The following is a 57,671-nucleotide window of genomic DNA, read 5'->3' as shown; positions in this document are numbered from 1 at the left end:
CTGCTGGCCCTCGACCGGCCGCCGACGGCCATCTTCGCCTCCAGCGACCAGATGGCGTTCGGCGCCTACGAGGCGGTCCGCCGCCGCGGCCTGCGCGTGCCCGACGACATCTCCGTGGTCGGCTTCGACGATCTGCCGGAGAGCCGCTGGACCTCGCCGCCGCTGACGACCGTCCGGCAGCCGCTCGCGGAGATGGGCCTGCTCGCCGCGCGCACCGTCCTGCGGATGGCGCAGGGCGAGGACATCGAGACGCCCAGGTTCGAGCTCGCCACCGAGCTGGTCGTCCGGGACAGCTCCGCCGCCCCGGCCGGCCACTGACCCCTCATGCTCCCGCGCCGCTTGCGCTCGAGTAATCCGTAATCGCTGCATCACGATCCGTCCCTCGATTCCCGGGCGAGTTGTCGGGTTCGGATAGCATCGACGCGTGCCGAGACACGGGGAGGTCGGCATGTCGTCGCCAGAGCCTGAGGAACCGCCCACACCACCGCCGCAGTGGCACCCGTGGCAGCCGCTAGCCTGGGCGCCGCCGTCGCGGCCCGCAACCGCGTCGCCGTCGGCGCCTCCGGGCCGGCGCTGGCCCGTCGTGGCCGGCGTCGCGCTCGCCGTCGCCGCCGCGATAGTCATCGGCGTGGGCGCATACCTGGTGCCCGGCGGCGCCCCGCAGGGCAAGGAGACGGGCGAGTCCGGCGCCGACCCGACCCGCAAGCTGGCGTACGAGCTGCTCGTGGAGGCCGCCGGCAACCTGCGCGCCGCGCCGGCGCAGCACTACGGCGGCACCGTCACCACCCCCGGCGGGCAGCAGGTGCGGGTCGACGGCCAGGTCACCGTCGACGGCATCACCGTGGCCACCGTCGACATCGGCGGCGGCCGCGGCGAGCTGCTCGACCTCGGCGACGACGGCACCTTCGCCCGCGGCGACGCCGCGTTCTGGTCCGCGGCGCGCACGCCCGGCTCCGCGGAAGCCTACGGCGACTCGTGGGTGCGGATCGACTTCGACGCGCTCGGCTTCGACCTGCGGGCCCTGATCCCGCAGGTGCTCGCCGCCGACCTGCTGCCGGGCGGCGGCGACGACGAGGCCGAGCCGGCCGCCACGGACCTGCCCCGGCTCGGCGACGCGGGCACGATCGGCGGGGTCGAGGCCCGGCAGGTGCACACCGGCGACGCCACGGTCTGGATCAGCACGGCCGCGCCGGCCCGCATCGTCCGCGTCGAGTCGGCCGGCGCCGATCCATCCGCGCCGGCAGCGTCCGATTCCGCGGCACCGCCGGTGGGCCCGTCGCTGCGCAGCAGCCGGCACGACAACGGCGGGGGAGCGGCGTTCGTGCTCGCGCGGGCGCCGTCCGACACGCTCGCGCTCGACTTCGCCCCGCTGAGCCGCGCCAAGACCGGCGAGCTTCTCCAGGCCGTCCAGCGGCGCGTCGCCGGGCTCGTCGACGCGCTCGACCCGCAGGTCGGCTTCGTCATCGACGGTCAGATCAAGGTCGGGCCGTGCGGGCAGACGTCGTGCCTGGCCGTGGTCACGGTCAGCAACACGGTGACGGCGCGCTCGCCGTACGTTCACCCGGTCCGGCAGGCCAACGCCGCGGTCACCATCGACCTGACCCTCGACGGCCGGCCGCTGAAGACCTGCACCGAGCTGGTGTCGATGCCAGTCGGCGGGCAGGCCACCGCGCGGTGCTCGGCCACCTACACGCTGCCGGTCGCCACGGTCGGCCACAACTACTACATCGAGGCGCGGGCCACCGCCTCCTCGCGGGCGCTCGTCCAGGCCGACGTCCAGCGCATTATCGACCGGCTCGGCCCAGCGACGACGAGCGGGCCGGGAGCCTCACCGACGAGGACGAACGGACAGGGAGCCGGGCCGACGGCGACGAGCGGGGCGGGAGCCTCGCCGGCGTGGAGCGGCGAGGCCGGTGCGCCGCGGTGCCTGGAACCGACCGGCGCCGACGGCGGGCCTGGGCAGTGGCGCCCCCTCGACCGCGCCGCCGCCCGGGACCGGGTGACCTACCAGGAGCAGGTCACCGGCGTGAGGCATGGCAGGGAGTATCGCGTCGGGGATCGAGACTTCGACGGGTACCGCAGCGAGGGCGACACCCATGTGCTCGTCGAGGCCGAGGGCGGCGGCAACGCCTGGCTGCTCTGGGGCGTGCGGGTCGGCGACGGGGGCACGCTCACCTACGTCGACGACGAGGGCGCGTCCGAGGCCGCCATGCGGTGGGGCGAGCGGGCCCGCGCGCGGCTCGACGGGCTGATGCGCGAGCTGCGCGGACGGCTCGATCAGCTCCGCACCGTCCCCGGCGCCAGGCTGCGCTTCGTCGCGGCCGAGCCGGAGGTGCTGGACAAGTTCCGGGCGTACGCTCGCACGCAGCTGACGCCCGAGGACCTCGCCCGCGTCGAGTGGCGGCACGCGCCGGTGGACGGTGGCTTCGCCGGCTGCGGGTGAGGCCGGATGATCCCGGGCGGTCGCCGCTCAAGGCCGATGCGGTCCGTCGGCGCCGGTGAGGTCTCGGGAGCGGAACGCCGGCGACGCTCAGCTAAGGTGGTCCGGGTGGCTGTACTGATCACGGGATGTTCCTTCCAGTACCGCAAGAGCGTTGCCGTCTTCCGTGACCTGAACCTGGAATTCCAACCAGGCGCGACCGTCCTCCTGGGCCCGAACGGGGCAGGTAAGTCCACATTGCTCTCGCTGATTGTGGGACTGCTGCAGCCCGACTCCGGCACTGTTCGCGTCGGTGATCTCGCCAGCCACGTTCGGCGTACCCGGCAGCAGTACCGGCGCTGCGTCGGATGGCTCCCGCAGAACGTGACCGCGATGCCCGGCCCGACGGTGCGTGAACAGGTTGCCTATGCCGGCTGGTTGAAGGGGCTCAGCCGTCGCGACGCCTGGGACAATGCCGCCGGGGCGCTGCGCCGGGTAGCCATGCTTGACTTGGCGGACCGGCCCAGCAGGGCGCTTTCCGGCGGCCAGCTGCGTCGCGTCGGGATCGCTCAGACTCTCGTGCACGACGCGCAGCTGATCGTCATGGACGAACCCTCCGCCGGCCTGGATCCGCAACAGCGGCGGCGGTTGCGCGATGTGCTGAGCGCGGTGGCCGGTGACGTCGACGTGCTGGTGTCAACACACCAGACCGAGGACATCAGCGACGTGTACCAGCACGTGGCCGTACTGCATGACGGTGTCGTGCGCTACCACGGCACCGTGCCGTCGTTCTTGGCGCTCGCCGAGCCGGGCACGGACTCGTCGCGGCGTGCGGAGGATGCGTACGTCCGGCTTGTCGGCGCATCGGAATGACCATGCGCACGCTCTATTCCTGGCGTACTCGCGCCGAGACGTACGCGACGGTGCCGCTGCTGGCCCTGGTGCTGCTGCAGGGTGCGGCGGCGGTCGGCACCGCGACGCCCCGGTACTGGACCGCCGCCACTGCGAAAGCAGACCTGATGCTGTTCATCGTGGTGCCGCTGTGCGCGGCGTGCGCGGCCTGGGAGGGTGCCCGACACCGGATCGGTCGCATCGACACGTTGACCATGGTTCGCCGTTCCTGGCAGGTCGCACTCGTAGCCGTCGCCCCGACGTTGGTGATGGGCCTGCTGGGGATCGCCGCCGCCCTCGCGGCGACAGCGCCGGCCGCGGCGGGCGCACCGGGCCTCCCCGACCCATGGCTGATCGTCGTCTATCTACTGGTGATGGCTGGTCATACGCTGGTCGGCTACGGCCTCGGCCGGTGGCTGCCACCGGCCCTCGCCCTGCCGATCAGTCTGGCCGGCTCGTACGTCTGGCTGGCCTACCCGGCCGCGATCGAACCCTTCTGGATCCGCCATCTCAACGGGCTCTCCTTCGAGGGCTGCTGCGCAATCGACCAGAGCCCATCGCCCAGGGCACTGTCGGCCAGCGCCCTGTTCGCGGTCGCGCTCGGCGCGGGCGTGTTGATCGCCTTGGCTGGCACCCGCCGGATGCGCGCGGGTGGGGCCGCGGCATTGGCGGTCCTTCTTGTCGTGGCGGCCACGGTGGCTCTGCCGCTGGGACCGTCCGCCGGAGCACCCCGTACCGGAGCAGTCCGGTGCGACGGAAGCAAGCCGGTACTGTGCCTGTGGCCCGAGCAGGAGAGCTCCCGCAGCCTCATTCACGCCGCGCTCGCCTCCGCGTACGCGCGGCTGGTCGACGTCGGCATGCCGCTGCCCGCGGTCGTCACCGCCAAGGACGCCGACACGCACGATGCCATCTTCGTCGTCCTGGCGGCGCGACCAGAGCGCCGGGATGTCGTGCTCAGCCTGATCGCCAGCGCCGTGCCCGACACTGTGCCGGACTGTGCCACGCGCGGCGAGTGGCCGGGCGCGAACAACCGGGGCGCGTTGATGGTCTGGATGGCGTTGGCCGCCGGCGTGCCGGTATCGGATCTGGCTGACGTCGCACCGCCAGAGTTCATCGACCTGGCCTCGCGCGTACGGCAACTGACCGGCGAGCAACAGCTCGCGTGGTAGCACGCGAATCTGGCTCCGCTGAAGGATTGCAGCACCCAGCCCCGGCTCGACCCGTCCGCTTTCCAGGGCGGTGTGGGGTGATCTGGTGGTGGCGAACCCGCGCACTGACCGCGGTAAGCATCGCCTTCCTCACCAGTCTGGTCGCCGCGATCGTGGTTGGCGGCGAGGTCCTGCCGCTGCCAAGTCTGGCTAGTTCCCTGCTGGTGCCGGTCGCCTTCGCCTTGCTGCTGCCGCTCGTGCCGATCATTTTCCTCTGGTACGGCATTGACCGAAGCAGCGGAGATCTCGACGCTACGGCGGTACGGGCAATGGCGGTCCGCGATCTTTCGGTGGCCGCCACCATGGTGCTTGCAACCGCGGCAACCGTGGGCGTCACCTCCGCCGCCGGCTGGTGGGATCTGGGCCCTGGCTACCTGCGCAACCTTATCGGCTGTCTTGGCCTGGCACTGATCGTCGCCCCGCTGACCGGTTCGCGGTTCGCGGTTCTTGTCCCGGTCGCCGCTGTCATCATCAGCGCGCTGTTCGGCACCGGGAATGGTGGTCTAGTGCGCTGGTGGGCGTGGCCGATCGCCGACGCCCGTGCCCACCTGGCGTTCATCGAGGCCTTACTGCTGATGGTGCTCGGCGTGGCCGTCGCGTTCTGCGTCGACGGTCGAACTCGACGCCGCCGACTTCTACCCCCACGACGGGAAACGGCCGCTTAGCTCAGGCGGTCCCGCGGGCCAGGACGGCCTCGGCCACCACTAGGTCCTGCCATGCCATGCCGGAGCCCTTAAAGAGGACCGGGCCGCGGCCAAGCGTCGCGGTGCGGCGCGCGACGTCCCGCATCGGCACGAGGCGGCCGGGGGTCAGGGCGCCCTCCTCGATCGCGAGTATCACGTCGCCGCACTCGCGCAGGGCCGTGGTGACGTCCTCGACCACGACGGTGGCGCGCCGGCACAGTGCCGCGTCGACCTCCCGCGCGGCGGGCTCGTGCGAACCGACGGCCAGCACGATGGCGTGGTCGGGCAGCGACGTCGAGTCGAACAGCGGGGTGCGTGCCGTGGTCGCGCACACCACCACGTCCGCCGCCGCCAGGGCGTCCGGCAGCTCGGCGGATCCGGCGGCCAGCACCCGGACCGGGGCGGGGCCCGCGGCGGCGGCCAGCGCGGGCCGGTCCACCGCGGCCGGCGAGCGCACGACCACGTCGACGGCGGCGGGCGGCGCGACGGCGGCGAGCGTCGCGATGTGGCCGATGCCCTGCGGGCCGGCGCCGAACACCACGATCCGCAGCGGGCCGGGGCCGAGCGCGGGCCGTACGGCGGCGATCGACACCGCGGGTGTGCGCAGCGCGGTCAGGGCCGCGCCGTCGAGCAGGGCCGCGGGCTGCAGCGTCGCGCCGTCGAAGAGCACGTAGACCGCGCTGATCCGCGGCAGGCCGAGCGCGGCGTTGCCGGGCGCGACCGCGGCGAGCTTCACGCCCGCGTGCGAGGCCGACCACGCCGGCATCAGCAGCAGCTCGCCCGCGGGCAGCGGCACCGACGTGCGGGCGGCTCCGGCGGCCGGGTCCAGGCCGCCGCGCAGCGCCGTCTCGATCGCGGCGACCGCGTCGGCCGGCGGTAGCAGCCGGGCGATCGCCCCGGCGTCGAAGAACGGCATCATCGCAGCACGAACCCCGGGTTCAGCGGGTCGTGCGGGTCGACCACGAAGACGTGCTCGCCGGTCGGGTACGCCATGCCCGTGATCACCGGCACCACCGCGCCGTCCGGTCCCTCCTCGGACGGGGTCGCTCGGGCCGTGAACCGCGACCCGACGATCGAGTCGTGCAGCAGGGTCCGGCCGGGCGCGAGTTCGCCGCTCGCGGTCAGCGTCGCCACCCGCGCTGCGGTGCCCGACCCGCAGGGGGAGCGGTCCAGCTCGCCGTCGGCGAAGATCGTGACGTTGCGCTGGTGCAGCGCGCCGTCGTCGGTGGTGCCCAGGGACTCGTAGAGGATCGTGCCGTACACCCCGCTGAGCCGGTCGTCGGTCGGATGCCGCGCCACCGGGTGCGCGTCGAGCGCCCACTTCACCTCGCGGCCCAGCGCGATCAGCTCCTGGTGCTGCTCCGGCGTCACGGCGAGCCCCACCGTCGCCGCGTCGACCTGCGCGTAGATCGCCCCGCCGTAGCTCACCGCGGCGCGCACGACCCCGCGCCGCGTCGGCACCTCGACCGACGGGGCGATGAGGTAGGACGGCACGCTGACGAAGTCAACGGCGGACACCCGCCCGCCCGACACGTGCACCCGCGCGGTCACCCGCCCCGAGGGCACGTCGATCACCACGTCGGCGTGGCCGTCCGGCGGCGCCGCGACGAGGCCCGACCGTACCGCCCACGCGCCGAGCGCGATCGTGCCGTGGCCGCACGCGGTGGAGAAGCCGTCCTTGTGCCAGAAGAGGACGCCGAGCCGGGCCCCGTCGTCGTCCGGCGGGACGAGGAACCCGCCGTACATGTCCGCGTGCCCGCGCGGCTCGAAGCACAGCAGCCGGCGCAGGCCGTCGACGGCCGGGTCGTGCATCGCGAAGACCCGCCGCTCGGCCACGCTTCGGCCGCGGATCTCGACCGGCGGCTCGGGCACGATCCGGAACGGCTCGCCGCCCGTGTGGTAGTCCACCGTACGGACCCGTTCGATCTCCATCGCCTCATGACATCACATCGACGGCCACCGTCCAGCGGTCGTACGTCGAAGTCGCCAACCGGCCAAACCTTGGTCGGCGTCGGACGAAGAACGGCCGTTCCCCGGCAAGGCGCCCGCAAAGATGCTCAAATATCATAAAATATAGCGTCAAAGCGGACAAAGGGCGGCTGCGCGAGCGGCTGGGCCGGCGGGCGGCGCAGCGCGGCGCGGCCGAGTTTGGGCCGGGGCGCCTGGTCGCCGGCATCGACCGGCTGTACACCGCGATCGCGGTCGAGCGCGGCTGGTGGGCGGCGGCCGCACCGGCGCGCCGGCCGGCGTAACGTTCACGCCCGCGAATGTGCGGCTGAGGCCCGCGCTTTCGGTCGAGTCCGCAAAAGTTCTGCCAGTTCTATCGAAACATCTGGACACATCTATCCCAACCTCATAGTGTGACTCGCACGGGCCCGAGAGAGCGCTCTCTGCACGATCCGTTCGGCGCGGAGGCGGAGGCGTTCACGACGGAGGTCGAATCGCGACCACCCCCGGCTACGGCGCGGCGGCGCGCGCCCTGCCTGGCGAGTTCAGTCAGGAAGGGACGATGTGAACCGACACCCTGCAAGAAAACGATGGCGGCCGACGGCGGCCGCGCTGCTCCCGGTGGCCGCCGGACTCGGCGTCCTCGCCGCGCCGGCGGCCCCGGCGGCGGCGGCCATCAACCCGGCGGACTTCCAGCAGGTCACCCTGGCCAAGGGCGTGGCCGTGATGGGCGAGCCGATGGCCATCACGGTGCTGCCGGACCGCTCGGTCCTGCACACCGCCCGCAACGGCACCCTGCGGCGCACCGACGCCACCGGCAAGACGTCGGTGATCGCCAACATCTCCGTGTACACCCATGACGAGGAGGGGCTGCAGGGCGTCGCCGCGGACCCGAACTTCGCGACCAACCGGTACATCTACCTGTACTACGCGCCGCCGCTGAACACCCCCGCGGGCGACGCGCCGGCCAGTGGTACCGCCGCGGACTGGGCGACCTGGACGGGCGTGAACCGGCTGTCCCGCTTCACGCTCAACGCCGACTACACGGTCAACCTGGCCAGCCAGGTCAACATCCTGGACGTCCCCACCAGCCGCGGCATGTGCTGCCACGTAGGCGGGGACATCGACTTCGACGCCCAGGGCAACCTGTACCTGTCGACCGGCGACGACTCCAACCCGTTCGAGTCGTCCGGCTACTCCCCACTGGACGAGCGGACCAACCGCAACCCCGCCTACGACGCACAGCGCACCGCCGGCAACACCAACGACCTGCGCGGCAAGATCCTGCGGATCAAGGTCAACGCCGACGGGTCGTACTCGATCCCGGCCGGGAACATGTTCGCACCCGGCACCGCCAACACCCGGCCCGAGATCTACGCGATGGGCTTCCGCAACCCGTTCCGCATGTCCGTGGACAAGGCCACCGGCATCGTCTACGTCGGCGACTACGGCCCGGACGCGGGCACCACCGACCCCAACCGCGGCCCGTCCGGCCAGGTGGAGTTCGACCGGATCACCGGCCCCGGCAACTTCGGCTGGCCGTACTGCACCGGCACGAACACCACCACCGAGACGTACAACAAGTGGAACTTCGCGACCAACTCGACCGGCCCGAAGTACAACTGCGCCGGCGGCCCGACGAACACCTCGTTCCGCAACACCGGCCTGACCACGCTGCCCCCGGCGAAGCCCGCCTGGATCCGCTACGGCGGCGACGCCGGCAGCCCACCCGCGTTCGGCGGCGGCTCCGAATCGCCCATGGCCGGCCCGGTCTACCGGTACAGCGCAAGCAACCCGTCGACGACGAAGTTCCCGCAGGCGCTGGACGGCATGTTCTTCGCCGGCGAGTTCGGCCGCGGCTGGATCAAGCCCATCGTCGTCAACGCGGACGGGTCGCCGGGCACGATCGACAACTTCACGTGGAACGGCAAGCAGGTCATGGACATGCAGTTCGGCCCCGACGGGTCGCTGTACGTCCTGGACTACGGCACCGGCTACTTCAACGGCGACGCCAACTCGGCGCTGTACCGCTACGACTACGTCGGCGCCGGCGGCAACCGCGCCCCGACCGCCGTGGCGAGCGCCGACCGGACGTCGGGCGCGGCCCCGCTGACGGTGAACTTCTCCTCGGCCGGCTCGTCCGACCCGGAGGGCGGGGCGCTGACGTACTCGTGGGCGTTCGGCGACGGCACCACGTCGACGGCGGCGAACCCGGTCAAGACGTACTCCACCAACGGCAACTACGTCGCCACCCTGACCGTGCGCGACCCGCAGGGCGCCACCGGCACGGCCAGCGTGCCGATCAGCGTCGGCAACACCGCCCCGACGGTCATCGTCAACACCCCGGCGGCCGGGCAGCTGGCGGCCTTCGGCGACAGCGTCCCGTGGAGCGTCACCGTCACCGACCCGGAGGACGGCACGATCGACTGCTCCCGCGTGACGATGTCGTACGTGCTCGGCCACGACCAGCACGCGCACCAGATCACCTCGCAGACCGGGTGCTCCGGCACGATCACCATCCCCGTCGACGGTGAGCACGACGACGCGGCGAACATCTTCCCGATCTTCGACGCGCAGTACACCGACAACGGCGGCCTGACCACGCACGCGCAGAACATCCTCGCGCCCAAGCACCGGCAGGCCGAGCACTACAAGACGTCGTCGGGGGTCAACAAGTACGCCAAGACCGCAGCCGAGGGCGGCATGACCGTCGGCGACATCAACAACGGCGACTGGATCGAGTTCGACCCGTACAAGCTCAACAACGCCACCTCGTTCACCGCCCGGGTCTCCTCCGGCGGTACGGGCGGCACGCTGCAGTTCCGCACCGGCTCGCCGACGGGCACGGTCATCGGCTCGGCGACGGTCCCGGTGACCGGCTCGTGGGAGACGTTCACGACCGTGACCGGCACGATCAGCGGCGCGCCGGCGGGCACCACCTCGCTGTACGTCACCTTCGCCGGCACCGGCACGGCCGCGCTGTTCGACCTGGACAGCTTCACGTTCGTGACCGCCTCGGCGCCCACCACCAACCTGGCCCTGAACAAGCCGGCGACGGCGTCGAGCACCGAGTCGGCCGCCTACCCGGCCTCCGCCGCGGTGGACGCGTCCCCGACCACCCGATGGTCCAGCGCGTTCTCCGACCCGCAGTGGATCCAGGTCGACCTCGGCGCCACCTACAGCATCAACCGGGTCCGGCTGCTCTGGGAGGCGGCCTACGGCTCGGCGTACCAGATCCAGACCTCGAGCAACGGCACCACCTGGACCACCGTCCGGTCCGTCACCGGGGGCGACGGCGGCGAGGACGACCACACCGGCCTCAGCGCCTCGGGCCGGTACGTGCGCATCTACGGCACGACCCGCGCGACCCAGTGGGGCTACTCCCTGTTCAGTTTCGAGGTCTACGGCTCCTGAGAGGAGACACCGAACATGTTGCGCAGACTGGCTTTCTGTCTCGCCTTCGTCACCGCCACGCTCGGCCTCACCGCCGTGCCCGCCCACGCCGCGCCGGACTTCTCGGTGCTGGTGTTCAGCAAGACCGCCGGGTTCCGCCACGACTCGATCCCGACCGGCATCGCCGCGATCCAGCAGCTGGGCGCGGCGAACAACTTCTCCGTCGAGGCGACGGAGGACGCGACCCAGTTCAACGCCGCCAACCTGGCCCGGTTCAAGGCGGTCATCTGGCTGTCCACCACCGGGGACGTGCTCGACGCCACCCAGCAGACGGCGTTCGAGAACTACATCCGTGCCGGCGGCGGCTACGTCGGCGTGCACGCGGCGGCCGACACCGAGTACGACTGGGCCTGGTACGGCGGCCTCGTCGGGGCGTACTTCGCCAGCCACCCGGCGATCCAGGCCGCGACGGTCCGCATCGCCGACGCCACCCACCCGTCCACCGCCGGGCTGCCGGCGGCGTGGGGCCGCACCGACGAGTGGTACAACTACCGGACCAACCCGCGCCCGCAGGTGCACGTCCTGGCCACGCTCGACGAGTCGACGTACAGCGGCGGCTCGATGGGCGCCGACCACCCCATCTCGTGGTGCCGCGCCTACGACGGCGGGCGGGCGTTCTACACCGGCATGGGCCACACCCAGGCCACCTACGGCGAGGCGAACTTCCGCACCCACCTGCTCGGCGGCATCCGCTACGCCGCCCAGGGCACCGGCGACTGCTCGGTCGGCACCCAGCCCCCGCCGCAGACCGACCTGGCGCTCAACCACCCGGCGACGGCCTCCAGCGTGGAGAACGCCTCCTTCCCCGCCTCCAACGCCGTGGACGCGTCCCCGACCACCCGGTGGTCCAGCGCGTTCTCGGACCCGCAGTGGATCCAGGTCGACCTCGGCGCCACCCACACCATCAACCGGGTCCGGCTGGTCTGGGAGACGGCGTACGGCTCGGCGTACCAGATCCAGACCTCGGCCAACGGCACCACCTGGACCACGGTCCGGTCCATCACCGGCGGCGACGGCGGCGAGGACGACAACACCGGCCTGAACGCGTCGGCGCGGTACGTGCGCATCTACGGCACGGCCCGCGGCACCCAGTGGGGCTACTCGCTGTTCACGTTCCAGGTCTACGGCACCTGAGTCCGGCCGGCCCGGGAGCCGCCACTCCCGGGCCGGCCCCGCACCGCCGGGCGGCCGCGAGCCCGGAAAGGGGTGGGCGGCGCAAAGCTGGGTAGCTGTCCGGCATGGCCGCAACCGACGCGCCGGCGCGCGAGCGCACGTTCTTCGGTCAGCCGCGGGTGCTGGCCAACCTGTTCGGGGTCGAGCTGTGGGAACGCTTCTCGTTCTACGGCATGCAGGGCATCCTGCTGATCTATCTGTACTACGGGGCCGCCCGCGGCGGGCTCGGCATCGACGAGGCGACCGCGACGAGCATCGTCGGCGCGTACGGCGGCCTCGTCTACCTGTCCACGATCGGCGGGGCCTGGCTCGCCGACCGGATCGTCGGCAGCGAGCGCGTCCTGTTCGGCAGCGCCGTGCTCGTCATGATCGGGCACGTCTGCCTGGCCCTGGTCCCGGGCCTGACCGGCGTCGGGCTCGGGCTGGTCAGCATCGCGCTGGGCAGCGGCGGCGTCAAGGCCAACGCCACCTCGCTGGTCGGCTCGCTCTACGACGAGCGGGATCCCCGCCGTGACGCCGGGTTCTCGCTGTTCTATCTCGGCGTCAACGTCGGCGCGTTCGCCGGGCCCTTGCTGACCGGGCTGCTGCAGCAGCAACTGGGCTTCCACTACGGCTTCGCGCTCGCCGCCCTGGGCATGGCGTTCGGGCTCACGCAGTACGCCCGCGGCCGCAAGCGACTGCCCGCGGAGGCCAACGAGGTGCCGCACCCGCTACCGCGCACGCGGCTGCCGCTGGTGGCCGGGTTTGTCGCGGCCGCGGTGGCCCTCGTCGCCGCGCTCGCCGTCTCGGGCGTGCTGGCCCCGAGCCGGCTGGCGGGCGTCGTGGGCCTGCTCAGCGCCGCGGCGGCCGTCGCCTACTTCGCGGTCATCCTCGCCAGCCGCGCCATCGACCGGGTCGAGCGCGACCGGGTGCTCGCGTTCATCCCGCTGTTCGTCGCCAGTGCCGGCTTCTGGTCGCTGTACCAGCAGCAGTTCACGGTCCTGACCGTCTACGCCGACAAGCGCCTCAACCGCGACCTGTTCGGCTGGCAGATGCCGGTGTCCTGGGTGCAGTCGATCAACCCGGTCTTCATCATCGTCCTGTCGGGCGTGTTCGCGGCGCTGTGGACGCGGCTGGGCGACCGGCAGCCCTCCACCCCGGTGAAGTTCGCCGCCGGTACCGTCATCATGGGCGTGGCGTTCCTGCTGTTCCTGCCGATGGCCGGCACCGGGCCCCACGGCGCGCCGCTGCCCGGCCTCGTCGGCGTCATCTTCGTGCTCACGATCGCCGAGCTGCTGCTGTCGCCGGTCGGCCTGTCGCTGTCGACCAAGCTCGCCCCGGCCGCGTTCCACACCCAGATGGTCGCGCTGTTCTTCCTGTCCGTGGCCCTCGGCACCGCCGCCGCCGGCGCGCTCGCCGCCCATTACGACCCAGCCCACGAGGTCCCGTACTTCGCGGTGCTCGGCCTCGCCGCGATCGTGCTCGGCGCCGTCATCGCCGCGCTGACCCCGCTGATCCGCCGCCTGATGCGCGGCGTGCGCTGAGCCGGCGTGTTGGATCAGGCTCCACCGAGGCCGGCCTCGCGGGCCTTGACGATGGCCTCCGCGCGTTCGGAAACCTGCAGCTTGGTGAAGATGTTGGACACGTGATTGCGGACGGTCTTGAGGCTGATCATCAGCTCATGGGCGATCGTGGCGTTGCCCTTTCCCGCCGCGACCATCTCCAGTACTTCCCGCTCGCGCTCGGTGAGCGAGGGGAACGCGGCGGCGGCCGACCCGGAGCCGCTGGCGAAGTGGGCGATGACCCGCCGCGCGACCTGCGGTCCGAAGATCGCCTCGCCGGCGGCGGCCGCCCGGATCGCCCGCTCGATCTCGTCTTGTTCCGCGCCCTTGAGCAGGTAGCCGTGTGCTCCGGCCCGCATCGCGGCGAACACCGAGTCGTCGTCCTCGAACATCGTGAGGACGACGACGGCAGCCGCCGATCCGGAGCGCGTGAGCCTGCGGGTCGCCTCGATGCCGTCGAGGCCGGGCATGCGGATGTCCATCAGAATCACGTCCGGGGCCAGCGACGCGGCCGACTCGACGGCACCGTCCCCGGTGTCAGCCTCGCCCACGATCTCGATGTCGCCGGTGCCGGCCAGCATGAGTTCCAGCCCGCGGCGGTATGCCGGATGGTCGTCGGCGATGAACAGCCGGATCATGCCTCAGCCTCCGCCCGCTCTTCGCTCAGCGGCAGCACGGCGCGCACGATCAGGCCGCCCTCCGGCCGGCTGGTGATCGTGCAGCTGCCGCCGAGTTCGGCCGCCCGCTCGCGCATCGAGGTCCAGCCCACACCCCGGGTGGTGGTCCGGTCGGTGCCGTGGCCGTTGTCGGAGACGGTCAGCTCGAAGGAGCCATCCACCTCGACACCGACGCGGCACCGGGTCGCACCCGCGTGCCGGGCGACGTTGGTCATCGCCTCGGAGACGATCCGGAAGGCGGCGACCTCGACCGCGGCGGGAAGCGGTGGGAGCGTGTCAGGTCCGGTGACCTCGAACGTGACCTCGCCGGACAGGACAGAGGCGCGCTGCCGGATCGCGTCGAGGAGGCCGACCTCGTCGATCGCCGGTGGCCGAAGGTCGTCCACGAGCCGACGCACTTCCGCGATGGCGGCCTTGACCTCGTCTCGTGTCTCGGCGATCAGGGCATTCCGCTCCTGCGGATCTTTCCGGGACTGCGTGGCATTGAGCTTGAGCACGATGGCCGCCAGCGACGGGCCGACGCCGTCGTGCAGGTCCCGGCGGAGCCGGCGACGCTCCTCCTCGCGGCCGGCGACGATCCTGCTCCGCGACTCCCGGAGTTCGTCGTTGAGCTGCTCAGCCCGCACCAGAATCGCGGCATACCGCGCCAGATCCTGAACAAGGTCCAGCTCGGTCTGCGAGAACTCGCGCCCCGCCGGGACCTCGATCGCGAGGTACCCGACGTGCTCGCCTCGGTGGACCATGTGCGCCCGCAGCGCGGTGTCGTGCTCGGACGCTGACGGCTCCACCCGGACACCATCCACCCTGAGGGCGGCGGCGACCGCATCGGTCACAGCCGTGATCAGCCCGTTCGGGTCAGCCGCCTCGGCGCGGTCGGCCAGCAGCCGGATCGCAGCTTGCGGATCGGAGCGAAGGCCGTAGACCCACCGCTCGATCCGCCCGCGAAGGAACGAGTACGCCGGATGCACGGCCACCGCGACGACCCCCACCGCCAGCAGCCCACCCACGGTGCCGTTGCCGGTGAGCCGGTCGGTGCCGAACAGCAGCAGCGCGTAGACGGCGACGACGGCGGCCACGAGGAGCAGGTAGGTCAGCGTGCGCGACAGCACGAGCCGAATGTCGAACAGCCGGTGCCGCAGGATCGCGATGCCGACGGTGACCGGGAGACCGGCCGCTACCAGGCCCAGCGCGGCGGGGAAGAGCGGCCCGTCATCGAGCAGGAAGTAGTTCACCCAACCGGCCAGCAGCGTGACGGGGACACTGAGCGCTCCCCATACCAGCCAGAGCAGCTGCAGCCGCACGTCTCCCTGAGCCCCGCGCAGCCGCCACCAGACCGCGAAAAAGCTGCCGAAGGACAGCAGCACCACCAGCACCAGACCGACGACGCCGAGGAAACCCGAGACGGGCTCGGGCAACCACGGGACAGGGAGCCCGGCCCCGCTGTGGGTCTCCGCGAACCCCTGCCGGTCGCCGGCCGCGCCGATGACGAAGGCCAGCACACCGACCAGCCCGATCCGCACCCACCAGCGCCAGAACCCGTTCGCGGCGCGCCCGTCGGGCAGCAGGTAGGCGATGAGCACCAGGCACAGGAACAGCAGGACCCAGGCTCCCATGGTCAGCTGGTCGACGATCAGGCCGGCATGGAAGGTGGCCGGTTCGTCGAGCGTCAGCGTGACGAAGAAGAGCGCCCCGTGCGCCACCAGCAGCCAGCCGATCGGGTGCCCTGCGCGCGACCGCAGCACCAGCGCGCCGACCACGACGGGGACGGCGGCGCCGAGGAGGACCAGAGCGTGCTGCACACCGACATTCTGATGGGGCGGCAGCCCAGGTGTCAGCATGCCCGGGAACGGTTCCTGGCCCGTCTGGGACACCCAGATCGTGCGGCCGGGTCGATCGGTGCGGGAGGTTCGGCACGCCGGTGAGGGTCACCGGCCCGCATTAGGAAGGAGCCGGCGATGCCGCTCTCCACCTTCGAGAAGTTCCTGCCCTGGACCGGTGCCGTGGCCGGCATCCTCTGGGCGGTCCAGATGCTGACCGAGAAGTCGCCGGACGATCCGGCCGATGGCAAGGCCGTGCAGGTCATCGGTGATGCGGTTGCGCAGAACTATGTCGCCGGCTTCGCGCTGCTCGCCGGCGCACTGATGCTGATCTTCTTCGCGGCCGCGGCCCGCCGGTCCCTGCGCTCGGGAGAGGCCGGCGAGTCGACGTACTCGTCGGTCGCCCACGGCGGCTTGCTGGTGGCCGGCGCCGGCTTCGGCCTGCTCGGGGTCATGCGGATCGCGCTGACCAACTCGGCCACAGCCCACGACGCCGCCGCTACCGCGACGATCGGCCAGCTTGCGCTGGTCGGCTGGCTGCCCGCATTGGCCGGCCTCGTGGCCGCGTTCTGGGGCCTCGGCCTCGGCGGCCTGCGCAACGCCACCCTGCCGAAGTGGTTCGCCATCAGCACCGTTGTCCTGGGCGTCGTCGGTGTGCTCGGCCCGCTCGCGATGGCCGTCTACCTGCTGCTGCCGCTGTGGCTGATCGCCGCCTCCGCCGTCACGGCCAGCCGCTCGGCCGCCCGCGAGCCCCAGCCCACCGGCGTCTGATCAACCGCGCACACGCCCGCGCAGGCCGGCTCGCTCGCCCGGCGGGGTCGAGGAGGAGCCCGCCGGTTCGCGGCGGCCGGTCGCGCGGTGCACGCAGGCGGGCGGGAGGTTGGTCCACACCAGCGGCGTGCGCTGCAGCGTCCGGAACCGGGCGCCGAGCTCGGCCGCGAAGTCCCGGGCCGGCGGGGTCCACGCCGCGTGGACGTACGCGAATGTGGTGAATCCGCCGTCCGGGGCGAGCACCGCGCCGACCGCGTCGAGGATCCGGGTCCGCAGCGGCCGGGGCAGGACGGTCCACGGCAGCCCCGACACCACGGCGTCGACCGGCGCGTCGACGAGGTCCGGGAGCCGTTCGGCCGAGTCGTGGACGACATCGACCGGATGGCCGCGGTACCGCCGGCGCAGCGCCGCGGCCAGCCGCCCGTTGGCCTCCACCGCGACGAGCCGCGCGTCGGGCGCCATACGAGCCAGGATGGCGGCGGTGACCGGCCCGGTACCCGGGCCGAGCTCGACGACGACGCGGGCGCGCTCCAGGCCCAGGCCGTCGGTGAGCGCCCGGGCGAGCGCGGGCGAGCTCGCCGCGATCGCGCCCGTCGTGCGTGGGTGCAGCAGGAATTCCCGGAAGATCGACATGTCGGCACGCTATGAACGGCCGCCGTAACCGGTCGTCCTCCCGCGAGCCCGCGGTCGTCCTTCCGCGGGAGGAACCGGCCGTATCGTGGGGCGGGTGTACGGGGTTGCTCGGCTGGTGTTGACGCGCGACGCGGCGCTCGCCGCGGTACTGGCGGCGGTGTCGCTGACCGCCCTGCCCGACGGGCGGCCGCGCGGGGTACAGGTGGCGCTGCTCGTGGTGCTCGTGTCGGCGCTGCTGTGGCGGCGCCGGCGGCCGCTCGCCGCGGCGGCGGTCGTGCTCGGCGCGGCGTGGCTGGGGCTGCTCGCCACGGTCTGGCGCGCACACCTGCCCCTCGGTCACCTGGCGGTGCTGGTCGTGGTGGGCACGCTGGCGCAGGCGGGCCGGCGCGGGGCGGCGGCGATCGCGGCCGCGGCCGGCGGCGGGTTCTTCGTGGCGTGGGCCGTGCGGTGGTACCCGGGGATCGGCGCACTGTGGGGCGCCGCGGGGTTCTGCCTGGCGCTCGCCCTGGCGTGGCTGCTCGGCGAGTACGTGCGCGCCCGGCAGGCGCGGGCGGCCGCGGATCGCCGGGCCCTCGCCGCCACGGCCGCCGCCGGTGAACGCGCCCGGATCGCCCGCGAGCTGCACGACGTGCTCGCGCACAGCGTGGGCGTCATGGTGGTCAACGCCGAGGGCGCCCGGCTCATGCGCCACGCCGACCCGGCCGTCGTCGACCGCACGCTCGAGCTGATCGGCAGCACCGGGCGGGCCGCGCTGGACGAGCTGCGCCGTCTGCTGGCCGCGCTGGACGAGCATGCGAGCACGCTCGCCGACCTCGAGGATCTCGTCCGTCGCCGCGGCGCCGGGCTGCACCTCACCGGCGCCGGGGACGGGGTGCCGCCGGAGGCGCTGGCCCAGGCGTACCGCATCGTGCAGGAGGCCCTCACCAACGTCCTCAAGCACGCCGGCGAGGGCGCCTCCGCGGACGTGTACCTCGACCTCGGCCGCCAGGGGCGCCTGCGCACGCTGCGCGTCGAGGTGCTCGACACCGGCGGGACCGCTCCGATCGCCCCGACCGGCTCGACCGGCTCAGCTGCCGGCCTGCCGTCCTCCGGGCGCGGGCTGGCCGGCATGCGGGAGCGGGTCGCGCTCGCCGGCGGCACGTTGGCGGCCGGCCCGGTCGAGAGCGGCGGGTTCCGGGTGGTCGCGACGCTGCCCTGCTGCGGCTCCACAGCCGGCTCTCAGCCGCGCACAGCGCACCCACAGGCGGGCGGCGGCACGATCGCAGGGTGGGGGCGCGCGTACTGATCTGCGACGACCAGGAGCTCATGCGGGTCGGGCTGCGGATGGTGGTGGACAGCCAGCCCGACCTGACCGTGGCCGGCGAGGCCGCCGACGGGGCCGCCGCGGTCGACCTGGCCGAGCGGCTGCGCCCGGACGTCGTGCTGTTGGACGTACGAATGCCTGGTCTTGACGGGGTGACCGCGGCCGCGCGGATCGCCGCGACCGTGCCCGGCGCGCGGCTGCTCATGATCACCACCTTCGACCTCGACGAGTACGCCTACGCCGCGCTGCGGGCCGGCGCACACGGCTTCGTGCTCAAGGACGCGCCCGCGGCCGAGCTGCTGGTCGCGATCCGCGGCGTGCTGCGCGGCGACGCGATGGTGGCGCCGGCGGTGACGCGGCGGCTGCTGGAGCGGTACGTGACCGGGTCGGCCGCGCCCGAGCCCGACCCGCGCTCCGAGCTGCTGACCGAGCGGGAGCGGGAGGTGCTGGGGCTGATCGCGCTCGGCCTGAGCAACGCCGAGATCGCCGGGCGGCTGTTCCTCGGCGAGACGACCGTGAAGACGCACGTCGGCCGGATCCTCGCCAAGCTGCGGCTGCGCGACCGGATCGGCGCAGTGGTCTTCGCCTACGAGTCAGGCCTGGCGCGCCCGCGCTCCCATTGACCCGCGATCGGCCGGTCAGGCGCCGGCCGCCTGCGGCGAGTCCTCGCCGACGAGCCCGTCGACGGCCTCGCGCAGCAGGTCGGCGTGGCCGACGTGCCGGACGTACTCGTCGTGCAGGTCCACCACGATGCGCCGCAGGTTCGGCGAACCGCCGCCGTCCCAGGTCGTGTACAGCGCCGGCCGGTCGAGGCCGCCGCCGGCGAGCGCCTTCGTCATCGCGGCCCGCGAGCGCGCGACCGCCCGCCGCCAGAGGTCGTAGAGCTCCTCGGGGGTGTCGCCGGCCGCGGAGCGCCATACCCAGCCGGGGTCGGCCCTGGCCTCGGGCGCGTCCAGCGGCGGCCCGGGTGGCTCGCCGGTGAAGTCGACGGTGTACCGCTCCTCGACCGCCGCCATGTGCTTGAGCAGGCCGCCGAGGGTCATCATCGACGGCGGCTGGCGCCGGTTCAGGCCGGCTGCGTCCAGGCCACCGCACTTCCATGCGAACTGGGCGCGGGAGCGGTCGAGCGCGAACAGCAGGATCTCGGCCTCGCCGGCGGTCGGCGCCGGCTCGTGGATGGTGGTGTCGTCGGTCATGCCCGCCACGCTAGGCTCAGTTCCGGACGTTTCGCGTCCGGAACCGTCGGCGATCGCGGAGGAGGACGCCGTGGAATCCGCCGTCGGCCCCACCGCTCGCGCGTTGCTGGCGCTCGAGCTGATCCAGGGCAGCCCGGGCATCACCGCGGACCGGCTCGGTGAGCGGCTTGGCGTGTCGGAGCGGGCCGCCCGGCGGTATGTCGGCATCCTGCGCGCGGCGGGCATTCCGATCGAGTCGGCCCGCGGGCCGTACGGCGGTTACCACGTCGGGCGCGGACTGCGGCTGCCGCCGCTGATGTTCAGCGCGACGGAGGCGCTCGGCCTGGTCATGGCGGTGCTCGACGGCCATCACGACGCGGGCGACCCGACCGGCCCGGTCGGCAGCGCGCTGGGCAAGATCGTGCGGGCGCTGCCGGAGCCGGTCGCCGCCCAGGCCGAGGCGGTCCGCCGGTCCGCCGCCGCGGCGCCCGACCGCGCCGCCGCCCGGCCCGACGCCCAGGTCACGGCCGCGCTCGTGCGGGCCTGCTCACAACGGCGGCGGGTCCGTCTGGAGTACCGTTCGGAGGCCGGCTCGGAGTGGGACGCCGAGGTCGACCCGTGGGCGGTCGTCGTGCGCCACGGCCGGTGGTACCTGCTGTGCTGGTCGCATTCGCCGAACGCCCGCCGGGTGTACCGGATCGACCGTGTCCGGGCCGTGGAGGCGCTCGCCGACCGGTTCGACCCGCCGGCCGGGCTCGATCCGGTCGCCGCGCTCGAGGAGCACCTCGCCGACGGCTGGGAGTACCGGGCCGAGGTGGTCGTCGACGCACCGCTCGACGCGGTGGCGCCGCACGTCCCGCGGACCCTGGGCCGCCTCGAGCCGGCCGGCGCCGGGACGTGCCGGCTGGTCGGCACGACGAGCAATCCATGGTGGTACGCCGAACAGCTGGTCGGGCTGCCCGCGCCGTTCCGCATCGAGGGCGGCCCGGAGGTGCGCCACACGGCCCGCGTGCTCGCCCAGCGCCTGCTCGCCGCGGCCGGCGAGGGCGAATCTGGGTGGCGACGCGATACAACGGAACGGTGAAACACGGCGGAGGCGATGCGGGCCGAGGCGGCCGGGCTGCCTGATGGCCTGGACGACTTGTCGGGTTGCCAACAAACCCTGGCCGTCGAGTGATGGGTTGTTACGATCGCCGCGTTGTGCCGCCCAGAAAGGCCTACGTTGCCACGCTCATCGACCTTCAAGAGCACGCTGTTCACCGGCAGCGCTGTTCTCACGTTCCTGCTGACCGGATGCGGCTCGTCCTCGGACGCTCCCCGCGCCTCGGCGACGGACGGCGCCGCCGCTGCCACTGACGGCGCTGCCGGCGGCGGAAAGAAGACCTGCGCGATCGCACCCGCGTCGCTGATCAACTCCACGCTCGGCATCACGGCGGGCGATCCCGAGGAGCAGGACAACGGGTCGGTGACCGTGTGCACCTACAGCGGCACGACGATCGTGCGGTTCGACACCGCTACGGACGCGGCCGCCTTCGCGACCGAGAAGCAGACCTACGCGCCGCACGGCATGAAGACGACGGACATTCCAGGATTCGCCGACGAGGCTTACTACGCCACCCTGTCGGCCGTCGGGATCACCACGAACACCGTGGTGGCCCGTAAGGGCTCGATCGAGGTGCAGATCAGCTCGAAGGCCACCGTCGATCAGGAGAAGGCTTTGGCCGAAAAACTCTTCGCGCTCCTATGATCGTCGCGTGACCACGGTGTGATGTCCGGCCGGGACGCTGAGGCCATGCGAGTTGGTCGCTTGATCCTGTTGCCGGTCCTCGCCCTCGTCCTGACCGGCGGCCTCAGCGGCTGCTCGGCGCCGACGTACGAGACCGCCGTCGACGTCTATGTCGACGGCGACCAGCTGGTGCTCGGCGAAGATCTCGCGTACCCCTACGGCTTGTCGGGCCACGTCTCCCAGGCCGCCACGACCACCGACGGCGTGCACACGCTCGACGTCCCGGGCTGGCGCGACGCCGATCATCGGGCCGGGCCGGCGCGCTCCAGCTGTCTGGCCGACGAGCCCGCGCACTGCTTCCGGGCGGTGGCCGGGCATCTGGCGGTCGAGGAGACGACCGACGGCACGAACTGGCGGCAGGTCTGGGCCGTGCCGGACAGCCGGCGCGCGTTCCTCGCGAGGCAGTACCCGGAACTCGGCCCGGTCGCCGCCGACCTTTCCACCCTCGCGGTCGCCGCGTTGCGCGGCCCCAGCGGCGTCATCGTGGCGGCCGCCAACGGGCGCGACGGCTTCGCGCTGCGCGATGGTGCCGGACACTGGCAGCGGATCGGGTTTCCGCCCCACCCGCCCGGCCCGCTCAGCTTCTCCGGTCGCTTCATCTTCCGTGAGTACGGCGCGGCGGCACTGCTCGCCGCCGCGCTGATCCTGCTCGGCGCCGCAGCCAGCCGGCGCGACCGCGATCAGCGCATCGGGTGGGGCGCGCTGCTGCTGGTACCGGTGGCCGGATGGGCCCTGCTGCTGTTCGGCGACTACGACTACGGGCTGCTCAACGTCGCATTGAGTGCGCTGGTCCTCGGCCCGATCGTGACGGCGGCTCTGGTCGTGGGCCTCCTCGCCGCCGTCCGGCAGCGTCGATGGCGCAGCGGTGTTGCGATCCTCGGCGTGGCCGCCGTCGCCGGGGCGGCGGTGGCGTTGACGTTCAACGGCTGGAGCGCCGGCCGGCCCGCGTCCTATAGCGTCGCCTGCCTGATCGCGCTGGCAGTGACCGCCCCGGCGGCCGCCGGTGTGCTCGTGCTCGCCCGGCGGGTGGCCGCCGCTGGACCGGCCGACGACGTGCCCGCCCCGGGTGCCACGTTCGCCGACGTACCACCGCCTTTCGGGTCGAACTGATCAGCGGCGGCGACGGGCCGTTCCGAGCGACGCGCCCGCCCACGCCTCGTGGGTCGCCCGGTCGAAGGCGCCCCACTGCGCCGAGCGCAGGCCCAGCCGGGCGGCGGTGAACGTGACCCGGCGCGACGGCTCGTGCCGCGCGTACGCGTCCTCGGCGCTGCGCACGAACGCCGCGTCGGTGCTGCCGAGCACGCCGCCGAGCACGACCACGTCCGGGTCGACGAACGTGGCGACCTGCGCCAGCGCGGCCCCGACCGCCCGGCCGGCGGCCCGTACGCTGGAGGGGGTGCCGTCGCCGGCCACGCTGACGAGCGCGTCGAGGCATCCGGTGCGCCCGCACCGGCAGCGCAGCCGGCACCCGGGCACCGGCACGTGCCCGATCTCGCCGCTGACGCCATGCGTGCCGGCGAAGATCCGCCCGTCGATGACCAGGCCGCCGCCGACCCCGTCGCCGGCGCTGACGTAGATCAGGCTGCGTACCGGCGGGGCGGCGGCGTGCACGTACTCGCCCCAGGCGCCGAGGTCCGAGCTGTTGTCCACGATGACCGTCGTCGTCGCCGGCAGGCGCAGCAGCTCCGCCGGGCGTACGCCGTCCCAGCCGGGGACGCTGCCGATCGGCCGTACAGTCCGCTCGACGACCGGGAACGGTACGGTCACGCCGACCGCCCAAAGGTCGCGGCGGCTCCGGCCGTGCCTGGCGAGGGCCTCGGTGAGCATGCTCCGGGCGAGGGCGAGCGCGTCCGTGGCCGAACCGTCGACCCGCCAGCTCACCCGGCGCTCGTCGACGACGTCGTGGTGCATGTCCCCGACCGCCACCCCGACGTGCCGGTGCCCGAGGTCGATGGCGCCCACCCAGCCGCGGTGCGGTACAAGTTTCAGCTGCGTCGAGGGGCGGCCGCGGCGCACCGGGCGGTCCGCCGCGTGCTCGGCGAGCAGCCCCTCGGCGACGAGCTCGGCGACCGTCTGGGCGACGGCGCTGCGGGACAGCCCGATCAGCCGGGACAGGTCGTGGCGGGTGCGGGCTTGGCCACGATGGACGAGCTCGAGCACGGTTCGCCGGGTGGTGGACTGCATCCGCGGCTCCTTTCGTGCATGGAGTCTCGGCACGTTGCGGGGCCGCGGCAATCGGCTGTTCATTTCGTCCTGTCGGTGGACGAAAGGTGAGCCTACCGTCGACGGCGCGACCCCGGGCTCCCCGCCGCCCCGCAGTGCCGGTGCCGCGCAATCCGTGATTCACCAGCTCTCGCGGGTGTTCGGAGCGCGGTCGCGAGAGCGCTCTCAACAAGGGAGAGGCACGCGAGTGTTCCCGCCGCTTTCTCGCGCCAGGCCCCGAACCTGGCGCGTCACACGAACCGGGCTTGTCGCCGCCGTGGCGGTGGCCGGGTCGGCGCTCGTGGCGTTACCCGCCGCCGCGGCGCCCGACGAGCCGGACTTCGGCCCGAACGTGACCATCATCGACCCGTCCATGTCCGTCGACGCCATCAACGCCGCGCTGGCCGCCGCCTCGGGGGAGTCCGAGTTCAGCACCGCCCGCCACGCGATCTTCTTCAAGCCCGGCACGTACGGCTCGGACGCCGGCGCGGCGAACCCGCTCACCGCCACCGGCATCGTGCTGGGGACCGTCGGCTACTACGAGACGGTCGGCGGCCTCGGCGCCAACCCGGGCGACGTGCTCATCAACGGGGCGCTGCACGTCGACGCGGTACACGGCGCCGAGACCGACCCGTGGAACCACCAGTCACCGGGGTCGCTCACCCGGTTCTGGCGTTCGATGAGCAACCTCGCGATCAACCCGATCCAGCGGCCGATCGACCCGAACGCGCCGAGCATCGACCCGGCCCGCGCCGACCCGCACCAGCTGCGCTGGGCGGTGTCGCAGGCCGCGCCGCTGCGCCGGGTCGACGTCCGCGGCAACCTCACGCTGATGGGACGGTACGGCGAGTACGCCAGCGGTGGCTACCTCGCCGACTCGCGGGTCTCCGGCACGATCCTGTCCGGCTCCCAGCAGCAGTGGTACACCCGCGACAGCTCGGTCGGCACCTGGAACGGCGGCGTGTGGAACATGGTGTTCTCCGGTGTCCAGGGCGCGCCCGCCCAGGACTTCCCGGACAGCCCGTCCGGCGACCTAGCGCACAACAAGTTCACCACGCTGGCGGCCACCCCGCTCTCCCGGCCGGCGCCGTACCTGACCTGGAACGAGACCGACGGGTACGCCGTCTTCGTCCCCGACGCCAAGCGGAACACCGCCGGGGCAGGCTGGCAGAACGGCACCCAGACCGGCAGCTCGCTGCCGATCGGCACGTTCTACCTGGCCAAGCCGGCGGACAGCGCGGCGACCATCAACGCGCAGCTGCAGGCGGGCAAGAACCTCATCCTCACGCCCGGCGTGTATGCCCTGGACCAGGCCATCGCCGTGAACCGGCCCGGCACCGTGGTCCTCGGCCTCGGCATGGCGACCCTGGCGCCGACCGCCGGCAACGCCGCGATCACCGTCGGGGACGTGGCCGGCGTGAAGCTCGCCGGGATCACCGTCGACGCCGGCGCGACGCCCTCGCCGGTGCTGGTGCGTGTCGGCCCTGTCGGCGCCAAACAGTCCAGCGCCACCGACCCGACGACCCTCTCCGACGTGTTCGTCCGCGTCGGCGGGCCGCAGGTCGGCCGGGCTGGTACCGCGATCGAGGTCAACGCCGCAAACGTGCTCCTGGACGACATCTGGGCGTGGCGGGCCGACCACGGTGCCGGCGCGGCATGGACGGTGAACACCGCCGGGCACGGACTCGTCGTCAACGGCGACAACGTGACCGCCACGGGGCTCTTCGTCGAGCACTTCCAGCAGCAGCAGGTCGTGTGGAACGGCAACGGGGGTACGACCGTCTTCTACCAGAGCGAGACGCCGTACGACCCGCCGAGCCAGGACGCCTGGACCGACGGCACGCAACTCGGCTTCGCCTCGTACAAGGTCGGCGCCGCCGTGACCAGCCACCAGGCGTACGGCCTCGGCGTCTACTCGTTCTTCAACCAGGGCGCCGACATCCATCTGCACACCGCGATCGAGGCGCCGAAGTGGAGCACCGTGCGCTTCAACAACGCCGTCACCCGGTTCCTCAACGGCAGCGGCGGAATCGACAACGTGGTCAACAACGTGGGCGGCCCGGCGCTGAAGGGCAACGACGCGACGGCGACGAAGTACCTGCGGTCCTACCCGCCCGCCGGTACGCCCGACCCGCCGGCCCCCGGCGGCGGCCCGGACCAGCAGACGATCACCGCGACCATCGTCGAGGCGCCCGGCGAGTTCTCCTGGACGATCGATGCCGTCGACCACGGCGTCGTGCTGTCCAACGCCGCGAACATGGGCACCTTCCTGCAGTCGAGCGGCCAGCTCAAGCCCGTGAAGGTGACCGACACCCGGGCCGGCGGACCGGCCTGGTCGCTCTCCGGGCAGGTCGGCGACTTCACGGGCGGGCTGCCCGGCCGCTACCTCGGCTGGACGCCGCGCCTCGTCACCGGCGGCGCCGGTGCGGTGCCCGGCGGTGCCGTGGCCGCGGGCCTCGGCACCGGCAACGGCCTGGCCGACGCGTCGCTGCTCGGCTCCGCGGTCGACGGCCACGCCAAGGGCACCGCGACCCTCGGCGCCGACCTCGACCTGCGGGTGCCCGTCGACACCGCACCCGGCACATACACCGCCACGCTCACCCTGACCGCGCTCAGCTGACCGCACGACCCGCGGCGCCCCCGTTCGCGGGGCGCCGCGGGACCCTATCGGAGGCACCGATGAGAAGAACCCTCGCGTCCGCCGTCGCCGCGCTCGCCGCCGCGGCGCTGCCGCTCGTAGTGCCCGCCGCACCGGCCGCGGCGCAGCCCGCCGACGGGGTGTCCTGGGGCGTCGCGCCCGCCGCCAACGCGTTCGGCACCGGCCGGGCGCGCTTCGAGTACGGCCTGGACCCGGGCACGAGGATCGCCGACGGCATCGTCGTGGCCAACCATGGCGCCGCGCCGATCACCCTGCGCGTCTATGCGGGCGATGCCTTCACCACCCGTTCCGGCGGGATCGACCTGCAGCCGACCGGCACGACGCCGAAGGACGTCGGCGCCTGGATCAAGGTCTCCGCGGACACCGTCACCGTCGCGGCCGGCGCGGCGGTCACCGTCGCGTTCACCCTGACCGTCCCGGCCGACGCCACCCCCGGCGACCACGTCGGCGGCCTGGTCACGACCCTCGTGGACGAGGCGGCCGCCGGCGGTGTGCGGGTCGAGCACCGGCTGGGCTCGCGGGTGTACGCCCGGGTGAGCGGCACGCTGCGCCCGGCGCTCACGATCACCGACGTCCAAGCCGAGTACGCCGGCACCGTCGACCCCACCGGCACCGGCCCGGTCCGGATTACGTACACGGTCCGCAACACCGGCAACGTCCGGCTCTCCGGCCGCGAACAGGCGACCGTCGCCGGGCCGTTCGGCCTGCTGTCCCGCGACGCCGCCGGCGAGCTGCCGGAGATCCTGCCCGGCAACGCGCTCACCCGCACCGTCACCGTGCGTGGGGTGTGGCCCGCCACCCGGTTGACCGCCCGGATCGACGTCGTCCCGGCCGGCGCGACCGCCGACCCGGTGCCGCGCGCGAGCGCCGCGACGGCGCTGTGGACCGCACCGTGGGGCCAGCTGCTCGTGCTGGCCGGCGTCGCCGCCGCGGTGGCCGGCGTCCTCGCACTGCGACGGCGCTCGAAGCGGCGCGTCGCGGCGGCCATCTCCGCCGCGGTCGACGCGGCCCTCGCCGCCAGCCGCGCCGGCGAACAGGCGCCGGTCGACGCGAGGTGACGTTCGCCCCGTGGAGCAGGCGCTGGCCGACCCCGACAGCCTGGCGGACCGGTTCGGGCCCGACGACGACGCCGAGATGCGCCGGCGGCTGCCCAGGCTCTGGGCACTGTTCGGAAGCGGCGATCAGACGGTGCTGCGGTAGGCCGCACGTCGAGGCGAAGAAGCGTCAGCGGCCGAGCGCGGCCAGTGACAGCAGTAGATGCACGGTTTCCGGGTACCAGATGTCGGAGTGCGCGCCCTGTACCAGGCCGCCGTCCTGGAAGCGCCACGCGGCGTCGACGCTCGTCACCTTGCTGAAGTCAGCGAGCCGGTATGGCTCGCCGAGCGGGCGCAGGTCGGTCACGCGCGCGCCGGCGGCGCCGATGGCGCCCAGGCCGGGCGTACCCTCGGGGAGTTTGTGCCAGAGCGCCAGCGCGCGGTCATGCGGGCTGAACGTCAGTACCGCCGGGCCGGCGATCGGGGCGGAGCCGTCCACGAGCGGGCGGAATCGGTCCTTGAAGATGCTGGGCGGCGCGGCCATCTGCAGGCCGACGAAGGTGTCGACGGCGAAGGGGAACCTCGACTGCCAGGGCCAGGCGAGCGTGCCGTGCTCGGGCGGCGCCGCGGCCTCCTTGATGGCCTCGCCGAGCATCCGGCATCCGAAGGAGTGGCCGACACAGTGGAGGTACTGGCCACCTGCCGTCCGCAGGACGTCGGCGCCCTCCGGGCGTCGACGCTCGTGGTCGAGGTACCCGAGCAGGGCGGCGATCACATGGGCAGCGTGCCCGGTGGTGGTCATCGCGTGGGCGCGGTCGCGGATGCGTCGGTAGCCGTCCGGCAGCGGGTTGCTTTGCGAGGGCCACTGCACGGATACGAAGAACGGCCGGAACGGGGTGAGCGGCGGGTAGCGGTCGGGGGCCTCACGGTAGAGCTCCCAGACGGCTGAGAACAGCCGGCGTGAGGAGGTGGCCGCCCGCTCCGGGGTGGTCTGCCAGCCGTGAGCGAACACGAATATGTCGGTGACCCGGTCGGGCAGGCGGATCAGGCCGCCGAGGTGCCGAGCCACCTGGGCGGGCGCGACTGGCCGGTCGCCGTCGAGCAGCATTCCGTCGGCGTTGAGCCGCACCGTGTCGTAGGCGGTGAAGTCGTCAGCGTCCGGCAGCGGCGAGTCCATCAGGGTTCTCCATCTGGCAGAAATGGCTGTCGATGCCCTGGTAGAGCGAGTACGTGAGACCGAGCGGGTTGCGCTTCTCCCCGGCGAAGGCGCGGACGGCCGACCGGACCGCCGGCCCGAGCGGCCGGCCCGCCGGGAGGATCCGTGCGAACAGGTCCTCGGCGAAGGCCGCCGCGAACCGGGCCGGGATATTGACGCACGGGGCCAGCAGGCAGCCGGCGCCGCGCTGCAGCAGCACCGCGCCGAGCTGGCTCGCGGAGGCCGTGATCAGCCGCCCGCTCTGGCAGGCGTTGAGCAGTACCAGCGGGCTGCTGCGCAAGCCCCCCGCCTTACCGATCCAGAACCCGAGGTCGCCGGCGGAGATCAGCCCCTCGTCCTCGTCGCCGGGGAGCCGCAGGTACGCCTCACCGTTCAACGAGGGCACGCAGTGGCAGCAGAAATAGACGAGGTGCGCGGCGGCGCCGTCGCCGGTCAGGTGGTCGCCGACGGTCTGGCGGGTCGTCGCCTTGTGCGTGCTGCTGAGCCGCGCCAGCGTGGCGACGACGGGCGCCGCGACGGCCGTAGGCGTGTCGCCGCGGCCCGGCCCGTCCAGCCGCTCGTCGTAGTAGGCGCTGGCGTTGATCCGCTTGCCGGTGAACCGGATGTCGGCGTCCAGGTCGTATTCGCGCTCGAAGCGGTGCTCCACGAGGTGCCGGAACCCGAGGAACGCCTCCGGGTCGACGTTGCCCAGCTCCGGCGCGTGCCATCCGTCGCGCGGCACGTACAGCATGGACCACGGCGCGACGAGATCGTTGGACGTGAACGTGACGACCTGCTCCCGCCGCCACAGCGCGGTCCGCACCTCCTCGCCGAGCGCCTGCAGGGCCGGCCCGCCGTTGTGGAACAGCTGCCAGAACAGCTGATAGCCGGCGGCAGCAACGGCGTGCCACATCCGTTCCACGGCCGTGCCGGCCACGTCGCTCAGGTCGACAGCGTCGGTGAAGGGCCGTCGGTAGTTGGCCTCGGGGCCCTCTGTGGCCGGGTCCTGCCACTCGATCACCTGCGTCGACCAGGTCTGGTGCAGGTCGTCGATCCAGCCCTTGACCATCTCCGGGTCCGCGTCGAGATACGCGAACGGGAAGCGGCCGCCCATCGGAAGATCGAGTCCGAACGCGACCACTTCGTACCTGCCGCGGGCAACCTCCTTGATCCGGATCTTCAGGGTGCGGCCCCGGCTTTCGCACACCGGCAGCGGACGGCGGAACTGGTTGACGTTGTCGATCGCGTTGGTCGGTCCGAGGTCGTACCGCGTCATGCTGCCACGCTGTCGTTCGAGGGGGTCACGTTTTGCTCGGCGAGGTCGGTGCGTTGTAGCAGGGCGCCCCGGTCGGCGTCGTAGAGCGAGATCTGCATGCGCAGCGGGCCGGGCCGGCGCGGCACGACCTCGAAGAGCTGTGCGGTGAGCGGAGCCCAGGCGTCGAGCCGCGCCGCGCGGGCCCGCGGCGTCACGTCGGCGTCGTGCGCGTCGAGAAGGACCGATACCCGGCGGGCGCCGGCGGGCGGCAGCCGCTTTGTCAGTGCGGGCGCCGTGATCGAGTAGCCGACGGTGAACGGCGTGCCCACGCGCAAGGCGTCGTGCTCGCCGCGCTCCAGCCAGGCGACCGGCTCTCGCCCGCCGGGCTCGCTGGCGAACGCATCGGACGGCAGCCCTGGCAGGCCGGCCGCGCCGAGCGCGCCCGCCGCGCCGGCCGGGTCGCCGTGCGCGTGGAAGACAAGCGCCGCGCCGACGAGCGTGCTGGTGGCTCCGGCGATGTCGCCGGTGCTGAGCAGCAGTTCGCCCTCGGCCCAGCGCAGCCCGGCCCACAGCGGCGCCCGGTCGTGCCACAGCAGCGGCTCGACGAGCTCGGCGTCGGTCGTGGCGAAACCGTATTGCTCGATCGCTTCGCCGCGCCGGTCGCACGCGAGCAGCGCCCGGACGAGGACGCTGCGGGCACGGACGGCACCGACATGGTCGTGCATGTGCTGGAAGCGGTAGAGGGCCTCGGCCGCCCGGTGCACGGCGCGGGCGCCCGTGTGGTGACGGTTGCGCGCGTCGGCCCGGAACTCGTCGAGGCGCAGCTCGGCCAGCCGCAGCAGGATCACCGCGGCCCGCGACGCGTCGTCCTCGTAGCGGGGCAGCAGCTCCCGCAGTACCCCCGACGCGGCGCGCCACCGGCGCCGGCGGCGCAGCACCTCGGCCGCCGCCCACTCGTACCAGAACTCGGCCTCCGCATCATGCTCGCCGGCGGGGCGCTCGCCGACCGACGTCCGGTCGTACACCGCAGCCACCCGCATGAGGCTGACCAGCCGCTCCGTGTCGCGGTCCTCGGTCCGGCCCGCCAGCAGTGCGGCGCGACGCAGCTCGTGGTCGGCGTCGCGGAGGTGCCCTGCGCGCAGCAGCGCTTCCCCGATCCGGCGGTATGCTTCGGCCTCGAGGCGGGTGGACCGCGCGCCGGGGTCGGCATTCGCCGCCGCGGCGGCGGCGTCGAGCGCCGAGAACGCTTCGGCACAGCCGGGTAACTCTTCGTCGCCCCGGCGGTAGCCGCCCAGCCGGCCCAGGAACCGGCCCCTGGCCAGCTGAACCCGGATCCGCGCGTGCGGGTCGTCGTCGGTCTCGGCGTTCCACTCGGCCGTCTGGAACGCCGCCGTGACATCGCGCCGGTCCACCTCGTCCGGCACCGAGTCGCCGAGCTGCGCCGCGATGCGCCAGGTTACGCCGCCGCGTCCGGCCCCGTCGGTGGCGCGGACGCAGCGCAGCAGGTTGCGGTACTCCGCGCGGACCCAGCGGTCGGGCAGCGGCTGCTCGTCCAGCGCGTGGGAGTACGACAGGCTTCCCTGCTCCGGGGGTGTCTCGCTGGCGAGCCGGAACACCTCCTGGTAGACCTCGTCGAAGCGGCTCATCGGCCAGTCGAGGTCGATGCCGCTCTCGCGGAGCCGGGTCTGGGCGAACGCCCGGAACAGCGGGTGGAAGCGATAGCGGTCCAGGCCGCTGACTTGGTCGAGCCCCGCGAGCTCGAGCAGCTGCCGTTCGGCGAGCCGGCTCACGATCGAGGCGATCTCGGCCTGGTCGCCGCGGTCGCTGTCGAGCCCGAGCAGCGGGATGAGCATCCAGGGCACCAGGCTCGGCGTCTCCAGCAGCGACAGCAGCTCGAACGCGCGCTGCTCATCGGCGGTCAGCCGGGCGTATTCGCTCTCGATCCGCTCGTAAACGATCTGCAGCACGTCGGCGAGTTCACCGTCGTCCTCCTTCTCCTTCTCGTCCGGGCCGGGCGGCGGCGCCGCCAGCTCCCGCAGGCGCCGCGCGGCCTGCGGCAGCCCGATGCGCTCGCGCACCACCGCGTCGCCGACGGCACGAATGGCCAGCGGCAGCCGACCGAGCCGATCGACGATCTCGATCGCGAACTTCTCGTCGTTGGCCTCCATGTTCGTCACCGCCCGCAGCATCTCCAGCGCGCCATCCATGTCGGGCACGTCGAGCCGGAACGACCGGACGCCCAGCGCCGGGCCGAGGTCGCGCCGGCTGGTGACGATGACCGCGCATTCCTTGCCGGTCGGGATCAGCCGGGCCACCTGGTCCTGATCGCGGGCGGCGTCGAGGATGACCAGCACTCGGGCGGACGCGGTGAACGACCGGAACCGGGCCGACCGGTCGACGGTCGAGGCCGGCACCGCCTCGCCGGGCCGTAGAGCGGCCAGGAATCGGCTGAGGATCTCGGCCTCGGCGCGGATGTTGCCGGCGTTGCCGAGATTGGCGTACAGCTGACCGTCGGGGAACGCGTCGGCCAGTTCGCGGGCGAGTTCGCGGGCGAGCGCGGACTTGCCGACTCCGGGCATGCCGTGAATCGGCAGGATGATCGCGCCGTTGGACTCCCCGGGCCGGCGGAGCTCGTCGAATCGGCTCCGTAGCCTGCGTAGCTCCCAGTCGCGGCCCCGGAATGTGACCAGGCGCGGCGGGCGCTCACGCAGCCGCCGCGGCCGGACGCGGGCGAGCGTAGCCAGCTCGACCGCGGCCGCGGCCGCGGCGGCGAGCAGGACCACGCCGAGGCCGCGCCACCACCAGGAGCCGGTCCCGAGATACAGCCAGGCGGCGCCGACCGACCCGCTCATGACAGCGGCCCCGGCCGCCCACACCGCCCTGGTCATCGCCTCGCACCGCCGCTCGCCGTGACGGCCGTCCGCGACGCCCGCTGCGCGGCCCGCCGGTCGGCACGAACCCGCTCGGCGCGCCGGTGATTGCCGACCGAGCGGTACAGCCACTCAGCCATCCGCCACAGGTTCTGCGCCTCCTCGTGCTGGCCCAGGCCGGCCTGCGCAGCCGCCAGCCGGTCCGCCGCCCGGGCCTCTACCCAGGTGTCGCCGCAGTTGCTGAACGTCTCCAGCGCCTCGGTCAGGAATCGCACCGCGGCCTCGGTGTCCCCCTCCGCCTGCAAGGCCCAGCCGATGATCTCCCGGCAATGCCCGCTGCCATACCGGTGGCGCATCTCCTCGAAGCCGTCCAGCGCCTCCGAGGCCAAGGCAATCATGTCGGTGGGCCGCCGGTCCTTTCGTGCGGCCTGGGCCCGCTCGTAGCCGATCCAGCTGTACCAGAGGCGCTGACCCAGTCGCTCGGCGTGCTCGGCACCGACCCGCAGGATCTCCTCGGCTTTGCCCGGGAGGTCAAGGGCCAGCAAGACCCGGCTCTCGGAGTAGGCGAGCGGTGCCCATTGCCGGGGCTGGCCGGTGCTACGCCGGCGGGCCTCCCCGATGTACTGCCGGCCCCGCTCCGGGTCCGACCCCAGCGACTCGACGACGGCGAACTCGCGGAGCAGCCGGACGTGCTCGACCCGGTCGCCCAGGCGCGAGCATCGGTCCAGCGCCTCGGCCAGCTGGCCTCGGGCGGCGTCGAGCTTGCGCAGCCGCCGCAGCAGCTTCGCCTCGATGCGCAGCGCGCGGACCCGGGCCAGCGACTCGTCCTGCGATGGCGACAGGGCCAGCAGCTCCCGGACGTCTTCGAGGCCGCCGAGTTCGGCGAGCAGGTCAGCCATCGCGACGGTCGCCTCGGCCTCGCCGGCCGGGGAGATCTCCCGGGCGAGCGCCACGGCGTCGCGGGCGTTCTTGAACGCCCGGGAGATCGCGCCGTTCTCCATCGTCGCCTGCACCCGTTCGAACACCTCGCCCAGCTCGTCGCGCCGTTCCCGGCGGTTGGCGCGGCCCTCGGCGAGCCGCTCCCGCGCCGCGCGCTGCTCGTCGTCGTCGAGCTGGTCGGCGGCGATCCGGCGGGCGTACCGGTCCACATGCTCGAGCAGCCGGAAGGACTGGATCCCGGCGGCATCCTCGCTGCGCCGCTCCAGCAGACCGGCATCGGTGAGTCGCAGGCAGTACGTCCACGCGTCCGACTCACTGCTGTTCAGCAGCATTTCGAGCTCCCACGGGGCGAAGATCCGCCCGTCGAGCAGGCCGAGGCTGACGACCGCGTACTGCTCGCCACGGGTGAGCATCGCGTAGGCGAGGTCAAGGGCCTTGTCGAACTTCTGCTGGCGGCCGTTGCCGTGCTCGGCCATCAGCTGCTGGGCGAGGGCCAGGCGGCTGTGCGGCCGCTGAGCCAGGGCCATCCCCACCAGCTGAATCGCCAGCGGGTGGTACTCCGCCGCCCGGACCAGCTCAGCCGCCGCTTGGGCCTCGGCCTGGACCCGCTCGACGCCCGCGATCGCGCCGAGCATCACCAGCGCGTCGCCGGGCCGCAGCTCGGCCAGCGGGAACGGCTCGGCGGCCAGCCCTTCGACCGGTCCCCGGGAGGTGACGATCGCCGCACACCAGGGGCTCTGCGGCACCAGCTGCGCCACCTGGTCGAGGCCGGAGACGTCGTCGAGCACGATGAGCAGCTGGTTACGCCGGCTCAGGCGGCGGGTCAGGCGCCGGTACAGCACGGCCTGCGCCTTCGGTCCCTCGGGCATCGCCGAACCGGCCGGGCTCAGCGCCTCGATGAACCGGCGGCGCATCTTGGCGACCGAGTCGGCACGCGACGCCGCCGGCTCCGGCGTGCTGTCAGTGACGAACCGCGCGAACAGCTCGCCGCCGTTGAACTGGTCGGCGACTCGGTGGGCGGTATAGACGGCCAGCGCGGTCTTGCCGATGCCGGCGACACCCCAGATGTTGGCCACGCGAGGGCCGCTCGACGGGCCGCGTAGGAACGCCTCGAGCGAGGACACTTCCGATCCTCGGCCGGCAATGTACGTCGGCGGCGGCGGCAGGTTTGACGGCGGCACGAAGGCGGACATCTTTGCCGAGCGCCTGCTCAGGTGCCGCGCGAGCAGACCAGCGACGAAGCCGGCGGCCACCGCGACGAGCAGTGGCGCCTCGCGGGCCGGCGCCGCCACCGCCACGATGCCCGCGATGACGGCGGGAGCGGCGAGCGCCAGCGTCACCAGCACGCCCTCGGGCCGGGACCGATACCGCCGAAGCCATCGATCCACGGCAACCCCCTACGACCAGTAAGGTCAGCATGACCCAGAGGTTGACGGAATGCCATACACGAACAGGGGAGTGATGTTTGGTCCGATGCGGTGCTCGTTGTTGTCGGCGCTGCTCCCAGTCCTACCTGCCACTGCCCGACCCGCACTGTGACTTGGCCGTAGCGAGACTCTCCAGGCGGGCGGCAAACTCATACGTCGTGGAAAGCTTCGTCGCCGCCATCATCGCCGTTGCGGGAACCCTACTGGGTTCCATCGTTACGTTCGTCTTTCAGCGCGTCAGCGCGCAGCGTGCGGAGCGATTCGCCCGGGATGAGCGGCTTCGCCAAGAACGCCTCGCCAGCTACAGTGCCTTCGCCGGAGCCATCACGGAACTCCGGCAAAGCGTCATCAGCCTGTGGTTCACCCGCCGCAACCACACTGAAGGAACTGAGCTCACGGCCGCGCAACGAGAGTCCGACCGCCTGGGTGCGGCCGCCGACCACGCCCGCTTCCGAGTGCAGTTGTTGGCCGAGGACCCCCAGCTCATGACGCTCGCGGACGCGGCGGTCGAGCCCATCGGCGCCATCGTCCGTGCCGTCGATCTCGCCGCACTGCGAGAGCACGAAACGCGATGCCAGAACGCCCTGACAGCGTTCATCACGGCCGCCGGCGCGCACGTCCGCTGACTCGTCACCACGCGGGTCCGGGCGTCTCCCGGCGGACGTTGAGTTCACGCAACAGCGCCCGCCGTCAGCCCCTGAGTGCCGGGCTGAATCAACGCACATCGGCTTCAATGCCTTGACACAAGTCGGGAGAATGGGCGCGCCCGGAACCGCTACAGTGTGCCGGGCGCTTCCCTATCAACGGGCTCCAATGGCTTGAAAATCGTCGAAAGTTGATCTTAGAGAGGTCAGCCGTATGGTCGAGATCGGTGCGTTGGCGGGATCCGCGGCAACGGCGATCATTTCTGCGATGGCCGGTGATGCCTGGTCCTGGGTCCGTGCCGAACTGTCGAAGCTGTTGGCGCGCAGCGACAAAGCGCGGGAACGTGAAGAGATCGCACGTCTGGATACGTTCAGGGCTGAGCTCGCCACTGTCGCCGAACGGGATGTGCACAATCGTTTGCACGGGTACATCGAGGCAAGACTGGGCGACGATACCGCATTGCGCGACCCACTCTTCGCCTTGATTCAAAAGATCTACATCGAGGTGGGCATCGATCCGCCCGATGTGTTGACCGCGCAGCAGGCGAACGCGTCCAACAGCGTCGTGGTACAAGCGGGCGGCGACGCGAACGTAGTGGTTTCCGCGCCGCACGTCATCAACTTCACCGCGATGACCGGGCAGGAGGCCGCCCGGCGGCTCGAGGCGATGAGTCTCGACGACGCCCGGGCGGCGCTCGCCAACATGGACCCGGCGCTTGCCGCTCGGCGGCTCGCGTTCGTCGGACCCGCACGGGCACGGGACCTGCTCTCAAACGTCGACGAGGCTTTGCCGCCGAACTGCTGGCGAACATGACCTCCTCGGAGCAGGCCGCCGGCCTGCTGGCCGCGGTGGAGCCGACACAGGCGGCGGCGATCCTCGATCTGGCCTCGCCGGACTGGGCCGTCGCAAGGCTGGCAGAGATGGATCCTGACCGAGCCCTCATGCTGCTGGCCTCGATGGGCGCCAAGCGCATGGAGAACCTGCTCGCCGCGATGGAACGCCAGCAAACGGTCCGGCTGCTCAGCGCGGTGAGCAAGGTCTTCGCCGACCAGCAGCGGGCACGCCTCGGACTCGACTTCGCGCAACGCGAGGCGCAGCAGATCATCGACCGGGCCAACCTGGAGGCGGAGGCGATTCGAGCGGCTGCGCAGCAACAAGCCGACGCGGTGCTCTCATCTGCGACGCAGCCCTCCGTCGCCGGTGAAAGCGCCCAACCCAAGCTGCCCCCGCAGCAACGGAAGGCCGAGCCGGAAGCCGACCCCGAATCCGCACCTCCCCGCGATACCAGCGTCCAGCCAGCGATTGCTCCGGACGAACTGATGACACTGCCGACAGAGCTGTTCCTCCTGATGCACGGCAACGACGGCCGCCCTCGACTTCACCAGGCGGCGCTGGAGTTGGCGATCTGCGGGGCCACCCTCTGTGAGCTGGTCCGCAGCGGACTCCTGACGGTCGATGCCGACTGTCCCGTCGTCGTGAGCGGCAGGGAATGCACCGACCAGATCGGAGCGCTCGTCCTGCAGAGCCTAGCCACGGAGCCCCGACAGTCCGTCGCGCTCTGGTGCCGGCAGCTCCGCCGGGAACTGTTCCTGCGGTTCGCCCAGCGCCTCGCTGACACCGGCACGGTGCTGCCGGTACACAGGCGAAGGATCCTCGGGGCGACAGTCCATTACAAACCGAACGACCAGGCAAACGCCAACCAGCCTGCCGTCCGGCTGGTGCGATTCATGCTCGACTCCTCACAGCAGATCGATGAGCGCACGTATCTGCTGGCCGCAATCGTCAAGATCCTTGGTGCCGAAGCGGAGCTGCCGGCCGACCTGCGTGGTGCTGAGGTTCGGGAACTCCTGGCGAACCTGCTGAAGTCGAGGAGGCTGACCGCCGATCTACAGGCTGTCGTGGACGGCATCGAGGGCGCGTTCGTCTCGCTCATCTCGCTCCCGCGGATGCAGTGATGGTCACGCCACGCCGTCGACGTACGCCGGGCAGGGCTGGTCCTCTTGGGTCGCGTACCTGAGCGCTCAGTTACATACATCCGTGATGTGTTTGCCCTGCTCTCCTTTTCCAGGAAGTTCACAGGTGTGACTTTCATCACTGCCAATCCCGTTGTCGCAGAACGAAGGACGTCTGTCGACGAAGCGGCGAACGGCTGGGTTGTGCGTGTCGATGTCAGGACCTAGAGTCCCCGCCCGCTGAGATCAAGTTGTGTGGATCACGGGGAGTGGCGATGTCGTCGGCGTGGCGTTCGCGCGTGTTCATCAGGTTGGGCGCTGGCCGCCCGCGGCGGGCCGTGGCGGTGGTGACCGCTGCGGTGATGACGTTGTCGTTGGCTGAGGTGTTGCCGGGACGTGCCGAGGCGGCGCCGGCTCCGGTGAAGCCGCCTGCGCCGGTGTGTGGTGATGAGCGTGCCGATGCGACGTCGGCGTTGGCGGCGGCGCGGTTGTGCGGCAAGCGCATCGAGGTGACCGACGCGCGTACAGAGACCACGCAGGTGTGGGCGCTGCCGGAGGGTGGGTTCACCAGTCAGGTGCATGCCGGGCCGGTGCGGTTCAAGCAGGGCGACGTGTGGAAGCCGGTCGATCTGACGCTGCAGGTGCAGCCCGATGGTTCGGTGGCCCCGGTCGGTCACCCGCGTGGTCTGAAGCTGTCGGGCAAGGCGGCGGGTGCGGGGGAGCACTCGCTGGCCAAGCTCGACGGCGACGACGGCGCGCTGAGCATGGCGTGGTCCGGTGCATTGCCGGCTCCGGTGCTGGCGGGCAACGTCGCGACGTATCCGGAGGTGCGGCCCGGGGTGGACCTGGTGGTGACCGCCACGCGGACCGGGTTCGAGCAGAACTTCGTCGTGAAGAACCGGGCCGCGTTGGCCGCGTCGGCGACGCTCGGCCTGCGGATGAGCACGCCGGGAGTGACCACGGCGCCGGACGGTTCCGGCGGGTTGTTGTTCAAGGGCAAAGGTGGGCGCAGCGCGGGCCGGATCCCGCAGCCGACGATGTGGGACGCACGGGTCGGCGCCAACTCCGGTGATCACCTGCGGGTCGCGCCGGTCGGTTTGACGCAGGTCCGTCACGGCGATGACGTCGACCTGACGTTGACGCCGGACGCCGCGTTCCTGGCGGACCCTACGTTGCAGTTCCCGGTCACGATCGACCCGTCGGTGTATCCGACGTTCAACACCTTCGTGCAGACGGGCTACACCACCGACCAATCCGGGTCCACGGACCTGAAGCTCGGCTACTCCGACGACGGCGGGTCCTGGACGGCGCGGTCGTTCCTGGCGTGGAACACCGGGTTCCTCGCCGGTGCGAAGGTCACCTCGGCGACGCTGTACCTGTGGGAGTACCACTCCTGGTCGTGCCGCGCCGCTGACTGGGAGGTGTGGCTCACCGGTGCGGTGAGCACCGCGACGCGGTGGACGAACCAGCCGACCTGGATATCCAACCATCACACGTCGAACCAGACCAAGGGATACAGCTCGTCCTGCGCGGCCGGGTGGGTGTCCGCGCCGGCGACCGGTGTGTTCCAGGCCGGGGCGACAGCCGGCTGGACCACGACCACGATGGGCTTGAAGGCGACCCTGGAGAACAACCACGACTCGTGGAAGCGGTTCAACTCCGCCAACGCCGCCAGCAACATTCCGTACGCGACGATCACGTACAACAGCCCGCCGCGCGTGACGAGCTCGGGAACGGTGCCGACCACGACGTGCGCCACCGGCGCGAACCGGCCCTACATCTCCACCCGCACGCCGGTGCTGCAGGCGGTGATGAACGACCCCGACGGCGGCAACGTCGTCAACCAGTTCGAGTGGTACCAGGCCGGCGGCGCGATGATCGGCAGCGCCAACGTGACCGCACCGTCCTCGACCCAGGCGTCGACCACCGTGCCGACCGGCGCGTTCGCCGAGGGTGGCAGTTACAGCTGGCGGGTCCGGGCCGTGGACACCGCCGACAACACCCTCACCTCGGCCTGGACGGCCTTCTGCGAGTTCACCGTCGACAGCGTCAAACCGCTCGTTCCAACTGTGTCATCGACGTTGTACCCGTCGATCGCGACTGATAACACCTGGGGTCACGGCGGCTACGGCAAGGCCGGTACGTTCACGTTCACCCCCGCTCCGGGCGACACCGTGGTGGCCTACACCTACCAGCTGGACACCGACGCCGCGCCGACCACGGTCACCGCGGGCAGTCCGACGACGGTGCAGATCACACCCAGCGAGGACGGCCGCCGCACACTGACGGTCCGGGCAAAGAGCCGTTCCGGGCTGCTGTCGGATCCGAACACGTACGTGTTCAACGTCGGCCGGGCCGGGTTGAAGATGCCGCGGCCCGGCGCCAACGTCGTCAAGCGCACCAAGCTCGCCGTCGACGGTGACGGCACCTACACACGTGCCACGTTCCAGTACCGGCGTGGACCCGGCGCGGCGGAGTACGACATCCCGCTCGCGCACCTGCACAAGGCCGACGGTTCGGCGGTGACCGTGAACCCGGTTCCCCTTGCCGGTCTCGGCGGCAATGCGATCTGGGACGCGGTCGACACCCTCGGCACCGTCGGCGGCGTCGTGCAGGTCCGGGCGACGCTCTACCCGGACGCGGACGGGCAACCCGGATACGCGACCCAGTGGGTCACCGTGACCGTCGATCCGAACGGCCACGGCGCCGCCGGCGACGGCGCCGGACCCGGCTCGGTGAACCTCCTCACCGGCGACTACTCGCTCTCAGCCGGCGACGTCGACCAATTCGGCCTCAGCGTTGGCCGCGCATCGTCTTCACGCGAGCCGAACGCCGGCTGGATGCCGCAGGGTGAACGCCTGCCGGCGAGCCTGCAGCAGGTCACCGACACCGTCACCGGTTTCGCCACCGGCGGCACCACGACCGCGACCCGGGTGACGAACTTCGGGCAGGGCTCCTCCACCGACTCGCTGAAGGTCGTGCCACTCGCCACGAAGCCCGCCGGTTTCGGCGCGACCGACACGTTCGTCGCGCTCGGCGACGACCAGTACGCGCTACGGCACGGCATGAAACCCGGCAAACGCTACCGGGTCACCGGCTGGATCTACGTGCCGGCCGCGACCGGACTGGACGCCACCGAGCCTCGGGCGCGACGTATCGTCGGGTTCTACAAGGACAGCGGCGGCGCTTACCAGGAGTTCCGCTCCGCACAGGCCCAGTGGGTCGACGGCTGGCAGGAGCTCACCCTCGATCTTGCCATCCCGGCCGGGGCGACGGAGGCGTTCTTCCGCCTCTACAACGGCAACGGCTACGGCTCGAACAAGGCCGTCTTCTGGGACAACCTGTCACTCAAGGAGATCGTGGCCCCGTTCGGCCCGCAATGGCGGGGCGGCACCGACGGCGGCGTGGCGGAGGTCGACTATGAGTCGCTGACCTTCCCCTCGCCGGACCTGGCGAAGATCACCAGCGCCGGCGGCGGCTATTACACGTTCGCCCGCAGCACGGCGGGAGCGTTCTTCCCCGAGCCGGGTGCGGAGGACCTCAACCTGGTGAAGGTGTCCGACACCGTCTACGAGCTGCGGGAACTCGACGGCACGACCACCCAGTTCACGAAGCAGAGCGAAACGTTCCTGGTCTCCACGACGTGGACCTCGGACCAGAACTCCACCACGCGATACCTCTATGACTCCTCCGACAACCGGACCTTGGTCAAGCGGGTGATCAACGCGGCCGAGCCCGGTGTGGGCGACTGCACTGCGGCGGTGCCAGCGCGGGGCTGCGAGGTTCTCGAATACGACTATGCGACGGCTACCACGGCGTCCGGGTCAACGTTCGGGAACATCATCGACCAGGTTCGGGCGGTCAAGATCTGGTCGTGGGACCCGGTCACCAGCACCGAGACCGCGGTCGAGGTCGCGAACTACGCCTATGACAGTCAGGGCCGGCTGCGCGAGGTCTGGGATCCCCGGCTGTCGCCGCCGTTGAAGACCACGTACGACTATGACAGTGCAGGGCGGGTCACCAAGGCCGGCACCGCCGGTCAGTTGCCGTGGATGTTCGACTACGGCGCGGTCGCCGGTGACACGAATGCCGGCCGGCTCTTCAAGGTCCGGCGGGCGGCACTCGTCGCCGGCACGAAGAACCAGCTCGACGGCGAGGTGGCGACCACCGTCGTCTACGGCGTGCCGCTGACTAAGGCGGCCGGCGGCCCGCATGACATGAACGCCGCGGCGATCGCCACGTGGGCACAGACCAACCTGCCTACGGACGCCACCGCGGTCTTCACCCCGCAGTTCCCGCCGACGACCAACTTCGCCGACAACGCCAACCCCGGCACGGGCGGCTACACCTACGCGACCGTCCACTACCTCGACGCCTCCGGACGCGAGAGCAACACCGCCACTCCGGGCGGGCACATCGACGCCCAGGAGTACGACGAGCACGGCAACGTCGTGCGGGCGCTGAAGGCGGAGAACCGGGAGCTGGCGCTCGGCACACTGCCCGGCGCGGCGAGCATGGCGGCGGACCTCGATCTGCCGGCCGACCCGGCGTTGCGGGCGGCCCTGCTGTCCACGGTCAGCACCTACAGCCCCGACGGGACCGATCTCCTCGAGGAGCTCGGGCCGGTGGTCCGCATCGCGCTGGAGCGCGACCTCGCCGCCGCCGGCAAGACCACGCTCGTCGCCGGCACACAGGTGGTCGCGCGTAACCGGACCATCCACCGGTACGACGAGGGCAAGCCGGATGGCGCCACCTACCACCTGCGAACCACGATGATCACCGGGGCGGCTGTCGACGGCTACCCCGATGCCGACACCCGGATCGTCCGCAGTGGATACGGCGCGGAGAAGGGCGGCGCGTCCGGCTGGGCGCTGCGCAAGGCGACGTCCGCGACCAGCGACGCAGGCACGTCGTACACGGTGTACGACAGTGCCGGCCGCATCGTCGAGGCCTGGGGCGTCGGCTCCAACGGCGCGGACGCACTGGTGGAGAAGAGCATCTTCTACACGGCGGGGGCCAACCCGGCCGACGCCGCGTGCGGCAACAAGCCGGAGTGGGCCGGGCAGGCGTGTGTGAGCAAGCCGGGTGGCGCGATCACCGGCCAGCGTGCCGACATGGTCGCGCAGCTGCCGGTGCGGCGGGTCGAGCAGTACAACCGGGCGGGCGCCAGCACCGTGGTGTCCGAGACGGTCGGTGCCGACGTGCGCCGCACCACCTCCCAGTTCGACGCGATCAACCGGCTCACGTCGGTGAGTGTCACCTCGACGCTCGGGCTGCCGGTGCCGGATGTGACCGTCGAGTACGACCCGGCCAACGGCAAGGCGATCCGCACGACGTCCGCCGGACTGACGATCAGCCGCGACTACGACCAGCTGGGTCGCTTGATCGCCTACACGGACGCGGACAGTGCCGTCACCCGCAGCGAGTTCGACCGCTTCGGCCGGCTGAGCAAGGTCACCGACCCGACCGGTAACCAGACGTTCGGCTACGACCTGACGAGCGAGCCACGGGGCCTGGTGACCTCGGTCACGGACTCGGTCGCCGGCACGTTCAGCACGAAGTACGCGGCCAACGGGCAGCTGACCGAGCTGAAGTACCCGGGCGGCATCACCCGGACCGACACGCTCGACGCGTCGCTGGCCGCGGTCGGCCGGCGGTACGTGCGCGACTCCGACGGGTCGACGATCTTCAGCGAGGCCATCGTCGAGAACACCCAGGGGCAGTGGATCAGTGACGTCTACACGGGCGGCACCAAGACCTACGGCTACGACGTCCTGGGCCGGCTGACCTCTACGACACAGACGACCACGACCAGCTGTGTCAACCACCAGTACGGGTACGACTCCCGCACGAACCGGACGGTCAAACGCACCTACCAGAGCACCGGGCCGACGTGCCCGGTCACGGAGACTGCCGACGCCACCGAGAACCACACGTACGACACCGCCGACCGGATCACGGATCCCGGCTATTCGGTCGACGCGTTCGGGCGAGTGACCGGCATGCCGTCTGGCCTCACCAACACCTACTACGCCAACGACATGGTGGCTTCCCAGCAGTCCGGCACCCAGCGGGCGGACTGGACCCTCGACCCCGCCCGCCGGCTGCAGGCCTTCACCAGGGGCACGACCGGGCCATCGACGACCACCGCGTCGAAGCTCAACCACTACAGCGACGACGGTGATTCGCCGCGGTGGATCGTCGAGGACACCGCGACCGGCGCCGTGACCCGTAACGTCGTCGGACCCGACACGGGCCTCGTCGCGACGACCGACGCGACCGGATCCGTGCGGCTCCAGCTGACCAACCTGCACGGCGACGTCGTCGTGACGACGGACACGGCGCTGACCAGCGTGCAGCTCTCGGAGTACGACGAGTTCGGCATGCCGGTGACCGCCGGTGCGTCGCGGTACGGCTGGCTGGGCGGCAAGCAACGTTCCGCGGAGACGATGGGCGACACGGTGCTGATGGGGGTCCGGCTGTACGCGCCGAGCCTCGGGCGCTTCCTGCAGGTCGACCCGGAGCTCGGGGGGTCCGCCACTGCATACGACTACTGCGACGCCGACCCGGTCAACTGCTTCGACCTCGACGGCAAATGGCCGTCGCTGCGCCGGGCCTTCAACTGGGTCAGCAACAATGCCGGCAACATCGGCTCTGTGCTGGGCACAGCCGCCCTCGTGATGTCGTTCATTCCCGGGCTGCAACCGTTCGCCGCGGTCGTCGGCACAATCGCGACCGGCTTCAGCCTCTGGGGCGCCTACAACGACTACAAGGCCGGCAACAAGTTCTCGGCAGCGCTCACCGTCGCGACCTCCATTCCCGGCGTCGGCGGCGTCGCGCGGCTAGGCAAGTTCGGCTATGCCGGTGTCCAGCTCACCAGGGCGAAGACGGCCCGGAAGGCCTATCAGGCCGGTCGGAACAGCCGCGCCGCAAAGGAGCTGCTGAACCGGGTGGTCAAGAAGGCCGATACCGCGAAGCGGGAGGCGCGAAAGGCACTCCAGGGCGACAAGCTGTCGGTCGGGATCGGCGTCTTCGACGGGTCGAAGACGGGATGTGGCCTATGGACCAGGTGCCGCAAGAAGGTCGGGCAGAAGTGGGTCGGCACCGGCTACGCGAACTATTGATGATACGCCACGGTATCCTCGATCCGTGACGAAAGGACTGAGGCCCAGGCCGGCGGCGTCGCTGGACCTGGGCCTTCACCTTGGCAGGTTGCTGCGCCGGCCACTGGCCCGGTGGCTGAAAATGGCGCCCGCCGAGATCGAGGACGACCTGCGGCGGACCCCGACAACCTGGGACGAGATGGCCCTCAGCCATTGGCTGCGGCTCTTTGCCTGGGGTGGCGCCGCCGGCGCGTGCTTCGTGCTCGGCATCGCGTCGGCCACGGTCGAGCAGCTCGTGACCGGCCACTCGGGCCAACCGTCGGCGGCCCTGCAGGTGCTGTTCGGCACGGCGCTGGTCACCGCGCTCCTCCACTACGTGGCGGCCTTGCTCGTTGGCCGGGCGGCCCGACGCGGCGAGCGGGCGACGCCGACCCGCCGCACGAGCGGACACGGCCGAGCGGCGTCGTCAGGTCGCCGGCCTGCCAAGCGCGGCGCGGCGGTGGGCCGTGGGAACACCGCACCGGACGGGCCGGCGGGTCTGGCCCGGGTGCTGCTGTGGCCCGGCAACCGGTACTTTCTGGTCGCCGCCGCGTTCTTCGCTGTGGCGGTGGTGAGCGTCAGCGGCTGAGACGCCGGTCGCGCCGGCCGAGTATCAGGGCCCGTGTCGAACTGGATGGCCGGCGATCCCGGCGGACGGCACGGCCTCGGCCGGTGCCGGGGTCCGCCGGGGCCACCAGGCGCGCTCGCCAACCTCGAGCAGGAGTGCCGGCACCACGATCGAGCGGACGAGCAGCGCGTCCAGCAGCACGCCCAGCGCCACCACCACGCCGATCTCCACGAACGCCACCAGCGGCGCCACCAGCAGGACCGCGAACGTCGCGGCCAGCACGATGCCGGCGCTCGTGATGACCGGGCCGGTCCTGGTCAGCGCGCGCAGCACGCCGTCGCGGTGGCCGTGCCGCGCGGTCTCCTCGCGGATGCGTGCGAGCAGGAAGATGCTGTAGTCCACGCCCAGCGCCACGAGGAAGATGAAACTCACCAGCATCACCTGGACGTCCATCGCCGGGAAGCCCAGCGCGTACCGGACGATGAGCCACGAGGCGCCGAGCGCCGCGAAGTACGAGGCGACGACCGTGGCCAGGAGCAGCAGCGGTGCGATCAGGGCGCGCAGCAGTACCACCAGGATCGCCAGGACGACGGCCAGCGCCAGCGGGATCACCAGCCGGCGGTCGTGCGCCTGGGCGTCGGCCTTGGCCATGTCCAGCGCGGTGGCGCCGCCGACCCGGACCGGTCCATCGTGGACGGTCACGAGCGCGGAGCGCAGCCGGGTCACGGTGGACCGCGCGGCGGGGCTGTCGGGCGGGTCCGTCAGGGTGGCGTCGACCCGGACCAGCGTGCCGTCCAGCGACGTGACCGGCGGGTTCGCCGTTGCGATGCCCGGATCCGACCGTACCGCCGCGAGAATCTGCGGGGCGGCCGCGACCGGCGCGACGACCTGGACCGGGCGGCTCGTCCCGGCCGGGAAGTGCGCGGCGAGCAGGCGCTGCCCGGCGACGGAGTCGGGCGTGCCGGTGACCTGGTGCCCGTCGTCCAGGCCGGTTCGCATGCCCAGGCCGGCAAGCGCCAGCGCGGCGAGGACGATCGCCGTGCCCAGCCACGCGACCCTGGGCCGGGCGCCGACCAGCCGGGCGGCCCGGGACGGGCGGAACGCGGCCGGCCCGTCGCCGGTCGCGGACTCCGTGACCGCCGTCGCCGGGCGGGGACGCGGGATCGCGGGCCAGAAGACCCAGCGGCCGAGCGCGACCAGTTGCGCCGGCAGGAGCGTGAGCATCACCAGCAGCCCGCAGAGGACGGCGACGGCGCCGGCCGGGCCGAGGTCGTGGTTGAACCCCATGTCCGCGCCGAGCAGGCAGAGCAGGCTCAGCGCCACCGTCGCCGCGGACGCCGCGATCGCCGGGGCGGCGCCGCGCAGGGCCCGGGCCATCGCCCGGTGCCGGTCCGCGTTCAGTCGCAATTCCTCGCGGTACCGCGCGAGCAGGAGCAGTGCGTAGTCGGTCCCGATGCCGAAGAGGACCACGGTGACCACGACGGCGTTGCCGGGGTCGACGGTCACATGGGCGTACCGGCCGAGCAGGTAGGTGACCGCGTCCGTCAGCACCGTCGCCACGCCGACGTTGAGCAGCGGGAGCAGCCATAGTACCGGGCTGCGGTACATGATGAGCAACAGCGCCATGACCACGAGCCCGGTGACGAGCATCGCGGCGCGGCCGAGGCGGTCCCGGGAGTCGGCGGCGTCCAGGGCGTTGCCGGCCGGGCCGGTGAGGTGCACGGCGAGCCCGGCGGGCAGGCCGGTGCGGGCGATGTCCCGCACCCGGGCGGCGGTGTGGCTGCGGCTGCCGTCGTTGCGGATCGGGACGAACAGCGTGGCGGCCGCGCCGTCGCCGGCCTCGCGGGAGTCCACGGTGGACGCCGCCAGCGGGGCGATCGCCGCCCGGTCCGCTGCGATCTTCGTCCGGTCGGCGCCGGTCAGCCCGCCGGCGCGGGCGTAGATCAGGATGCCGGGGGAGACGGTGCCGTCCGGGAAGGCCTTGGCGAGCTCGGCGACCCGGGTGGCGTCCGCGCCGCGGGGCAGCTCGACGCTGCTGTCGTCGGCGGCCACCGAGGAGAGCCGGCCGGCGAGGGGCACCGCGAGCGCGGTGACCACCAGCCAGGCGGCGATCGTCAGCCACTTGGTCATCCGGCCGGACGGGAGGCGCGCGAGCCGGTCGGCGAACTTGCGTGAGAGCAACACGGAGTGCTCTCCTTCCTTCAGGAGAGTTGGGTACACGTGAGAACACGCCCTTGCGGGCGTGGTGCTGCCGCTTTCCGCTGCCGGGCACCGAGTTGCCGCTCGGTGCCCGGCCCAATGCGTTGTTACGTCTGCTCGTCGGGGAACGCATACATCCGGACCTGCAGCGTCCGCGCGCCCGGCGGGGTCTCCTCCGGCGGGCGCCTGTACTTGTAGAGCAAGGCGATGTACGCCTCGAAGAAGTCCCGCAGCTCCTCGATCGTCAGGGTCACGGACCCGCGGGAGAACGGGAACGCGTCGGTCCACGGGTCCTCGGCGTCGGCCTGCCGCCCCTGTGCCTCGCTGAACTCGGCGAGGTCGGCCGCCAGGTCACGGCGCACCATCTCGTCGAGCACGGCGCGCAGTTCCTCGCCCTGCTCGCGGCGCAGCGGGAAACGGCGGTCCTTGGGCACCACCCGCCACCACCGCTCCCGGCCGCGGGCGAGCTCGGGCACCTCCTCGACGAAGCCGTGCTTGGCCAGCTGCCGCAGGTGGTAGCTGGTCAGGCCGGTGCTCTCGCCGAGCGCCCGGGCCAGCGAGGTGGCACTGACCGGGCCCTTACGCATCTCCCGCTCGATCTTCTGTCGCAGCGGGTGGGCCATGAGGCGCAGCGCCTCGAGACCCATGACCTCCGGCTCCGGCATGGCTCCAAAGTAATCTTTGCAAAGAGATCCTTGCAACCCTGAGAAAGCCCTGAGCCGTCGATGCGTCCGGCGGCGCCGGCGGTGTTCGCCCAGCGTCGGCGGTGTGGCGTCACGAAAGTGTCATAGTCGTGCGCTGCCTCGGCGTTTTCGTCGTTGCCGGGGTCGGCATGATCCTTTGCGCTGGAACATCTCGCGGGCGGGTCTTTAGGCTGGCCGCCGACGGTATTCCGGCGCGCCGACTCGGTGGTAGGTGGCCAGTACCGATCGGAGACTCCGTTGCCGGCCCGTTGTGGCTGCGGCAGCTGCGTCCGGACCCACCCGAGGAGGATATGTGAGCACCGTCCGTCAGGCGGCCGATCTGCCGCAACAGCCGGTTTCGACGGCCGGGGAGCAGATCGGCGTCAACGGTGCCATCGCGGCCGCCCTGACTCGGTGGATCGGCTCCATGCCCGCCCTCTACGTCGCACTGGTCTTTGTTGGCGGGTGGATGGCCCTGGCGACCTGGGGACCGCTGCACCGCGCCGATCCGTACCCGTTCGCGTTCCTGCTGTTCCTGAACAACGTGGTGCAGCTCGTCCTGTGCTCGGTGATCCTGGTCGGCCAGCGGGTTCTCGGCATGGCAGCCGACCGCAGGGCGGTAGAGACCTACGAGAACGCCGAGGCGATCTTCGCGCGGGTCGCGGACCTGCAGGCCCACCTCGACCGGCACGACCGGGCACTCAGTCGCGGAGTGAGCCTGCTGCACTCCAGCCCACACCCTTGGATCGAACGGCACCGGGTGCAACCACCGCCGCAGGCCATCGACCAGGCCGTGGGCGTCAACGGCCGGATCGCGGCCTGGCTCACGCAACGGCTGGGCAGCATGTGGGCCTTCTACGCAGCCGCCGGAACCCAGGTGCTGTGGATCGGTCTGGCCGTGTTTGGCGTGCAACAGGTCGATCCGTACCCATTCGCCTTCATGACGTTCCTGTCCGCGTTGGCTCAGCTCATCTTCATGATTGTGATCATGGTCGGTCAGGACGTCCTGGACCGGGCCGCCGACCGCCGCTCCGAGCAGACCTTCCTGGACGCCGAGGCCATCCTGCACGAATGCCAGCGGATGAAGGCGCGGCTGACCGCGCAGGACCGCATCATCGACAGCCTTGCCGGCTACACCGCCGCCCAGGTCACCGAGCACCTGGCAAAGGCGATCCACCAGATCCATCTCCAGGCCACTACCGAGGACCGGCAGCCCCCGAGCGACAGCCCCGCGCTGCGGCCGTGGGAGCAGTTGCCGGAGGAAGAGCAGGAGGCGACCCGCGTCCAGGCCCGGCGGGTCGGCGAGCGGCTGGCCGCGGTCGGCTGCCTGATGGTCCCGACGTTTGATCCGACTCGCACCTTCGCCTTCAGCGACTACGAGGTGCAACTGCTGGCCCGGCTGGAGCACGAACACGAGACGACCCAGCCGACGCCATACGGGACGGCCGGAGCGCCGGTGCCCTGGGAGCAACTGTCCGACGCGGCGCGGGCCAAGCACATGGAGGCGGTACGACGCATCCCCGCCATGCTGGCCGCCGTGGGGTTCCAGGTACTGCGCGACGGCAAGGGCGACGTGCCCGGGGAAGCGGACTTCACCGCCGACGAGTGGGCGGTCCTGCAGCAGTCGATGATGGCGTCCGGCGTGCTTGTCTCACTCGCCGAGGGCGTCATGGACCCCGAGGAGATCTTCGCCCTGATCAAGGTCCTGCGGGAGGCCAGCATCACGCATCCCAACCGGTTCATCCGCGAGCTGACGGCCGCGTCCACCTTCACCACCGGGGTACGGCCCGGCACCGCGTACGCCGACTACGAGGGCCCCGCGCTCGAGGCGATCCATTCGGCGACCGCGATCATTGCCGGCAAGGCGCCGGCGGAGTTGGCCGACTTCCGCGCGCTGCTCATCGACATCGCCACGGTCGTCGCCGACGCGAACAACGAGGGTGGATTCTTCGGCCTCGGCGCCCGGCCCCGCACACCTCGGGAGGCGACGGCCATCGAAGCCGTCAGGCACGCGACAGACCTCGCCGGCGACAGCGCCGGGCTGCCCGCCCAGGTCCACGCCGCCCAGCCCATGCCGAGCGGTCACTAACCGCATCGACCCGGCGACCGCGGCGACCGCCGGGCCGCGGGTCAGGTTCGACCGGACGGCTCCGGCCTGGCGAGGGACTCGACGAGGTCGAACAGCTCCCGCAGGTCGGCGTGGAACTCCTCGGTCCAGTCGATGGGGGTGTCGAGGTGCTCGGCGAGGGCGTGGTGGCCGGGAATCTGCTCCGCCGGCACCTGCGCCCGCCGGGCCTGCGGGTCGAGCGTGCCGTCGCCGAACCGGCCGCTCACCTCGGACAGGGTGTGCCCGATCACGAACGTGCTGAGCATGCGCTCCAGCCGGGGCGCCTGCTGCGGCGGGATGCCGGCGGCCAGCAGCGCCTCGTAGGTGATGTCGACGATGCGCATCGCGGCGGGGCTGATCGCGGGCCGGGTCAACAGCAGCGGCAGCACGGCGGGGTGACGGGCGGCCACCTCCCGTAGCCCGTACGCCATCCGCTCGAGCGTCTCCCGCCAGCCGATCCCGGCCGGCGGCGCGGGGATCTCCGACAGCAGGCGGCCGACCACCCCGTCGAGGAGTTCGTCCTTGCTGCGGAAGTAGCCGTATAGCGCCATCGGGGTCAGCCCTAGGTGCTGGGCCACCGCGCGCATCGACAGTGCGTCGAGCCCGCGCTCGGCGGCGACGGTGAGCGCCGCGTCGAGGATTTCGGGCCGGCGCGATTCCTTGAGCTTCCGCACCGGGTCAGTCTACGCTGTAGACCACTAGTCTACGGCGTAGACCGGAGGTGGCTCTGTGCTGCATGCGGACGGTGTGACCAAGCGCTACGGGGCGGTGCGCGCGCTGGACGGGTTCACCCTCGACGTGGCGGCCGGCGAGATCGCGGGGCTGGTCGGCCACAACGGCGCCGGGAAGTCGACCTTCGTCGACGTGCTGTGCGGGCTGGCGCGCCCCGACTCAGGGACGGTACGCATCGGCGGCCGCTCGCCCGCCGCCGCGCGCGGCGACGTCGGGGTGGCGCCGCAGCACATCGCGCTGTACCCCAGCGCCACCGCCGCCGAGCACCTCACCCTCTTCGGTCGCCTGGCCGGCCTGCGGCGGGGCGCGCTCGCTGCCGCGATCGACGAGGTGACCCACGCGCTGATGCTCACCGACTTCATCGACCGGCGGGTTGGGCTGCTCTCCGGCGGCCAGCAGCGGCGTGTGCAGGCCGCGACCGCGCTGCTGCACCGCCCGGCGCTGCTGCTGATGGACGAGCCGACGGCCGGCGCCGACCCGCAGACCCGCGAGTCGCTGCTCGCCGCCCTGCGCCGCCGGGCCGCCGACGGCGCGGCGATCCTCTACACCACGCACTACCTGCACGAGCTCATCGAGCTGGGCTCCACGGTGACGGTCGCGCGGCGCGGGCGGATCATCGCCCGCGGCACCAGCGCCCAACTGCTGGGCAGGCTGCCCAGCGAGGTGCGTCTGCGCATCGACGGCGCCGAGGAGGTCCGGGTGCACACCACCGACCCCGCCCAGACGCTGACCGCGCTGCTCGCCCGCGCCCGCGGGGCGCTGCGCGAGGTCGACATCCGCAAGCCGTCCCTGGACGACCTCTACCGATCGCTGGCGGGCTGAACCGTGACCGAATCGCTGCGGCGCATCGCTGCCCTCGCCCGGCACAACGTGACGCTCCGGCTGCGTGATCCCGGCCAGTTCCTGAGCTACCTTGTCATGCCGATGGTGCTCATGCCGGTGCTCAAGCCCGTCTTCCAGCGGGCCGCCGCGGGCGGCGCGACCGAGGTCGTCACCGGCATGCTGGTGATCTACTCGACGCTTGCGCTGTCCATCGTGGGCACCGCGACGCTGACCGAGCGCGCCTGGCACACCTGGGACCGGTTGCGCGCCACCCGGGCCCGCAGCTGGGAGCTGCTGCTGGGCAAGACCCTGCCGGCGTACGCGGTGTTGCTGCTGCAGCAGGCGATCCTGCTGGCGTACGGCACCACGATCATCGGCGCCCACCCACACGGCGCGGGCGCGTACGGTCTGCTCGTCCTCGCCGTCGCCGTATGGAGCGCCGCGCTGCTCGCCCTCGGCAACGCCCTCGCGGCGGTGGTGCGCAGCTTCGGCGAGCTCAGCGCCGCGAGCGACATCGGCGCGCTCGCCCTGGCCACGCTCGGCGGCGCGCTGGTGCCCACGAGCATGTTCCCGTCCTGGCTGCAGGGCGCCGCCCACGCCTCGCCGGGTTACTGGGCACTGTCGATGCTCCAGTCGGCCATGCGCGGCGACGCGCCCCGCACCGTCGCGCCCGCTGCCGTCCTGCTGGCGCTCGGCGCGCTCGCCGGCGCGTTCGCCGCCCACCGCCTCACCCGCGGCTGGGGCCGCACGACGATGTTGTGAGCCGAAGGGTTGGCACGCCGATACCCGGTGTGGCCGGCCCGGCGGCCGTCAGCGGGAAACTTTCAGCGCCGTCGGACCGGCGGCACATTCCATTCGTGCGCGTCGCGACGATGTTCACTCCGAGACCGATACCCGTGCGGTTCCATGCGCGTTGACACTCGGCGCCGGGCGTTGGCCTACTGAAGCGGTTCAGTTGCGCGGTGGTCGGGGGACTGCCGCGAGTTCACCGTCCACACCGATCACGTTCGGGGTTCCACGCCAGGAGGCGTTCTCCCATGCATCAATCCCATTCCGCACCCGCCGGCTGGCGGGGCGCCCGGCGCCGGCTCGCGCTCGTCGTCGCGGCCTGCGCCGCAGTGCTCGCCGCCGTGGTCGCGGTGCCTCTTGTACAGGCGTCCGCGGCCACCACCGGCTTCGTCACCCGCTGCGGCATCCACTTCTGCCTGGGCGGCCGCTCGTACTACTTCGCCGGAGCCAACGTCTACGACACCTTCACCTACGGCGGCAGCTACGGGGACACCGAGACCCAGTGGATGGACAAGGCCCGCATCGACAAGCACATGGCCGAGATGGCCGCTGACGGGGTCACCGTGCTGCGCACGTGGATGTTCGACCACGAGACGTGGCACGGCTTCGAGCCCAGCAAGGGCGTCTACAGCGAGCAGCAGTTCTCCGAGTTCGACTACATCCTCTACTCGGCCGCGCAGAACAACATCCGGGTGATCCCGGTCTTCGAGAACTACTGGGAGGCGTACGGCGGCATCGACACCCGGCTGTCCTGGGAGGGCCTGCCCACCGGACAGGCCAACCGGTGGCGCTTCTTCAACCAGTCCGCCTGCCCGGGCTGCTTCACGCAGTACCAGAACTACGTGAAGTACGCGCTCAACCGCACCAACCACTACACGGGCGTCAAATACAAGGACGACCCGACCGTGTTCGCGTGGGAACTGATGAACGAGCCACGGTACGAGGGCCAGGGCAGCGCGGAGAACGTCAACGGGACCACGCTGCGCAAGTGGGTCGACACCATGGCCGGCTACATCAAGAGCATCGACACCAACCACATGGTCGGCGCAGGCCTGGAAGGGCACGGCACCAAGTACGGCTTCGGCGGCGACGAGGGCAACCCGTTCGTAGCCATCCAGCAGTCGCCGTACATCGACTTCACCTCGGCGCACCCGTATCCGAACGAGGGCTGGGCCAACCTCTCGCTGGCGCAGACGATCACCCTCATCAACGCCTGGCTGTCCGACTCGCACGCGGTGGTCGGCAAGCCGTTCTTCCTGGGCGAGTTCAACACCCAGGGCGTGGACCGCAGCACCTGGTGGACGTCCATCTACAACGACCTGCAGACGCAGGACGCGGACGGCAGCGCGTTCTGGTGGTACCCGGACGCGCAGGCAGGCGGCGACAATTACAGCGTCAAGCGCGGCGCACCCGAGCTGTCGGTGTTCAAGGCGCACTCCGCGTACATGGTGTCCAAGAGCGGGGGCAACCCCTCGACCAGCCCGTCAGCGTCCCGGTCGGCCTCGGCCTCGCCCTCCCCGTCCGCCTCGGCATCCCCCTCCCGTTCGCCGTCTGCATCGCCTTCGACCTCGCCTTCGCCGTCGTCCTCCACGTCGACCGGCGCCGGCTGCACGGTCGGATACAGCGTCAACGACTGGGGCGGCGGCTTCACGGTCAACGTGACGGTCACCAACACCGGTGCCACCGCGATCACCGGCTGGACTCTCAAGTGGACGTTCGGCGGCAACCAGGCGATCGGCAACACCTGGAACGCCACCGTCACGCAGTCGGGGCAAGCGGTGACCGCGGTCAACATGCCCTACAACGCCACCATCGCGGCGCGGGACAACGTACAGTTCGGCTTCCAAGCGGCGTACAGCGGCGCGAACGCGGTACCGGCGCAGTTCACCCTCAACGGGACGGCCTGCGCCAAGGTCTAAGCGTCAGCGGCGGCCGCCCTGTATCCGCTACGGGGCGGCCGCGGCCAACGCGTGCCGGGCATGGAAACGCTCGTCCAGACCGCACCATGTCCGCGTCCGGGGCCGTTGCGCGGGGGCGAGGTGGACGTCGATGCAGACCTGTCGCCGGCCTCGGGAAGCGCTACGTCGCCGGTCCTCACCCCTGAACCCGGTCGGGACGCAGCGGCGTCAACGCACGACCGGCGAGTATGTGACCACGTGACTACGGGCAGGCCGTGTGCTCGCGCGGACTGCCACTTCTTGGCGAAGCCGGACGGGCCCAGTTCGACCCCGTTGACGGATGTCCAGTGAGCACCTTCGACCTTCGCCGGCGGCTCGAACACGGCGCCGCGGTCGTCGACCGTGCCGACGTCGACCTTGTGCGGCCGTCGACAATGGGCCTCATGATTGAGTTCGAAGTTGTGCTACGGGGATACGACCGGTTCGCCGTCGACATGCTTGTGCAGGCGGTCGACGCGGCCGCGGGTGACCGGGAGCAGATCGACGCGGCGTTCAAGGAGATCTCTCCGCTGCCCGTGGTGTTGCGTGGCTACGATCGGGCTCAGGTCGATGCCTGGCTGGCGCAATGCCGGGCCGGGGGACTGGGCGCCGGTCCAGCCCCGGAAGCGGGCACCCCGGTGCTGGAGTTGTCGATCGTGCTGCGCGGCTATCGCGCCACGGAGACCGACGCGCTGCTCGCCACCGTCCACGCCGCGCTCGAGGGCGGCGACCCCGTCCGCCGGGCCGAGGCACTGCGGGCGATCACCGAGGCGCAGCTGCCGGTCGGGTTCCGCGGGTACGACCGCGGCCAGGTCGACACCTACCTGAGCCGGGCTGCGGGGGCGTTGCGCGCGTCGTGACGCCCGCACGGGCCTGCGGCCGCCATCCACCCCCTTTCAATCGACCCTAATCTCTTCTATGTCCGTCGATGTCCTACTACCATCTCCCGCAACATCTTTTCGATGGTGCCTCCGGAGGCCACGAGCTCAGTCCGGACCACCAGTAGGGAGACAGACGATGTCAGCTGTGCAGGTTCCCCGCCGTCGGGTGATCCGCGCCCTCACCGTCACGCTCGCCGCGGCCGCCCTGTCCGCCGCCGCTTCCACCCCCGCGCTCGCCGCCCCCACCGGGGAGATCCGCGGTGCGTCCGCCCCCGGCGCGATCAGCGGCAGCTACCTGGTCGTTCTCAAGCCGGCCGCGGCCGGTGCCGTGATGTCCGACCGGGCCGCGACGCTCACCAAGCGGTACGGCGGCAGCGTCGGCGACGTCTGGACCGCGGCGCTGACCGGCTTCAGTGCGAAGATGAGCGCCGGCCAGGCCGCCCGGCTCGCCGCCGACCCGGCAGTCGCCTACGTCGAGCAGGACCAGGTGGTGACCATGCAGGGCACCCAGAGCGGCGCGACCTGGGGGTTGGACCGGATCGACCAGCGCAACCTGCCGCTGAACGGTAGCTACACCTACCCGAACACGGCGTCGACAGTGCGGGCGTACATCATCGACACCGGCATCCGGACCACGCACAGCGACTTCGGTGGCCGGGCGAGCTGGGGCACCAACACCGTGGACGGCAACAACACCGACTGCAACGGCCACGGCACGCACGTCGCCGGCACGGTCGGCGGTAACACGTACGGCGTGGCCAAGGGCGTCCGCCTCATCGCGGTCAAGGTCCTCAACTGCGCCGGCAGCGGCACCACCACCGGCGTGGTGAACGGCATCAACTGGGTGACCTCCAACGCGGTCAAGCCGGCGGTGGCCAACATGAGCCTCGGCGGCGGCGCCAGCACCGCGATCGACAACGCGGTGACCAACTCGGTCAACTCCGGCGTCACGTACGCGGTCGCGGCCGGCAACGACGGCCTCAACGCCTGCAACTACTCGCCGGCCCGCGTCTCGTCCGCGATCACCGTGGGCGCCACGACCAGCACCGACGCCCGCGCGTCCTACTCCAACTACGGCACCTGCGTGAACATCTTCGCGCCGGGCTCGTCGATCACCTCGGACTGGAACACCAGCGACACCGCGACGAACACGATCAGCGGCACCTCGATGGCCACGCCGCACGTGACCGGCGCGGCGGCACTCGTGCTCGGCGCCAACCCGTCGTACACCCCGGCCCAGGTGTCCAGCTACCTGACCAGCAACGCCACCAGCGGCGTGGTGGGCAGCCCCGGCTCCGGCTCGCCGAACCGGCTGCTCTTCGTCGTCAACTGATTCCCGCCGCTGCCCGGTGGACCCGCCAAGGTCCGCCGGGCAGCGGCCGTCGCGGGGCTCAATGGCCGGGCCGGACCAGACCATTGTCGTGAAGCAGCCTGCCGGGACGAGCACACGGATGCGGCCCGCCGCCGTTCGCCGGTCTATTGCGCTTCGATCTTGCACTTGTGGTGCCTGACAAACCGGTCATCCAGGGAGCGTCTCGGCACCAGAACTGCAAGATCGACAAGGGTGAAACCGGTCGCCTTCGGCGACCTTGGCCCAGCCGGTGCCGCCCAACTCCCCGTGGGGTGGCGCCGGCATACCGGGGAGACGCCGTTAGCGGAACTGGGGGAGTGGGGGTGTACCTCTTCACTACGCCGCTCGCGCTCGGCCTGCTGCCGGCGCAAGCGCCGGCGTTGGGAAGGCCGAACGGTCAACTGTCCGACGTGGGCTTTCATCGCCGGGGGCAACGTAGGCGCGTCAGTACTGCTTCATGGTCGTCGTGGCGAAGCGATTGTTGTGGCGTATCGGCGTCCCTGCGATAGGTCTGGCAATCGCCGTGACGGTCGGGTGGCGACTGTCGTCCACCATCACGGTGCTCGTCATCGTCTGCGCGTGGCTGCCGCTGGCCGCGTGGTGCCTGTTCGCACCCCGCATCCCGGCGGCGCTGCCGATCGCGCTTGCCTTGCTCGCCGCGATCGGAACGATCCGGTGGACACTGCCCGGACAGCCGGGTGACCGGACCTTGGCGATCGCCTGGTCGACCCTGATGTGGTACCCCCTCCCCGGCGGGCTCGCGCTTCTGGCAGCGACCTGGCGTTCCCGATGGCTCGGGGACCGG

At 71.8% G+C, this 57,671-nt stretch carries 43 protein-coding genes (1 of these 43 running past the window's edge); 29 read left to right on the top strand and 14 right to left on the bottom strand.

Annotation, left to right across the window (positions count from 1 at the left end):
- The 5 genes from ACGFI8_RS20535 to ACGFI8_RS20515 form a co-directional block, all read left to right on the top strand.
- On the top strand, positions 1-318 hold the final stretch of the coding sequence (locus ACGFI8_RS20535; RefSeq protein WP_392806975.1) for a LacI family DNA-binding transcriptional regulator. 705 nt of this gene lie to the left of the window's left edge; only the last 318 of its 1,023 coding nucleotides appear in the window; its start codon lies off the left edge, out of view; its stop codon occupies positions 316-318.
- A gap of 106 nt (positions 319-424) precedes the next feature.
- Positions 425-2,443, top strand: coding sequence for a hypothetical protein (locus ACGFI8_RS20530; RefSeq protein WP_392806974.1), 2,019 nt, complete (start codon positions 425-427; stop codon positions 2,441-2,443).
- A 105-nt stretch (positions 2,444-2,548) separates the two neighbouring features.
- Complete coding sequence (locus ACGFI8_RS20525; RefSeq protein ID WP_392806972.1) at positions 2,549-3,292, top strand: ABC transporter ATP-binding protein; 744 nt, start codon at positions 2,549-2,551, stop codon at positions 3,290-3,292.
- Positions 3,289-4,479: a hypothetical protein gene (locus tag ACGFI8_RS20520; RefSeq protein ID WP_392806971.1), complete on the top strand. Its 1,191-nt coding sequence runs from the start codon at positions 3,289-3,291 to the stop codon at positions 4,477-4,479. The genes ACGFI8_RS20525 and ACGFI8_RS20520 overlap by 4 nt, the downstream gene beginning before the upstream one ends.
- Before the next feature lie 77 nt (positions 4,480-4,556).
- Positions 4,557-5,183 carry a hypothetical protein gene (locus ACGFI8_RS20515; protein WP_392806970.1) on the top strand — a complete coding sequence of 209 codons (627 nt, stop codon included), beginning with the start codon at positions 4,557-4,559 and terminating at the stop codon, positions 5,181-5,183.
- A gap of 1 nt (position 5,184) precedes the next feature.
- Here the strand turns inward: ACGFI8_RS20515 and ACGFI8_RS20510 are convergent, their stop codons facing one another.
- Both ACGFI8_RS20510 and ACGFI8_RS20505 read right to left on the bottom strand, forming a co-directional pair.
- The gene (locus ACGFI8_RS20510; protein WP_392806969.1) at positions 5,185-6,120 is read right to left on the bottom strand and encodes an ornithine cyclodeaminase family protein; all 936 of its coding nucleotides are present in this window, start codon (positions 6,118-6,120) and stop codon (positions 5,185-5,187) included.
- A complete protein-coding gene (locus ACGFI8_RS20505; protein ID WP_392806967.1) occupies positions 6,117-7,133 on the bottom strand; it encodes a proline racemase family protein in 1,017 nt (338 codons plus the stop codon). Before ACGFI8_RS20505 ends, ACGFI8_RS20510 begins: the two co-directional genes overlap by 4 nt.
- A gap of 627 nt (positions 7,134-7,760) precedes the next feature.
- Here ACGFI8_RS20505 and ACGFI8_RS20500 point away from each other — a divergent pair.
- From ACGFI8_RS20500 to ACGFI8_RS20490, 3 genes are all read left to right on the top strand, one after another.
- A complete protein-coding gene (locus ACGFI8_RS20500; protein WP_392807356.1) occupies positions 7,761-10,562 on the top strand; it encodes a PQQ-dependent sugar dehydrogenase in 2,802 nt (933 codons plus the stop codon).
- Between the two features lie 15 nt (positions 10,563-10,577).
- Positions 10,578-11,735: a ThuA domain-containing protein gene (locus ACGFI8_RS20495; protein WP_392806965.1), complete on the top strand. Its 1,158-nt coding sequence runs from the start codon at positions 10,578-10,580 to the stop codon at positions 11,733-11,735.
- A 104-nt stretch (positions 11,736-11,839) separates the two neighbouring features.
- The gene (locus ACGFI8_RS20490) at positions 11,840-13,297 is read left to right on the top strand and encodes a peptide MFS transporter (RefSeq protein WP_392806964.1); all 1,458 of its coding nucleotides are present in this window, start codon (positions 11,840-11,842) and stop codon (positions 13,295-13,297) included.
- A 14-nt stretch (positions 13,298-13,311) separates the two neighbouring features.
- Here ACGFI8_RS20490 and ACGFI8_RS20485 read toward each other — a convergent pair whose 3' ends face one another.
- Both ACGFI8_RS20485 and ACGFI8_RS20480 read right to left on the bottom strand, forming a co-directional pair.
- A complete protein-coding gene (locus tag ACGFI8_RS20485) occupies positions 13,312-13,953 on the bottom strand; it encodes a response regulator (RefSeq protein WP_392806963.1) in 642 nt (213 codons plus the stop codon).
- The gene (locus ACGFI8_RS20480) at positions 13,950-15,791 is read right to left on the bottom strand and encodes a sensor histidine kinase (protein ID WP_392806962.1); all 1,842 of its coding nucleotides are present in this window, start codon (positions 15,789-15,791) and stop codon (positions 13,950-13,952) included. The genes ACGFI8_RS20485 and ACGFI8_RS20480 overlap by 4 nt, the downstream gene beginning before the upstream one ends.
- Positions 15,792-15,947: 156 nt before the next feature.
- Between ACGFI8_RS20480 and ACGFI8_RS20475 the strand changes: the two genes are divergently transcribed.
- Complete coding sequence (locus ACGFI8_RS20475) at positions 15,948-16,580, top strand: hypothetical protein (protein ID WP_392806960.1); 633 nt, start codon at positions 15,948-15,950, stop codon at positions 16,578-16,580.
- Here ACGFI8_RS20475 and ACGFI8_RS20470 read toward each other — a convergent pair whose 3' ends face one another.
- Complete coding sequence (locus ACGFI8_RS20470; RefSeq protein ID WP_392806959.1) at positions 16,581-17,213, bottom strand: class I SAM-dependent methyltransferase; 633 nt, start codon at positions 17,211-17,213, stop codon at positions 16,581-16,583.
- 94 nt (positions 17,214-17,307) lie between these two features.
- Between ACGFI8_RS20470 and ACGFI8_RS20465 the strand changes: the two genes are divergently transcribed.
- Together ACGFI8_RS20465 and ACGFI8_RS20460 are read left to right on the top strand one after the other, a co-directional pair.
- On the top strand, positions 17,308-18,498 hold the full coding sequence (locus ACGFI8_RS20465; RefSeq protein ID WP_392806958.1) for a sensor histidine kinase: 1,191 nt from the start codon (positions 17,308-17,310) through the stop codon (positions 18,496-18,498).
- Positions 18,499-18,518: 20 nt separating this feature from the next.
- Entirely contained in the window at positions 18,519-19,139 is a 621-nt protein-coding gene (locus ACGFI8_RS20460; protein ID WP_392807354.1) for a response regulator, read from the top strand.
- 15 nt (positions 19,140-19,154) lie between these two features.
- Here the strand turns inward: ACGFI8_RS20460 and ACGFI8_RS20455 are convergent, their stop codons facing one another.
- Positions 19,155-19,712, bottom strand: coding sequence for a DUF664 domain-containing protein (locus ACGFI8_RS20455; protein WP_392806956.1), 558 nt, complete (start codon positions 19,710-19,712; stop codon positions 19,155-19,157).
- Positions 19,713-19,782: 70 nt separating this feature from the next.
- Here ACGFI8_RS20455 and ACGFI8_RS20450 point away from each other — a divergent pair, with 70 nt between their 5' ends.
- The 3 genes from ACGFI8_RS20450 to ACGFI8_RS20440 all read left to right on the top strand — a co-directional run bounded on the left by ACGFI8_RS20450 (position 19,783) and on the right by ACGFI8_RS20440 (position 22,587).
- Positions 19,783-20,775: a helix-turn-helix transcriptional regulator gene (locus ACGFI8_RS20450; RefSeq protein WP_392806955.1), complete on the top strand. Its 993-nt coding sequence runs from the start codon at positions 19,783-19,785 to the stop codon at positions 20,773-20,775.
- Between the two features lie 138 nt (positions 20,776-20,913).
- Complete coding sequence (locus tag ACGFI8_RS20445; RefSeq protein WP_392806954.1) at positions 20,914-21,438, top strand: hypothetical protein; 525 nt, start codon at positions 20,914-20,916, stop codon at positions 21,436-21,438.
- Between the two features lie 45 nt (positions 21,439-21,483).
- Positions 21,484-22,587, top strand: a complete 1,104-nt coding sequence (locus tag ACGFI8_RS20440; protein WP_392806952.1) for a hypothetical protein — start codon at positions 21,484-21,486, stop codon at positions 22,585-22,587.
- On the opposite strand, the gene ACGFI8_RS20435 is transcribed toward ACGFI8_RS20440, so the two are convergent.
- Entirely contained in the window at positions 22,588-23,661 is a 1,074-nt protein-coding gene (locus ACGFI8_RS20435) for an ROK family protein (protein WP_392806951.1), read from the bottom strand.
- A 295-nt stretch (positions 23,662-23,956) separates the two neighbouring features.
- On the opposite strand from ACGFI8_RS20435, the gene ACGFI8_RS20430 reads away from it, so the two are divergent.
- Genes ACGFI8_RS20430 through ACGFI8_RS20420 form a run of 3 tightly spaced genes read left to right on the top strand, consistent with a single transcriptional unit; the run spans position 23,957 to position 27,538 of the window.
- Positions 23,957-26,299, top strand: coding sequence for an adenylyl cyclase (locus ACGFI8_RS20430; protein WP_392806949.1), 2,343 nt, complete (start codon positions 23,957-23,959; stop codon positions 26,297-26,299).
- Positions 26,300-26,358: 59 nt separating this feature from the next.
- Positions 26,359-27,396 (top strand): WxL protein peptidoglycan domain-containing protein, encoded by a 1,038-nt coding sequence (locus tag ACGFI8_RS20425; RefSeq protein ID WP_392806947.1) that lies wholly within the window; start codon positions 26,359-26,361, stop codon positions 27,394-27,396.
- Between the two features lie 10 nt (positions 27,397-27,406).
- Complete coding sequence (locus ACGFI8_RS20420; protein ID WP_392806945.1) at positions 27,407-27,538, top strand: hypothetical protein; 132 nt, start codon at positions 27,407-27,409, stop codon at positions 27,536-27,538.
- A 24-nt stretch (positions 27,539-27,562) separates the two neighbouring features.
- On the opposite strand, the gene ACGFI8_RS20415 is transcribed toward ACGFI8_RS20420, so the two are convergent.
- Genes ACGFI8_RS20415 through ACGFI8_RS20400 form a run of 4 tightly spaced genes read right to left on the bottom strand, consistent with a single transcriptional unit; the run spans position 27,563 to position 35,019 of the window.
- A complete protein-coding gene (locus ACGFI8_RS20415; protein ID WP_392806944.1) occupies positions 27,563-28,549 on the bottom strand; it encodes a hypothetical protein in 987 nt (328 codons plus the stop codon).
- Complete coding sequence (locus ACGFI8_RS20410) at positions 28,524-29,843, bottom strand: CHAT domain-containing protein (RefSeq protein WP_392806942.1); 1,320 nt, start codon at positions 29,841-29,843, stop codon at positions 28,524-28,526. The genes ACGFI8_RS20415 and ACGFI8_RS20410 overlap by 26 nt, the downstream gene beginning before the upstream one ends.
- On the bottom strand, positions 29,840-32,710 hold the full coding sequence (locus tag ACGFI8_RS20405; protein WP_392806940.1) for an AAA family ATPase: 2,871 nt from the start codon (positions 32,708-32,710) through the stop codon (positions 29,840-29,842). Before ACGFI8_RS20405 ends, ACGFI8_RS20410 begins: the two co-directional genes overlap by 4 nt.
- Positions 32,707-35,019: an NB-ARC domain-containing protein gene (locus ACGFI8_RS20400; RefSeq protein WP_392806938.1), complete on the bottom strand. Its 2,313-nt coding sequence runs from the start codon at positions 35,017-35,019 to the stop codon at positions 32,707-32,709. Before ACGFI8_RS20400 ends, ACGFI8_RS20405 begins: the two co-directional genes overlap by 4 nt.
- 197 nt (positions 35,020-35,216) lie before the next feature.
- On the opposite strand from ACGFI8_RS20400, the gene ACGFI8_RS20395 reads away from it, so the two are divergent.
- From ACGFI8_RS20395 to ACGFI8_RS20375, 5 genes are all read left to right on the top strand, one after another.
- A complete protein-coding gene (locus ACGFI8_RS20395) occupies positions 35,217-35,684 on the top strand; it encodes a hypothetical protein (RefSeq protein ID WP_392806936.1) in 468 nt (155 codons plus the stop codon).
- Positions 35,685-35,916: 232 nt separating this feature from the next.
- Complete coding sequence (locus ACGFI8_RS20390) at positions 35,917-36,516, top strand: hypothetical protein (protein WP_392806935.1); 600 nt, start codon at positions 35,917-35,919, stop codon at positions 36,514-36,516.
- Entirely contained in the window at positions 36,513-37,658 is a 1,146-nt protein-coding gene (locus ACGFI8_RS20385) for a GPP34 family phosphoprotein (protein ID WP_392806933.1), read from the top strand. Before ACGFI8_RS20390 ends, ACGFI8_RS20385 begins: the two co-directional genes overlap by 4 nt.
- Positions 37,659-38,164: 506 nt before the next feature.
- Positions 38,165-44,779: an RHS repeat-associated core domain-containing protein gene (locus ACGFI8_RS20380; protein ID WP_392806931.1), complete on the top strand. Its 6,615-nt coding sequence runs from the start codon at positions 38,165-38,167 to the stop codon at positions 44,777-44,779.
- Positions 44,780-44,804: 25 nt separating this feature from the next.
- Complete coding sequence (locus ACGFI8_RS20375) at positions 44,805-45,386, top strand: hypothetical protein (protein WP_392806929.1); 582 nt, start codon at positions 44,805-44,807, stop codon at positions 45,384-45,386.
- A gap of 24 nt (positions 45,387-45,410) precedes the next feature.
- On the opposite strand, the gene ACGFI8_RS20370 is transcribed toward ACGFI8_RS20375, so the two are convergent.
- The gene (locus ACGFI8_RS20370; RefSeq protein WP_392806927.1) at positions 45,411-47,549 is read right to left on the bottom strand and encodes an MMPL family transporter; all 2,139 of its coding nucleotides are present in this window, start codon (positions 47,547-47,549) and stop codon (positions 45,411-45,413) included.
- Between the two features lie 122 nt (positions 47,550-47,671).
- Positions 47,672-48,229 carry an ArsR/SmtB family transcription factor gene (locus ACGFI8_RS20365; RefSeq protein ID WP_392806926.1) on the bottom strand — a complete coding sequence of 186 codons (558 nt, stop codon included), beginning with the start codon at positions 48,227-48,229 and terminating at the stop codon, positions 47,672-47,674.
- A 331-nt stretch (positions 48,230-48,560) separates the two neighbouring features.
- Between ACGFI8_RS20365 and ACGFI8_RS20360 the strand changes: the two genes are divergently transcribed.
- Positions 48,561-50,336 (top strand): DUF1003 domain-containing protein, encoded by a 1,776-nt coding sequence (locus tag ACGFI8_RS20360; protein WP_392806924.1) that lies wholly within the window; start codon positions 48,561-48,563, stop codon positions 50,334-50,336.
- A 41-nt stretch (positions 50,337-50,377) separates the two neighbouring features.
- Here ACGFI8_RS20360 and ACGFI8_RS20355 read toward each other — a convergent pair whose 3' ends face one another.
- Positions 50,378-51,028: a TetR/AcrR family transcriptional regulator gene (locus ACGFI8_RS20355; RefSeq protein WP_392806922.1), complete on the bottom strand. Its 651-nt coding sequence runs from the start codon at positions 51,026-51,028 to the stop codon at positions 50,378-50,380.
- Between the two features lie 55 nt (positions 51,029-51,083).
- On the opposite strand from ACGFI8_RS20355, the gene ACGFI8_RS20350 reads away from it, so the two are divergent.
- The 6 genes from ACGFI8_RS20350 to ACGFI8_RS20325 form a co-directional block, all read left to right on the top strand.
- On the top strand, positions 51,084-51,908 hold the full coding sequence (locus ACGFI8_RS20350) for an ABC transporter ATP-binding protein (RefSeq protein ID WP_392806921.1): 825 nt from the start codon (positions 51,084-51,086) through the stop codon (positions 51,906-51,908).
- Positions 51,909-51,911: 3 nt separating this feature from the next.
- Complete coding sequence (locus ACGFI8_RS20345; protein WP_392806920.1) at positions 51,912-52,670, top strand: ABC transporter permease; 759 nt, start codon at positions 51,912-51,914, stop codon at positions 52,668-52,670.
- A gap of 275 nt (positions 52,671-52,945) precedes the next feature.
- Positions 52,946-54,616, top strand: a complete 1,671-nt coding sequence (locus ACGFI8_RS20340; protein ID WP_392806919.1) for a cellulose binding domain-containing protein — start codon at positions 52,946-52,948, stop codon at positions 54,614-54,616.
- 326 nt (positions 54,617-54,942) lie between these two features.
- Positions 54,943-55,494: a DivIVA domain-containing protein gene (locus ACGFI8_RS20335; RefSeq protein WP_392806918.1), complete on the top strand. Its 552-nt coding sequence runs from the start codon at positions 54,943-54,945 to the stop codon at positions 55,492-55,494.
- A 157-nt stretch (positions 55,495-55,651) separates the two neighbouring features.
- A complete protein-coding gene (locus ACGFI8_RS20330; protein WP_392806916.1) occupies positions 55,652-56,848 on the top strand; it encodes a S8 family peptidase in 1,197 nt (398 codons plus the stop codon).
- Between the two features lie 475 nt (positions 56,849-57,323).
- Positions 57,324-57,671: hypothetical protein (locus ACGFI8_RS20325; protein ID WP_392806915.1), on the top strand; the 348-nt coding region annotated here is incomplete at its 3' end.

Source organism: Dactylosporangium sp. NPDC048998, assembly GCF_043197855.1.
Classification (GTDB): domain Bacteria; phylum Actinomycetota; class Actinomycetes; order Mycobacteriales; family Micromonosporaceae; genus Dactylosporangium.
This window is presented reverse-complemented; position numbering and strand designations above follow the sequence as displayed.

Bases quoted from the DNA above. Each gene is read 5' to 3' on its own strand.
- ACGFI8_RS20520 (WP_392806971.1), top strand. From the start codon at position 3,289: ATGACCATGCGCACGCTCTATTCCTGGCGTACTCGCGCCGAGACGTAC.
- ACGFI8_RS20510 (WP_392806969.1), bottom strand. From the start codon at position 6,120: ATGATGCCGTTCTTCGACGCCGGGGCGATCGCCCGGCTGCTACCGCCG.
- ACGFI8_RS20505 (WP_392806967.1), bottom strand. From the start codon at position 7,133: ATGGAGATCGAACGGGTCCGTACGGTGGACTACCACACGGGCGGCGAG.
- ACGFI8_RS20495 (WP_392806965.1), top strand. From the start codon at position 10,578: ATGTTGCGCAGACTGGCTTTCTGTCTCGCCTTCGTCACCGCCACGCTC.
- ACGFI8_RS20490 (WP_392806964.1), top strand. From the start codon at position 11,840: ATGGCCGCAACCGACGCGCCGGCGCGCGAGCGCACGTTCTTCGGTCAG.
- ACGFI8_RS20485 (WP_392806963.1), bottom strand. From the start codon at position 13,953: ATGATCCGGCTGTTCATCGCCGACGACCATCCGGCATACCGCCGCGGG.
- ACGFI8_RS20475 (WP_392806960.1), top strand. From the start codon at position 15,948: ATGCCGCTCTCCACCTTCGAGAAGTTCCTGCCCTGGACCGGTGCCGTG.
- ACGFI8_RS20470 (WP_392806959.1), bottom strand. From the start codon at position 17,213: ATGTCGATCTTCCGGGAATTCCTGCTGCACCCACGCACGACGGGCGCG.
- ACGFI8_RS20460 (WP_392807354.1), top strand. From the start codon at position 18,519: ATGCGGGTCGGGCTGCGGATGGTGGTGGACAGCCAGCCCGACCTGACC.
- ACGFI8_RS20455 (WP_392806956.1), bottom strand. From the start codon at position 19,712: ATGACCGACGACACCACCATCCACGAGCCGGCGCCGACCGCCGGCGAG.
- ACGFI8_RS20440 (WP_392806952.1), top strand. From the start codon at position 21,484: ATGCGAGTTGGTCGCTTGATCCTGTTGCCGGTCCTCGCCCTCGTCCTG.
- ACGFI8_RS20435 (WP_392806951.1), bottom strand. From the start codon at position 23,661: ATGCAGTCCACCACCCGGCGAACCGTGCTCGAGCTCGTCCATCGTGGC.
- ACGFI8_RS20425 (WP_392806947.1), top strand. From the start codon at position 26,359: ATGAGAAGAACCCTCGCGTCCGCCGTCGCCGCGCTCGCCGCCGCGGCG.
- ACGFI8_RS20415 (WP_392806944.1), bottom strand. From the start codon at position 28,549: ATGGACTCGCCGCTGCCGGACGCTGACGACTTCACCGCCTACGACACG.
- ACGFI8_RS20410 (WP_392806942.1), bottom strand. From the start codon at position 29,843: ATGACGCGGTACGACCTCGGACCGACCAACGCGATCGACAACGTCAAC.
- ACGFI8_RS20405 (WP_392806940.1), bottom strand. From the start codon at position 32,710: ATGACCAGGGCGGTGTGGGCGGCCGGGGCCGCTGTCATGAGCGGGTCG.
- ACGFI8_RS20390 (WP_392806935.1), top strand. From the start codon at position 35,917: ATGGTCGAGATCGGTGCGTTGGCGGGATCCGCGGCAACGGCGATCATT.
- ACGFI8_RS20385 (WP_392806933.1), top strand. From the start codon at position 36,513: ATGACCTCCTCGGAGCAGGCCGCCGGCCTGCTGGCCGCGGTGGAGCCG.
- ACGFI8_RS20365 (WP_392806926.1), bottom strand. From the start codon at position 48,229: ATGCCGGAGCCGGAGGTCATGGGTCTCGAGGCGCTGCGCCTCATGGCC.
- ACGFI8_RS20340 (WP_392806919.1), top strand. From the start codon at position 52,946: ATGCATCAATCCCATTCCGCACCCGCCGGCTGGCGGGGCGCCCGGCGC.
- ACGFI8_RS20330 (WP_392806916.1), top strand. From the start codon at position 55,652: ATGTCAGCTGTGCAGGTTCCCCGCCGTCGGGTGATCCGCGCCCTCACC.